General features: G+C 70.1%; 49 protein-coding genes and 1 tRNA gene (1 of these 50 running past the window's edge). 29 read left to right on the top strand and 21 right to left on the bottom strand.

The features are described from left to right. On the top strand, nt 1–563 hold the 3' portion of the coding sequence (locus ACFO0C_RS09165; RefSeq protein WP_378066134.1) for a winged helix-turn-helix transcriptional regulator. Its footprint begins 181 nt before the window's first position; the window shows 563 of its 744 coding nt (coding positions 182–744); its start codon lies off the left edge, out of view; the stop codon is at nt 561–563. On the opposite strand, the gene ACFO0C_RS09160 is transcribed toward ACFO0C_RS09165, so the two are convergent. After that, nucleotides 488–2,203 (bottom strand): dihydroxy-acid dehydratase, encoded by a 1,716-nt coding sequence (locus tag ACFO0C_RS09160; RefSeq protein ID WP_378066133.1) that lies wholly within the window; start codon nt 2,201–2,203, stop codon nt 488–490. The two genes, ACFO0C_RS09165 and ACFO0C_RS09160, sit on opposite strands and share 76 nt — an antisense overlap. A gap of 60 nt (nt 2,204–2,263) precedes the next feature. On the opposite strand from ACFO0C_RS09160, the gene ACFO0C_RS09155 reads away from it, so the two are divergent. After that, complete coding sequence (locus tag ACFO0C_RS09155) at nt 2,264–3,121, top strand: SMP-30/gluconolactonase/LRE family protein (RefSeq protein WP_378066132.1); 858 nt, start codon at nt 2,264–2,266, stop codon at nt 3,119–3,121. Nucleotides 3,122–3,123: 2 nt separating this feature from the next. On the opposite strand, the gene ACFO0C_RS09150 is transcribed toward ACFO0C_RS09155, so the two are convergent. The 3 genes from ACFO0C_RS09150 to ACFO0C_RS09140 all read right to left on the bottom strand — a co-directional run bounded on the left by ACFO0C_RS09150 (nt 3,124) and on the right by ACFO0C_RS09140 (nt 7,345). Next, complete coding sequence (locus ACFO0C_RS09150) at nt 3,124–5,025, bottom strand: ABC transporter permease (RefSeq protein WP_378066131.1); 1,902 nt, start codon at nt 5,023–5,025, stop codon at nt 3,124–3,126. Continuing rightward, entirely contained in the window at nt 5,022–6,455 is a 1,434-nt protein-coding gene (locus ACFO0C_RS09145) for an extracellular solute-binding protein (RefSeq protein WP_378066130.1), read from the bottom strand. Before ACFO0C_RS09145 ends, ACFO0C_RS09150 begins: the two co-directional genes overlap by 4 nt. 119 nt (nt 6,456–6,574) lie before the next feature. Beyond that, nucleotides 6,575–7,345, bottom strand: coding sequence for an IclR family transcriptional regulator (locus tag ACFO0C_RS09140; protein ID WP_378066129.1), 771 nt, complete (start codon nt 7,343–7,345; stop codon nt 6,575–6,577). Nucleotides 7,346–7,400: 55 nt separating this feature from the next. Here ACFO0C_RS09140 and ACFO0C_RS09135 point away from each other — a divergent pair, with 55 nt between their 5' ends. Next, entirely contained in the window at nt 7,401–8,105 is a 705-nt protein-coding gene (locus ACFO0C_RS09135) for a ThuA domain-containing protein (protein WP_378066128.1), read from the top strand. Beyond that, nucleotides 8,075–9,187 carry a Gfo/Idh/MocA family protein gene (locus ACFO0C_RS09130; RefSeq protein ID WP_378066127.1) on the top strand — a complete coding sequence of 371 codons (1,113 nt, stop codon included), beginning with the start codon at nt 8,075–8,077 and terminating at the stop codon, nt 9,185–9,187. The genes ACFO0C_RS09135 and ACFO0C_RS09130 overlap by 31 nt, the downstream gene beginning before the upstream one ends. Here the strand turns inward: ACFO0C_RS09130 and ACFO0C_RS09125 are convergent. Both ACFO0C_RS09125 and ACFO0C_RS09120 read right to left on the bottom strand, forming a co-directional pair. Further along, the gene (locus ACFO0C_RS09125; RefSeq protein ID WP_378066126.1) at nt 9,184–10,521 is read right to left on the bottom strand and encodes a caspase, EACC1-associated type; all 1,338 of its coding nucleotides are present in this window, start codon (nt 10,519–10,521) and stop codon (nt 9,184–9,186) included. The genes ACFO0C_RS09130 and ACFO0C_RS09125 overlap by 4 nt on opposite strands. Further along, entirely contained in the window at nt 10,521–10,955 is a 435-nt protein-coding gene (locus tag ACFO0C_RS09120) for an effector-associated constant component EACC1 (protein ID WP_378066125.1), read from the bottom strand. The genes ACFO0C_RS09125 and ACFO0C_RS09120 overlap by 1 nt, the downstream gene beginning before the upstream one ends. Before the next feature lie 132 nt (nt 10,956–11,087). Between ACFO0C_RS09120 and ACFO0C_RS09115 the strand changes: the two genes are divergently transcribed. The 3 genes from ACFO0C_RS09115 (at nt 11,088) to ACFO0C_RS09105 (ending at nt 16,089) form a co-directional block, all read left to right on the top strand. Further along, complete coding sequence (locus ACFO0C_RS09115) at nt 11,088–12,833, top strand: putative baseplate assembly protein (RefSeq protein ID WP_378066124.1); 1,746 nt, start codon at nt 11,088–11,090, stop codon at nt 12,831–12,833. Nucleotides 12,834–13,066: 233 nt separating this feature from the next. Next, complete coding sequence (locus tag ACFO0C_RS09110; protein ID WP_378066123.1) at nt 13,067–13,801, top strand: hypothetical protein; 735 nt, start codon at nt 13,067–13,069, stop codon at nt 13,799–13,801. Continuing rightward, a complete protein-coding gene (locus ACFO0C_RS09105) occupies nt 13,801–16,089 on the top strand; it encodes a hypothetical protein (protein WP_378066122.1) in 2,289 nt (762 codons plus the stop codon). Before ACFO0C_RS09110 ends, ACFO0C_RS09105 begins: the two co-directional genes overlap by 1 nt. 59 nt (nt 16,090–16,148) lie before the next feature. On the opposite strand, the gene ACFO0C_RS09100 is transcribed toward ACFO0C_RS09105, so the two are convergent. Continuing rightward, nucleotides 16,149–17,321 carry an RNA-guided endonuclease InsQ/TnpB family protein gene (locus ACFO0C_RS09100; protein WP_378066121.1) on the bottom strand — a complete coding sequence of 391 codons (1,173 nt, stop codon included), beginning with the start codon at nt 17,319–17,321 and terminating at the stop codon, nt 16,149–16,151. A 158-nt stretch (nt 17,322–17,479) separates the two neighbouring features. On the opposite strand from ACFO0C_RS09100, the gene ACFO0C_RS09095 reads away from it, so the two are divergent. Genes ACFO0C_RS09095 through ACFO0C_RS09075 form a run of 5 tightly spaced genes read left to right on the top strand, consistent with a single transcriptional unit; the run spans nt 17,480 to nt 22,879 of the window. Then, the gene (locus ACFO0C_RS09095; protein WP_378066120.1) at nt 17,480–19,207 is read left to right on the top strand and encodes a hypothetical protein; all 1,728 of its coding nucleotides are present in this window, start codon (nt 17,480–17,482) and stop codon (nt 19,205–19,207) included. A gap of 50 nt (nt 19,208–19,257) precedes the next feature. Then, nucleotides 19,258–19,932 carry a vWA domain-containing protein gene (locus tag ACFO0C_RS09090; protein ID WP_378066119.1) on the top strand — a complete coding sequence of 225 codons (675 nt, stop codon included), beginning with the start codon at nt 19,258–19,260 and terminating at the stop codon, nt 19,930–19,932. Nucleotides 19,933–19,934: 2 nt separating this feature from the next. Next, nucleotides 19,935–21,110, top strand: a complete 1,176-nt coding sequence (locus tag ACFO0C_RS09085) for a protein phosphatase 2C domain-containing protein (protein WP_378066118.1) — start codon at nt 19,935–19,937, stop codon at nt 21,108–21,110. A gap of 4 nt (nt 21,111–21,114) precedes the next feature. Further along, nucleotides 21,115–22,155, top strand: a complete 1,041-nt coding sequence (locus ACFO0C_RS09080) for a hypothetical protein (RefSeq protein WP_378066117.1) — start codon at nt 21,115–21,117, stop codon at nt 22,153–22,155. A gap of 37 nt (nt 22,156–22,192) precedes the next feature. Next, entirely contained in the window at nt 22,193–22,879 is a 687-nt protein-coding gene (locus ACFO0C_RS09075; RefSeq protein ID WP_378066116.1) for a Crp/Fnr family transcriptional regulator, read from the top strand. A 3-nt stretch (nt 22,880–22,882) separates the two neighbouring features. On the opposite strand, the gene ACFO0C_RS09070 is transcribed toward ACFO0C_RS09075, so the two are convergent. Both ACFO0C_RS09070 and ACFO0C_RS09065 read right to left on the bottom strand, forming a co-directional pair. Beyond that, nucleotides 22,883–24,406: a hypothetical protein gene (locus tag ACFO0C_RS09070; protein WP_378066115.1), complete on the bottom strand. Its 1,524-nt coding sequence runs from the start codon at nt 24,404–24,406 to the stop codon at nt 22,883–22,885. A gap of 88 nt (nt 24,407–24,494) precedes the next feature. Beyond that, complete coding sequence (locus ACFO0C_RS09065) at nt 24,495–25,490, bottom strand: phage tail protein (protein WP_378066114.1); 996 nt, start codon at nt 25,488–25,490, stop codon at nt 24,495–24,497. Nucleotides 25,491–25,735: 245 nt separating this feature from the next. Between ACFO0C_RS09065 and ACFO0C_RS09060 the strand changes: the two genes are divergently transcribed. Next, nucleotides 25,736–26,350 carry a PilZ domain-containing protein gene (locus ACFO0C_RS09060; RefSeq protein WP_378066113.1) on the top strand — a complete coding sequence of 205 codons (615 nt, stop codon included), beginning with the start codon at nt 25,736–25,738 and terminating at the stop codon, nt 26,348–26,350. Nucleotides 26,351–26,360: 10 nt separating this feature from the next. On the opposite strand, the gene ACFO0C_RS09055 is transcribed toward ACFO0C_RS09060, so the two are convergent. Together ACFO0C_RS09055 and ACFO0C_RS09050 are read right to left on the bottom strand one after the other, a co-directional pair. Further along, complete coding sequence (locus tag ACFO0C_RS09055) at nt 26,361–27,035, bottom strand: response regulator (protein ID WP_378066112.1); 675 nt, start codon at nt 27,033–27,035, stop codon at nt 26,361–26,363. Then, a complete protein-coding gene (locus ACFO0C_RS09050) occupies nt 27,032–28,228 on the bottom strand; it encodes a sensor histidine kinase (protein WP_378066111.1) in 1,197 nt (398 codons plus the stop codon). The genes ACFO0C_RS09055 and ACFO0C_RS09050 overlap by 4 nt, the downstream gene beginning before the upstream one ends. A 111-nt stretch (nt 28,229–28,339) precedes the next feature. On the opposite strand from ACFO0C_RS09050, the gene ACFO0C_RS09045 reads away from it, so the two are divergent. The 7 genes from ACFO0C_RS09045 to ACFO0C_RS09015 all read left to right on the top strand — a co-directional run bounded on the left by ACFO0C_RS09045 (nt 28,340) and on the right by ACFO0C_RS09015 (nt 37,657). Then, the gene (locus ACFO0C_RS09045; RefSeq protein ID WP_378066110.1) at nt 28,340–29,308 is read left to right on the top strand and encodes an ABC transporter ATP-binding protein; all 969 of its coding nucleotides are present in this window, start codon (nt 28,340–28,342) and stop codon (nt 29,306–29,308) included. Beyond that, complete coding sequence (locus ACFO0C_RS09040; RefSeq protein WP_378066109.1) at nt 29,308–30,099, top strand: ABC transporter permease; 792 nt, start codon at nt 29,308–29,310, stop codon at nt 30,097–30,099. The genes ACFO0C_RS09045 and ACFO0C_RS09040 overlap by 1 nt, the downstream gene beginning before the upstream one ends. Before the next feature lie 332 nt (nt 30,100–30,431). Further along, a complete protein-coding gene (locus ACFO0C_RS09035; RefSeq protein ID WP_378066108.1) occupies nt 30,432–32,675 on the top strand; it encodes a sensor histidine kinase in 2,244 nt (747 codons plus the stop codon). Nucleotides 32,676–32,695: 20 nt separating this feature from the next. After that, entirely contained in the window at nt 32,696–33,121 is a 426-nt protein-coding gene (locus ACFO0C_RS09030) for a roadblock/LC7 domain-containing protein (RefSeq protein ID WP_378066107.1), read from the top strand. Next, entirely contained in the window at nt 33,118–33,483 is a 366-nt protein-coding gene (locus ACFO0C_RS09025) for a DUF742 domain-containing protein (protein WP_378066106.1), read from the top strand. Before ACFO0C_RS09030 ends, ACFO0C_RS09025 begins: the two co-directional genes overlap by 4 nt. A 252-nt stretch (nt 33,484–33,735) precedes the next feature. After that, nucleotides 33,736–36,288, top strand: a complete 2,553-nt coding sequence (locus ACFO0C_RS09020; protein WP_378066105.1) for a tetratricopeptide repeat protein — start codon at nt 33,736–33,738, stop codon at nt 36,286–36,288. 94 nt (nt 36,289–36,382) lie between these two features. Next, complete coding sequence (locus tag ACFO0C_RS09015; protein WP_378066104.1) at nt 36,383–37,657, top strand: RICIN domain-containing protein; 1,275 nt, start codon at nt 36,383–36,385, stop codon at nt 37,655–37,657. Between the two features lie 71 nt (nt 37,658–37,728). Here the strand turns inward: ACFO0C_RS09015 and ACFO0C_RS09010 are convergent, their stop codons facing one another. Further along, entirely contained in the window at nt 37,729–40,209 is a 2,481-nt protein-coding gene (locus ACFO0C_RS09010; protein ID WP_378066103.1) for a hypothetical protein, read from the bottom strand. A 555-nt stretch (nt 40,210–40,764) separates the two neighbouring features. On the opposite strand from ACFO0C_RS09010, the gene ACFO0C_RS09005 reads away from it, so the two are divergent. Further along, nucleotides 40,765–41,166, top strand: coding sequence for a hypothetical protein (locus tag ACFO0C_RS09005; protein ID WP_378066102.1), 402 nt, complete (start codon nt 40,765–40,767; stop codon nt 41,164–41,166). Further along, nucleotides 41,163–42,332 carry a zinc-dependent alcohol dehydrogenase gene (locus ACFO0C_RS09000; RefSeq protein ID WP_378066101.1) on the top strand — a complete coding sequence of 390 codons (1,170 nt, stop codon included), beginning with the start codon at nt 41,163–41,165 and terminating at the stop codon, nt 42,330–42,332. Before ACFO0C_RS09005 ends, ACFO0C_RS09000 begins: the two co-directional genes overlap by 4 nt. 27 nt (nt 42,333–42,359) lie before the next feature. On the opposite strand, the gene ACFO0C_RS08995 is transcribed toward ACFO0C_RS09000, so the two are convergent. The 3 genes from ACFO0C_RS08995 to ACFO0C_RS08985 all read right to left on the bottom strand — a co-directional run bounded on the left by ACFO0C_RS08995 (nt 42,360) and on the right by ACFO0C_RS08985 (nt 45,463). Next, nucleotides 42,360–43,160: an MBL fold metallo-hydrolase gene (locus ACFO0C_RS08995; protein WP_378066100.1), complete on the bottom strand. Its 801-nt coding sequence runs from the start codon at nt 43,158–43,160 to the stop codon at nt 42,360–42,362. Between the two features lie 144 nt (nt 43,161–43,304). Next, nucleotides 43,305–44,210, bottom strand: a complete 906-nt coding sequence (locus ACFO0C_RS08990; RefSeq protein ID WP_378066099.1) for a glycosyltransferase family 2 protein — start codon at nt 44,208–44,210, stop codon at nt 43,305–43,307. A 197-nt stretch (nt 44,211–44,407) separates the two neighbouring features. Further along, on the bottom strand, nt 44,408–45,463 hold the full coding sequence (locus tag ACFO0C_RS08985; RefSeq protein WP_378066098.1) for a tyrosine-type recombinase/integrase: 1,056 nt from the start codon (nt 45,461–45,463) through the stop codon (nt 44,408–44,410). A gap of 18 nt (nt 45,464–45,481) precedes the next feature. Here ACFO0C_RS08985 and ACFO0C_RS08980 point away from each other — a divergent pair, with 18 nt between their 5' ends. Both ACFO0C_RS08980 and ACFO0C_RS08975 read left to right on the top strand, forming a co-directional pair. Next, the gene (locus tag ACFO0C_RS08980; RefSeq protein WP_378066097.1) at nt 45,482–45,961 is read left to right on the top strand and encodes a hypothetical protein; all 480 of its coding nucleotides are present in this window, start codon (nt 45,482–45,484) and stop codon (nt 45,959–45,961) included. Next, nucleotides 45,919–46,755 carry a hypothetical protein gene (locus tag ACFO0C_RS08975; RefSeq protein WP_378066096.1) on the top strand — a complete coding sequence of 279 codons (837 nt, stop codon included), beginning with the start codon at nt 45,919–45,921 and terminating at the stop codon, nt 46,753–46,755. The genes ACFO0C_RS08980 and ACFO0C_RS08975 overlap by 43 nt, the downstream gene beginning before the upstream one ends. Here the strand turns inward: ACFO0C_RS08975 and ACFO0C_RS08970 are convergent. The 3 genes from ACFO0C_RS08970 to ACFO0C_RS08960 form a co-directional block, all read right to left on the bottom strand. After that, complete coding sequence (locus ACFO0C_RS08970; protein WP_378066095.1) at nt 46,752–47,342, bottom strand: ComF family protein; 591 nt, start codon at nt 47,340–47,342, stop codon at nt 46,752–46,754. The two genes, ACFO0C_RS08975 and ACFO0C_RS08970, sit on opposite strands and share 4 nt — an antisense overlap. Nucleotides 47,343–47,497: 155 nt before the next feature. Continuing rightward, nucleotides 47,498–48,757, bottom strand: a complete 1,260-nt coding sequence (locus ACFO0C_RS08965; protein WP_378066094.1) for a DNA-processing protein DprA — start codon at nt 48,755–48,757, stop codon at nt 47,498–47,500. After that, the gene (locus tag ACFO0C_RS08960; RefSeq protein ID WP_378066093.1) at nt 48,754–49,059 is read right to left on the bottom strand and encodes a hypothetical protein; all 306 of its coding nucleotides are present in this window, start codon (nt 49,057–49,059) and stop codon (nt 48,754–48,756) included. Before ACFO0C_RS08960 ends, ACFO0C_RS08965 begins: the two co-directional genes overlap by 4 nt. A 170-nt stretch (nt 49,060–49,229) precedes the next feature. On the opposite strand from ACFO0C_RS08960, the gene ACFO0C_RS08955 reads away from it, so the two are divergent. From ACFO0C_RS08955 to ACFO0C_RS08945, 3 genes are all read left to right on the top strand, one after another. Then, entirely contained in the window at nt 49,230–50,759 is a 1,530-nt protein-coding gene (locus ACFO0C_RS08955; protein ID WP_378066092.1) for a helix-turn-helix transcriptional regulator, read from the top strand. Then, complete coding sequence (locus ACFO0C_RS08950) at nt 50,756–51,364, top strand: hypothetical protein (RefSeq protein WP_378066091.1); 609 nt, start codon at nt 50,756–50,758, stop codon at nt 51,362–51,364. Before ACFO0C_RS08955 ends, ACFO0C_RS08950 begins: the two co-directional genes overlap by 4 nt. Nucleotides 51,365–51,670: 306 nt before the next feature. Beyond that, on the top strand, nt 51,671–52,891 hold the full coding sequence (locus ACFO0C_RS08945; RefSeq protein ID WP_378066090.1) for a competence protein CoiA family protein: 1,221 nt from the start codon (nt 51,671–51,673) through the stop codon (nt 52,889–52,891). A 353-nt stretch (nt 52,892–53,244) separates the two neighbouring features. Here ACFO0C_RS08945 and ACFO0C_RS08940 read toward each other — a convergent pair. The 3 genes from ACFO0C_RS08940 to cmk form a co-directional block, all read right to left on the bottom strand. Then, a tRNA-Pro gene (locus tag ACFO0C_RS08940) sits at nt 53,245–53,321 on the bottom strand. A 51-nt stretch (nt 53,322–53,372) separates the two neighbouring features. Beyond that, nucleotides 53,373–54,812 (bottom strand): ribosome biogenesis GTPase Der, encoded by a 1,440-nt coding sequence (gene der / locus ACFO0C_RS08935; RefSeq protein ID WP_378066089.1) that lies wholly within the window; start codon nt 54,810–54,812, stop codon nt 53,373–53,375. Then, a complete protein-coding gene (cmk, locus tag ACFO0C_RS08930) occupies nt 54,809–55,489 on the bottom strand; it encodes a (d)CMP kinase (RefSeq protein ID WP_378066088.1) in 681 nt (226 codons plus the stop codon). The genes der and cmk overlap by 4 nt, the downstream gene beginning before the upstream one ends. 119 nt (nt 55,490–55,608) lie before the next feature. Between cmk and ACFO0C_RS08925 the strand changes: the two genes are divergently transcribed. Continuing rightward, nucleotides 55,609–56,271 (top strand): enoyl-CoA hydratase-related protein, encoded by a 663-nt coding sequence (locus ACFO0C_RS08925; RefSeq protein ID WP_378066087.1) that lies wholly within the window; start codon nt 55,609–55,611, stop codon nt 56,269–56,271. A 614-nt stretch (nt 56,272–56,885) separates the two neighbouring features. Beyond that, entirely contained in the window at nt 56,886–57,608 is a 723-nt protein-coding gene (locus tag ACFO0C_RS08920) for a HEAT repeat domain-containing protein (RefSeq protein ID WP_378066086.1), read from the top strand. Nucleotides 57,609–57,671 lie beyond the last annotated feature (63 nt).

Here is a 57,671-nt window from a genome sequence, read left to right as displayed (position 1 = left end):
GGCTGCGGGCGAAAGGGCTGACCGTGCCGCTGATCGCGCTGGTCCGGGAGTCCGGCCTGGTCGCGGTCGGTGCGGACTGGTGCATCGACGACTTCATCCTGACCACCTCCGGGCCGGCTGAGGTCGCCGCCCGGCTGACCATGCAGGTGGCCCGGCAGGGGGCGGACAGCACCGGCGGGGACGAGACGATCCGGATCGGGGATCTGAGCATCGACCCGCACAGTTACACGACCCGGCTGGGTGGTGAGGCGCTGGCGCTGACGTACAAGGAGTTCGAGCTCCTGCGGTATCTCGCTCAGCATCCGGGCCGGGTGTTCAGCCGCGATCAGCTGCTGCGGGAGGTGTGGGGCTACGACTACTTCGGCGGCACCCGCACCGTCGACGTGCACATCCGCCGGCTGCGGGCCAAGCTGGGGCCCCGCTGCGAGACGATGATCGGCACGGTTCGGCAGGTGGGCTACAAGTTCGTGTCGCCGTCGACCGGTGGTCAGTGGGATTCCCTGGAGACGTTGTCGCCGCTGGCGCCGAGCAGGAAATCGCAGTCGGCGCCGGTGTTGGCCTGACCGACGGTGTCGATGTAGAGGCGCTCCCAGCCGCGGGTGGGCGACGCGTAGGCTTTCGCCGCCTCCGGCGACGGCTCGCGGGCCTCCCACTCGGCGGCGGGGACGTCGGCGTCCAGGCGGCGGCCGGCGACGTCGAGGACGATCATGTCGCCGGTGCGGACCTTGGCGAGCGGTCCGCCCGCCGCGGCTTCCGGGGCGACATGCAGGACCACGGTGCCGTACGCCGTACCCGACATCCGCCCGTCGCAGACGCGCACCATGTCGCGTACCCCCTGTTCGAGAAGTTTCGCCGGCAACGGCATGTTGGACACCTCCGGCATGCCGGGATAGCCCCGGGGCCCGCACCCGCGCAGCACCAGCACCGAGTCGGCGGTGACGTCGAGGTCGGGATCGTCGAGGCGGGCGTTCAGGTCCTCGACGGAGTCGAAGACGACGGCCGGCCCCCGGTGCCGCAGCAGGTGGGGTGACGCGGCGGCGGGTTTGACGAGCGCCCCGCCGGGGGCGAGGTTGCCGTAGAGGACGGCGATCCCGGCGTGCGGCCGCAACGGGTCGGCGCGGGGCCGGATGACCTCGCGGTCGTAGACCTGCGCGGAGCCGAGGTGGTCGACGAGCGGCCGGCCGCTGACCGTGATCGGTTCCGGGTCGAGCAGGTCACGGACCTCGGCGAGCACGGCGTGCAGACCGCCGGCCCGGTACAGGTCGTCCATCAGGAACCGGCCGGCCGGCAGGAGGTCCACCAGCAGCGGGACCCCGGCGCCGACGTCGTCGAAGTCGTCCTGGGTGAGTGGCACCCCGAGCCGCCCGGCGATGGCGAGCAGGTGCACGACCGCGTTGGTGGAGCCGCCCAGTGCGGCGAGCGCGACGATCGCGTTGCGGAACGAGCCGCGGGTCATCACGGCGCTGGGGCGGAGCTGCCGGTCGGCGAGCCCGACGGCGAGGACACCGGTGGCGTGGGCGGCTTCGAGCAGGCGGCTGTCGGGGGCGGGGGTGCCGGCCACACCGGGCAACGTCATGCCGAGCACCTCGGCGAGCAGGCCCATCGTCGACGCCGTACCCATCGTGTTGCAGTGGCCCTTGCTCCTGATCATCGACGATTCGGAACGCTGGAACTCGGCGGCGCCGAGCGTGCCGGCCCGGACCTCCTCGGAGAGTTTCCACACGTCGGTGCCGCAGCCGAGCGGCACGCCACGGAACGTGCCGGTGAGCATCGGGCCGCCGGGGACCACGACGGCCGGCAGGTCGACCGACGCGGCGGCCATCAGCAGCGCCGGAATGGTCTTGTCACAGCCGCCGAGCAGGACCACGCCGTCGATCGGGTTGGCGCGCAGCATCTCCTCGATCGCCATGGCGGCCATGTTGCGCCACAGCATCGCGGTGGGCCGGACCTGTGTCTCGCCGATCGACACGACGGGCAGGTTGAGCGGGATGCCACCGGCCTGCTGGATGCCGGCGGCGACGCTGCGGGCGACCTCGTCGAGGTGGGCGTTGCAGGGCGTCAGGTCGGAGGCGGTGTTGGCCATCGCGATGTGCGGGCGCCCGTCGAACGCGTCGGCCGGCAGGCCGCGGCGCATCCAGGCACGATGGATGTAGCTGTTGCGGTCGTCACCGGCGTACCACTGGGCGCTGCGTCTCGGCTGCATCGTCGACCTCCGGAGTCACTACGCTTTCATCGACGGACACGACTTCGCAACGGAGCGGCCATGATCACGCGACACGTCTCGCGGGTGGCGAGCGACGCCGGTTTCCTCCTCGGTGAGGGCCCGGTGTGGGATGCCGCCCGGCAGCGCCTGCTCTGGGTCGACATCATGGCCGGTGACGTGCACGAGGGCCGGCTCGGTGCGGACGGCCGGATCGTGACGACCGGCGTCTGGTCCTTCGAGCAGAGTGTGGGCGCCGTCGCGGTGGCCGAGACCGGTGATCTGCTGGTGGCCCAGCGGGAGACGCTGACCCGGGTGCACACCGACGGCAGGCGTACGCCACTGGCGCGTGTGCTGCCGGAGGGATCGCCGGGCCGGTTGAACGACGGCGCGGTGGATCCGGACGGCCGGTTCCTGGTCGGCAGTCTCGGCAACGACCGGGAGGTGCTGGTCCGGTTCGAGGGCGGCGGCTGCACGGTGATCGACGACGACCTGACGCTCTCCAACGGGCTGGCCTGGAGCCCGGCGGGTGACCGTTTCTACAGCGTCGACACGCTCAGCCGCACGGTTTACGTGCGTGACTATCCGGACGGCGCCCGGTCGGTGCTGTTCACCGTCGCGGACGGATATCCGGACGGCCTGTGCGTGGACGCCGCCGGCAACCTGTGGCTGGCGGTCTGGGGTGGCGGCCGGGTCGAGTGCCGGTCGGCCGAGGGGGAGCTGCTCGCGGTGGTCGAGGTGGATGCCCCGCACACGTCGAGTGTCGCGTTCGCCGGGCCGGAGCTGGACGTCCTGGTCATCACGACGGCCACCCAGGACCTGTCCCCCGGTGACCTGGCCCGTCATCCGTCGTCCGGCCGGTTGTTCACCGCCCGGGTCGGCACGGGGCTGCGTACCCCGTACTGGAGATCGGGAAGTTGATCTCATCCTTTCACCGCCCCGGCGGTGAGCCCTTCGGTGAGGAAGCGCTGCCCGAAGGCGTACATGACCACGACCGGGATGCTGACCAGCAGGGATGCCGCCGCGAGCTGGCCCTGCGGCACGACGTCGCCGGCGATCATCGACTGCATCCCGACGGGCAGCGTCTTGTACTCGTCCTTGGTGATGAACACGAAGGCGAACAGGAACTCGTTCCACGCGTTGGTGAGCGTGAACAGCGCGACCGCCAGCAGACCCGGTCTGGCCAGCGGCAGGACCACCCGGCGGAAGGCCTGGACGCGGGTGCTGCCGTCGACCAGTGCCGCCTCCTCCAGGTCGACCGGGATCGACGCGAAATAGCCGGTCAGCAGCCACATCGCGAACGGCAGCGTGAACGTCGGGTACGTCACCACCAGCGACCACAGCGAGTCGGTCAGCCGGGTCTCGATGAGCAGCTGGTAGAGCGGGATGAACAGCAGCGCGCCGGGCATCACGTAGGTGAGCAGCACCGTGACGGTGAAACCCTGGGCACCGCGGAACCGCAGCCGGGCCAGGGCGTAACCGCCGAGGGCCGCGCAGATCAGCGCCACCGCGGTGGACGCGGCCGACACCATGATCGTGTTGAGGTACCAGCGGCCGAACGGCTGGGTGGTGAACAGGGCGCCGAACTGGTCGAGGGTCCACGGCGTCGGCCACAGGTCGTTGTCGCGCATGACGACCTGGGTCTCCGACTTGAACGCGGTCACCAGGATCCAGTACATCGGGCCGAGCACGAAGGCGAGCAGCCCGGCCAGCGCGACACCGGCCGCCACCCTCGACAGCACCGCCGCGACCAGCAGGATCACCGCGAGGGCCAGTGCCGCCTTCCAGAAGATCTCCGGTGACGCCAGGAACAGCAGACCGGTGACGAGCGCCGTGACGGCCCAGGGCAGGGCCCGGCGGGCCGGCCCGGTCCACCGCTGCGGCCGGTTCCCGGGGTCCTCGCGCAGCAGCCGGACCAGGACGAACACCAGTCCGGCGATGATCGGCAGCATGACCAGGGTGACGGCGGCCCCGGCGCCGTACTGGAGCTGCAGGATCGCCTTCGAGTAGGCGACCAGCACGTACGGCGCGGTCACCTCGCCCGGCCCGCCCTGGGTGAGCAGCCAGATCAGGTCGAAGTTGTTGAACGTCCAGATCGACGACAGGGTCACCGTCACGGTGATCACGTGGCGCAGACCGGGCAGGGTCACGTGCCGGAACTGCTGCAGCGGGGAGCCGCCGTCGATGGTGGCGGCCTCGTACAGCTCGGCGGGGATGGCCTTGAGCCCGGCGAGGAAGCAGACGGTGAAGAACGGCACGCCCTTCCACACGTTGACCAGGATCACCGACGGCATGGCCAGGGCCGGGTCGGACAGCCAGCCGGCGGGCCAGCTGTCGACCAGATGCGCGGAGGCCAGCAGCGGGCCGATCCCCGAGTCGGTGAGCAGCGTGTTGACGCTGCCGAAGATCGGGTCGAGCAGGGCGCGCCAGCTGAACGCGGTGACGACCGTCGGCACCACCCACGGCACCAGCAGCAGGCCGGTGATCAGGGCCCGGCCGCGGCGCAGGCGGTGCAGCAGCAGGGCCGCGGACAGGCCCAGCACCACCTTGAACACCTCGGCGTACGCGGTGAAGACGAACGAGTTCACCACGCCGGTACGGAACTGGCGGTCACCGGGAAGTGCCCGGTAGTTGTCGAGACCGACGAAGACACTCTGTGCCCCGTGCCGCACCGTGGTGCTGGTGATCATCGACTGGACGATCGGGACGAGGACGAGCGCACCGACCAGCAGCGCGGTGGGTGCCAGGAACAGCACCGCGAGCCGCCAGTCCCGGCCCAGCCGCCGCTGGACCGGGGTCAGCGAGCCGGTCCGGACCGGTCTCACTGTGGCAGCCCCTGCTGGGTGAAGATCCGCACCATCGCGGCGTGCGCGGCGGTGACCGCCTGTGCGGGCGCGGCACCCTGCACGACCTGCTGCATCATGTCGGTCAGGACGTAGGCGGCGACGACGGCCTGCTGCCCGGCGCTGGCCTTCTGCGGGAACGACAGGCCGTTCTTCGTGGGCAGCGGCAGTGTCTGCTGGGACATCGTGCGCAGCATCGGGAAGGCCGGGTCGCCGCTGGTGAAGAACGGGTCGGCGTCCCAGACCTTCTCCCAGGCGGGCATCGCCAGGCCGGGTGCCTCCTTGGCCACGCCGATCAGGGCCGGCGCGCTGACCAGGTACTGCGCCAGCAGCTTGCCGAGGGTGCCGTTCTTCGCGCCCTTGAAGACCACGAATCCCTGGGACTGGCCGAGCAGCAGCGATCTGTCGGTGGCCGGGCCGATGCAGTCGGAGAAGGCGTGCGTGTTGCCGTACACCGGATTCTTCTTGGTCTTGGAGTCGGCGTAGACGCTGAAGCTGTTGCGGGTGTAGCCGAGGACTCCGGCCAGCCAGTTCTCGTTGTTGCTGGTGTCGGTCCAGCTGTCCACTCCGGGTGGCAGCATCGCCTGGTACTTCGGATTGGTGTAGACGTCGCCGAGGAAGGTGACCGCCTGGACGGTCTCCGGGGTGTCGAAGGTGACCTTCCGGCCGTCGTCGGAGGCGATCGCCCCGCCGTAGGAGTTGATCAGCGCCTCGATCATGCCGTTGCCGTCGCCGGACCGGTTCACCGTCATGCCCCAGCCGAACCGGCGCTTGGCCGGGTCGGAGATCTCCAGGCACAGGTCCCGGAGTTCCGCCCAGGTGTAGACGTCCTTCGGGGTGATGCCCTTCTCCTGCATCCAGTCCTTGCGCAGGAACGATCCGATCCCGATGAAGTGGTACGGGATCGCGAACCACTTACCGTCGAAGACGCAGAAGTTCTTGGCCTCCGCGCAGGGCTCGCCGTAGACGGCGGTCAGCGCCGTGACGATGTCGGTCACGTCCTCCAGGTCACCCAGCGCGTGGAACTGCGCGACGAACCGCGAGTCGGTCATGAACGCGAGGTCGCGGGCCACGCCGCCCTTGACCTCCGCGTCGATCTTGGCGACCACGTCGCCCGCGTCGGCCTGGACCAGACTGTTCTGGATCGTGGTGCCGGTGGCGTCGGCGAACTTCTTGACCGCGCTGTCGAGCGCCGCGTTGGCCGCGGTCGAGTACAGCTTCTGCGACAGCATCCCCATCGAGCTGCCCTTCAGTGGTGCCGCGGCGTCGAGCAACGCTTTCGGAACCTCCGCCCCCGGCGCCGTGGAGGCTGACCCGGAGCCGTCCCCGCACGCGGCCAGAGCGGCCGCGCCGAGCGCCCCCACGCCCATCCCCAGAAATCCGCGACGGGACCACAACGGATCAGCTTCCATTACCCGCACCCCCTGTTCGAAATTTCGAACGTTGTTCGATATACCGTTTCGGGTGAGCGCGACGCTAGGGCAAGGCTGTCAGGGATGTCAATGTTTCGATGAGATTGCGGGCCGCCGGACTACCGGCGCGCGGCGCGGAACCCCATCCGGGCCGACAGGGTCGCCGCGCCCTCACGCACCAGCCCCGTCCACTCCGCCGGCGACTGCGGGGTCCAGCGGATCATCGGCGCCGACAGGCTCATCGCGGCGACGACAGCGCCGGAATGGTCCCGGATTCCCGCGGCGACGCAGCGCATCGCCACGTCCGACTCGCCCACGTCGACCGCGACCCCCTCGGCCCGGACACGGTCCAGGTGGTCCCGCAACCGGTCCGGATCGGTGATGCTCGCCGGCGTCATGCCGGTCAGCGGGCCATGCGACAACGCCGCGTTCAGGCCGGCCCGGTCGAGGCCGGCCAGCAGGACCTTGCCGACCGCCGTGCAGTGGGCCGGCAGCCGCAGCCCCACCCCGGAGACCATCCGCACCGGGTGCGTGCTGTCCACCTTGACCAGGTAGACGACCTCGGCACCGTCGAGCACGGCGACATGCACCGCCTCGTCACACGCGGCGGCCACGTCCCGCGCGACGCTCTGCGCCTCCCGGACCAGGTCGAGCCGCCCGGCGAACGCCGAGCCGAGCTGGAACACCGGCATGCCGAGCCGGTACCGCACCGGCTGGCCCGGGACGGCGACCAGGTACGAGCGCTCCACCAGCGTGACCAGCAGCTCGTGCACGGTCGTCCGGGGCAGGTCCAGCCGCTCGATCACCTCACGGGCCGACATCTCCGGCCGGTCCAGGAACAGTTCCAGGATGTCGAGCGCGCGGATGACCGCCGGCACCACACGAGCCACGTCGATAGTCCTTTCGATCTCGCCCCACAGGCTAGCGCTCTGGTAATCGTGGTGGATGGGCAAAGCTCTCGTGGTCCGCGGCGGCTGGGAAGGCCACCGTCCGGTCGAGGCCACCGAAACGTTCCTCCCGTTCCTGACCGCCCACGGCTTCGAAGTCCGCGTCTCCGAGTCGACGGCGATCTATGCCGACCGCGCCGTCATGGCCGAAACCGATCTGATCGTGCAGTGCGTGACGATGTCGTCGATCGAGCGGGACGAACTGGCCGGGCTGCGGGCCGCGGTGGAGGCCGGCACCGGGTTCACCGGCTGGCACGGTGGCATCGCCGACTCGTTCCGCGCCTCGTCGGACTATCTGCAGCTGGTCGGTGGACAGTTCGCCACCCATCCCGGCAAGGAGCCGGGCTGCCGGGCCGGCGACGAGACCGACAACTTCCTGACCCACACCGTCGCCGTCACCGCGCTCGGCCGCGAGCATCCGATCACCGCCGGTCTGACCGATTTCGAGCTGACCACCGAGCAGTACTGGGTGCTGCACGACGACCTCGTCGACGTCCTCGCCACGACCACCCACCCCGTGCGGCCGTGGCATCCGTGGCACCGGCCGATCACCTCGCCGGCCGTCTGGACCCGGCAGTGGGGCGAGGGCCGGATCGTCGTCACGACACCGGGGCACAGCCTCGACGTTCTTGCGAACCCGTCCGTCCGTACCGTGATCGAAAGGGGCATGCTGTGGGCGAGCCGCACCGGATCGGCATCGTAGGGACCGGCTGGATCTCCGGCGCCTACCTGGAGACCCTGCGCGGCCATCCCGCGGTGACCATCGCGGCGGTCGCCGATCTCGACGCCACGCGTGCCGCGGCGGTCGCCGCCGGCCTCCCCGGCTGCCGCGCGCTCCCGGCCGACGATCTGCTGAGCGACGACTCCCTCGCGACGATCCTCAACCTCACCGTCCCGGCCGCGCACGCGGAGATCGCTTCATTGGCGATCAAAAACGGCCATCAGGTGTACGGGGAGAAGCCGCTGACCTCCGACATGCCCACCGCCCGAGCCCTGATGGAGCAGGCCGGCGCACGCGGGATCGCCGTCGGCTGCGCCCCCGACACGGTCCTGGGAACCGGCGTGCAGACCGCCCGCGCGGCCGTCGACGCCGGGCTGATCGGCCGTCCACTGTCGGCGGTCGCGGTGCTGGCGACACCGGGTCACGAGCGCTGGCACCATCATCCCGACTTCTACTACCGCCCCGGTGGCGGCCCACTGCTCGACATGGGCCCGTACTACCTGACCGCCCTGATCCACCTGCTCGGCCCGATCGTCGCCGTCACCGGCGCGGCATCCCGGCAGCGACCGTCCCGGGTGATCGGTTCCGGTCCTCGCGCGGGCGAGCGGATCCCCGTCGACGTCGACACCCACGTGACCGGGGTCCTGCATCACGCGAGCGGCGCCCTGTCCACGATCACGACGAGTTTCGACGCGGTCCGCACCACCGCCGCGCCGATCGAGGTCCACGGCGAGACCGGCACGCTCGCGGTCCCCGACCCCAATCGTTTCGACGGCGACGTCCGCCTGGCGACCCTGACCACCCCCGGCTGGCAGACCCTGCCGCCGTCGGCGGGTTACGCCGAGGCGTCCCGCGGAATCGGCCTGCTCGACATGCTGACGTCTCCGTCCCCGCGAGCGTCCGGCACCGTGGCCCTGCACGTCCTGGACGCCATGACGTCGCTGCTGCACTCCGCCGCCGAGGGCCGCCGCATCGACCTGACCACCACCGTCGACCGCCCGGCTCCGGTCCCCCTCACCCCCGCCACGAGCTGGCGTGGCCTCCATCAGCCCCGCGACCTCTAGGATCGCCCGGCCCCGGGTGCCGGTAGCCCGGCCTGCCGGTCGGCGCCTATCACCGACCAGGGCCGGCCGGCCCGGCTGACGAGGCGCCGGTAGACGGCGCGTGCCTCGTCGTACCGTCCGGCCGCGCGCATGGCGTCGCCGGCTTCCAGCGCGAGGCCGGGGTCGTCGAGGGCGACGAGCGCCCGGCGATAGTGGGCGAGCCCGGCCGTCACGGTTGCCGGATCGCCGCACAGCCGGCGCCCGAGTTCCCGGGCCGCGGCCGACGACCACCGCGGGTCGTCCAGTTCGACGGCCCGCCGCCACGACTCTGCGGCATGGTCCGGTTCACCCATGGCCGCCAGCCGGACACCGCGCCGGTAGGCGGCCTCGGCCGCCCAGCGCGGGTCGCCGCTCGCCAGGACCCGGTCGTACGCGCGCACGGCCGTCGCGTCGTCGCCGTCGGCGGTGGCGAGCTCACCGAGCCGGAGAGCCGCCAGTGTGCCCCAGCCACTGTCGTGTTCGCTCAGCCGCCGTAGCGCCCGCACCGCGGACACACGATCGGCCGATTCCAGGCGGAGAGCCGCTTTCAGCTGGTCGGCGACCAGGTTCGACCCGGTGACGGAGCCACCGGTCCGGGGGGTGCGGCCGAGGGCCACCAGGCCGGCGAGCCGGTTGTGATAGGTCGGCCGGATCGCCCCCTCGGCGGCCATCCGCTCGTGCACGTAGTCGTAGAGGTCGCTGAGCAGCAGATGACCGTCCCGCCCCCGGGCCGCCCCGCGGAGCCCGGCGACCAGATGCCCGGTGAACTGGCTGGTTCGGCCGGGCGCGACCGCGTCGCGGCTGGGCCGGTCCGGCTGCGAGCTGGTGAGTGCGGCGACACCGCTGCCGTCGAACACCCGTACCGGCGACGGGCCCTTGAACCGATAGTTGCCGGAGTTGCAGCAGTCGAGCACGACGATCGTGGCGGAAGCGCGGCTGGCCTGCATCTGACCGGCCAGGTCGGCAGCGCTCAGCGTGGTGCTCCGGATGGCCCGGCGGGTGGTGTCACGGGCGCACAGGTACAGCTCGCCGTCCTCCTCCCGCCATCCGTGACCCGAGTAGAAGACCAGCAGCTGGTCACCGGGCCGGCCGGCGTCGAGGAAGACCTCGATCTCCTCGCGCATGGGCGAGATCTCCAGGTCGCGGCGCACCATCACGTCCTCGGCGCGGTGCAGGCCGTACTCCCGATCGGTCAGAGCCTCCCGCAGGCGCTCCACGTCGGCCGGCGGACCGGCGAGTCCGGGCAGCTGAACCGGCTCCCGGGGGAACTCGCTGTTGCCGAGCAGGAGTGCGCGGTAGCGGCGGCCGGGCGTCATCACCCCTCGGCGACGGGCAGAGCGGACGGCTCCTCGCCGGCCGTCTCCTCAGCACCGTCCGGCCGGCCGAGGGCGGCGACCAGGGCGGCCCGCATGGCGCTGTCGCTGAGCCCTTCGCCCACGACCCGCACGGTGCGTTCGGTCGCCCCTTCGCCGACGGTCAGCGTCAATCGCCGGGTACTGCGCCCGTTCAGCCAGTTGAGTAGCACGGTGGTGGCGGCTCCGATGGTGCCGGAGGCGCCGAGCGCCAGGATGATCTCGGTGGCCAGGCCTTTCTCACCGGCCCCCGGTGGTAGCTCGCGATGCCGGACGTCCAGGTCGTACGCCCGGAGACGGCGCACGAGCTCACGGCCCTGCTCACCCCACTGCCAGTCGCCCGGCTCCACGGTCGTGTCCTCCGGGATCACGACCACCGGTTGGACTGAATCGGACATCGCATCCCACCCACTGTCGACGGATCCAACATCTGCGTGCTTACATCATCTGCGGGTGACTATCCCTGTCCCGTCGGTGATGCGACAGGATCTCTTCGGACCGGACTTTCCTCCCCAAAAGGTGGATAACGGATGATCGATCGATGGCCCCTCTTCGATGATCGCCGCTTTCCCGATCTCGTCGAGCAGGCACGCGCCGAGCTCCGGCGGCGACTCGCCGACTCCGGCACCGACCGTCCGATCAGCACCGAGGAGGACGCCGTCCTGGCGTCGGCGGCCCTGCTCGTCGACCATCTGCACGACCGGCTCGGCTCGCTCGCCGACGGCCTGCGCGGACCGCTGCTGGACCTGATCGGACTCCGGCCGCGCGGGCCGCACGCCGCGCGGGCCTCGGTGCGGTTCACCTTCGGGACCCCGCTCACCGGCACACTGGAGATCCCGGCCGGCACCGGGATCGGGCCGCCGTCGTTCACCCTGGCCCAGACCCTGCGGGTGGTCCCCAACCGGGTCCTGCGCACTTTCGAGGACCGGGGCGACGTGTACACCGGTCTCGCCGGGACGATCGACCGGACCGCCGTGGAGCTGACCGGTGTGGTGGGCGCCCGCGCCGCCGAGGCCTGGGACGGCCGGGACTGGCTGCCGTGCCGGCTGCGGCCCGCGCCGGGTGAGACGCTGTGCCTGGAGCCGGCGCCGGGCCACGTCCGGCACGACCTGGACGGGCTCGAAGCGGCCTGGCTCCGGTTCCCCGGCGCTTCCGCCCCCGGTGACGTCGACGTGCGCACGGTGGCCGCGGAGGCTCTCGCCGTGCACGCCCACCGCATCGCCGAGGAGCCGCTCGGCATCAGCGACGGCACCGCCGGCCAGGGTTTCCGTCTGCGCGAACGCCCGGCCGTCGTGCCCGGCCACGACCCGGTGGTGGAGACCTCCACGGCGGACGGCTGGCAGACCTGGCGGACGGTCGAGTCGTTCGGCGGCACCCGGCCCGGTGACCACCACGTCCGCTTCGACGTCACGGGCGGCGAGGTCGTCTTTCCGCCCTCCGTGCCGGCCGCCGACGGATCGCGGTCGCCGATCGGCGCCGTGCCGCCGGCCGGCTCGCTGGTTCGCGTCCGCGGATACTGGACCGGCGGCGGCGCGGCGGGCAACGTCCCGGCCGGATCCCTGCGTGAGCTCGGCGCGGACCTTCCGGGGGTGCGCGTGGACAACCCGGCGCCGGCGCGGGGCGGCAGCGACGCCGAGAGCGAGACCGAGCTCTGGCGACGCGCTCCCGGACTGCTCAGGGCGGGTGATCGCGCGGTCACCGCGGCCGACCACGAGGAACTCGCCCGCCGCGCGGACCCGTCGCTGGGCCGGGTCCGCTGTGTCGCCGATCAGGATTCGGGCACCGTGCAGGTGCTGCTGGTGGCGACGCCGCCGAGTGGCCGGGAGCTCCGGCCGTCGGCCGACGACCTCCGGCCGTCCACGACGACCTTCGAGGCCGTGCGGGATCACCTCGACGAGCGGCGGCTGCTCACCACCCGGCTGCATGTGATGCCGCCGCACTATCAGGGCGTCACGGTGGACGCCGAGATCCGTCCGGTCGCCGGCGCCGATCCCGCCGAGGTTCGCGATCGGGCCGAGCGGGCCCTGTACGCCTTCCTGCACCCGCTGACCGGCGGGGAGCACGGCACGGGCTGGCCGTTCGGTGAGGCGGTGCACGAGTCCACCGTCAAGAAACTGCTGTTCACCCTGCCCGGGGTTCAGGACTGCGTCCACATCGGGCTGTCCCCGGTGGATCCGTCGGGCAACACGCCCGGGGTCGCCCGGACGATCATTCCCCTCCTCCGGACGGCCCTGCCGCTCTCGGTCGGTCATCGGATCAAAGTCACCCTCGGGTGACGCGCGACACCAAAAGGGACGGACGCTACCCAACGAGGCGGAGGGCGGCAATCAACCGATCATGCTCTGCGTTGTGTTCGTGTAGCTGAGAGCAACTCGGACATCGGCAACCTACGTTGAGACGGCGCCGAGCCCCGGAAGATTCGGACAGCTTGCCACTTGGCCTGTTCATCGGGGGGCGCACTGCACACAGTGCTATCCGACATGGTCATCCTCACCCGGGGAGCATCCGCATGCCCGAACCGGCCTTCCATGCAATTGCGCTCGTCGATATCGAAGGCTTCGGTGCCCGACCCAATCCCGTGCAGAAACAGGTACGGGAGGATCTCTACCGGATCGTCCGCACCGCACTCGCCGAAGCCGGCTTCGACCCGTCCCGGGTCGCCCAGGAGGACCGGGGCGACGGCATCCTCATGATCGACCCGGACGCCTCCGTGCTGAGCTGGGTGGGAGACTTCGTCCACCGGCTCAACCTCGGCCTGGCCGAGAAGGCCCGCACCACCGCCCCGATCGCCCGGATCCGGCTGCGCGTGGCGGTCCACCACGGACTGTGCGAGCACGACGGCGAGGGGTGGGTCGGCGCCGCCGTGAACACCACCGCCCGGCTCGTCGATGCGCTTCCGCTCAAGGAGGCGCTGGCCGCCGCCGAACAGGCGCATCTCGCCCTGATCGTCTCGCGTCAGGTGTTCGACGACGTCATCCGCCACGACTACCGCTCGGTCGACTCGTCCACCTTCGAGCAGGTCGCGATCAACGCCAAGGAACTGCGTGACGAGATCGCCTGGATCCACGTGCCGGGCTACACGTACCCGCCCGGTGTGACCGCCGCGGTCACGCCTCCGCCGGAGCCCCCGAAGCCGAAGAAGGCCAAGAAGCCCAAGCCCTCGCCGGGCGGCTTCACCTTCAATGGCCCGGTCGAGCACAACGGGGACAACGTCATCACCAAGATCGTCAAAGGCGGTCGATAGTGACGCCGCCCGATCCGCCTCCGGCCGCGCCGGCAGCCGCACCGGCGCCGGCTCCCGCCGCCGGCTCGGCACCCGCGCCCGGTGGCCCGGCCCCGGCGCCGGCGCCGGCCACACCGGACCCTGGCGGCGCCTCGTCCGCGCCGGAACAGGCCGCGCCGAAGCCGGCCCCGCCGGACGTCACACCGGACGGGGAGCTCAAGACCACCGTCGACTCCTCCGACCCGCAGGCCGCCCAGGTGGACGGCCGGGCCGGGCGGCAACGCCAGCGCAACATGGAGAACGCCCGGCTCAAGATCGTCGGTGACATGGTCGCCGGCAACAAGACGGTGTTCACGCTCGGCGACGAACAGCCCGCCCCGCTGCAGACGCTCGGCGCGCTGATGAGCGAACCGGTCCGGCGGGCCTTCGTCGAGCCGGACGGCTGGGCGGGCGTACGTAAGGCGATCGGTGACAAGCGGGTGATCGTCCTGCGCGCCCAGCCCGGTCACGGCAAGTCCGCGGCCGCGATCCGCCTCCTGCAGTCACCGCCCGACCGGCGGATCTTCAACATCGACCGCAACGTGGACCTGCGCCGGCTGGGCCACTGGCTGGAGACCGACGCCAAGAGCGACGACCCGCTGCCGCGCTCCTCCGGCTTCCTGCTCTGCGAGCCCCTCGCCTGGGGCGACCTGCCCTCCTGGGTGCTCGACAAGCTGGAGACCACGCTCCACGACATCGACGCCCGGCTGATCATCACGATCACCGCCGACGCCGCGGCGGCCGACGCCGACCTGATGCGATACGTGGTCACCCTGCCCGCTCCGCGGGACCAGTCGGTCGTGCTGACGGCCCACCTGTCCTGGCAGCTGCGCAAGCCGACGGACGCCACCGAGAAGCTGCTCGCCGACCCGGAACTCGCCGAGTTCACCGGGCAGGTCTTCGCCGCCGACCGATCCATGAAGGCGGCCGCCGACCTCGCCCAGATGATCGGTCTGAACCTGGACGGCGCCACCGTCGACATCACGCGGCTACGGCAACGGTGGGCCGAACGCGCCACCGAGGACTTCGAGATCTGGTTCGGCGGGCTGCCGGACGTGCCCACCCGGTGCCTGGCCATCGCGCTCGCGGTGCTCAACGGACTGCCCTTCGAGATGGTCGTCTTCGCCGCCGACTGCCTCGCCGAGATGCTCGACGGCCCGCACGAGGGTGCCGACGGCGGCAACCCGCGCCCGCCGTGGCGCGATCCGTTCACCACCACCCGGGTCGAGCTGCTGCGCCTGTTGCGCGCCCAGGTGTCCACCGCGACGGTCCGCGGCCCGTTCGGCAACGCGCCGGCCGAGGTCATGGAGTACGTGGCGAAGGACTACGCCCGGGACGTACTGAGCCGGGTCTGGTGCGAGTACCGGATCCAGCGGCCGCTGCTCAACTGGCTCCAGCTGCTCGCCGAGAACAAGTCCGAGGAGGTCCGCATCTGGGCCGGCACCGCGCTGGGCCTGTTCGCCACGCATTCGTTCGACTTCGTCTACCGGCTCGCCCTGGCGCCGATGGGCGCCAGCGAGAAGTTCTGGCTGCGTGACGTGGCGGCCAACGCGCTGAGCCTGCCCGCCGAGGACCCGCGGATGCGGCCGCTGGTGGAAGCGGTCGTCGCCGGCTGGTACCACAACGCGGGCAACCGGGCCGGGCAGGCCACCGCCGCCCGGGTGTGGGGTGTCGCACTCGGCCCGCACGACCCCGACCGGGCGCTCAACGCCCTGGAGCGGCTGACCACCGTCGACGACCGCCGGGTGGCCCGCGGCATCGGCGACAGCATGGCCGACCTGCTGCTGGCCGACGAGGACGGCAACGCCGCCCGGGTGCTGCGCCGGGTCGGCAGCTGGCTGCACGACGACCGCCGGCTGCTCAGCGGCGCCTTCGTCTTCCTCTGGCTGGCCGAGAACCTGACCGCCGAGGCGGAGGGCGAGGCGACGTGGCCCTGGCTGCTGCGGGCCGCGGACCGCGATCACCGCGGCCGGACCCGCGATCAGCTGCTCAAGATGTGGCACCGGGTGCTGCTGTCCGGTCTGCTCGCCGTCACCGCGGGCCGGGCGCTGGCCCGCTGGGCCGACCTGGCCGAGGCCGACGAGAACGTGCGCACCGCCTTCGCCCGGATGCTGGCCGCGCTGCCCAGCTCGATCGGCTGGGCCGATCCCGTCGAACTCAACCTCCGCGCCCATCTCACCCAATGGCGGGATCCGGAGAACCTGCAGCCCAAGACACTCACCGCGTACGCCGTCGAAGCCGAACTCGCCAAGAGGAACGGGTCCAGTTGACATCTCCCCGCATTGAAGGGACGGGGATTCCACTGGGTCGCCCCAGAGTCGTTCCTGTTTCATCGCCGACTGCCCGCCCGGGAGGTGTTTCCCCGTTGAGGTCCTCTGTCAGCTCCACAGGCCGTCACCGCCAGCCCGGCGGCCAGAATGTTACGGGCCGCGTTCACGTCCCGATCATGCTCGGTACCGCAGCCGGTGCAGATCCACTCCCGCACCGACAGCGACATCTTCTCCGCCCGGACCCCGCACACCGAACACAGGCGGGTCGAGGGGTACCAGCGCGGCACCGCGATCAACGTCCGCCCGTACTCGGCGGCTTTGTATTCCAGGAGGGTCCGGAACGTGCCCCACGAGGCGTCGCTGATCGCCCGCGCCAGCGTGTGGTTGCGGAGCATGTTGGTCACGGCGAGGTCCTCGATCACGAGCACTTGGTTATCGCGCACGAGCCGAGTCGTCACCTGATGCCACATGTCCCGGCGCCGGTCGGCGACCCGGGCATGCACCCGTGCCACCCGCAGCCGCGCCTTCTCCCTGTTACAGGAGTCCTTCTCCTTCCGCGCCAGGATCCGCTGCGCCCGCGCCAGGGCGGCACGTTCGCGACGTTCCTGCCGTGGGTTATCGACCGGTTCGCCGTCCGACAGGGTCAGCAGGCGGTTGAGGCCGGCGTCGATCCCGACCGCCGCCGTGGAGCCCGAGGCGGCAGGAACGGGCCGCTTGACGCGCAGCGAGACGAACCAGCGGCCGGCACGGTCCTGCGACACCGTCACCGTCGACGGCACCACACCATCCGGCAACGGCCGCGACCACACCACATCCAACGGTGTGTCCATCAGCTTCGCCAGCCGCAACTCACCATCACGGTAGGTGAACCCACTACCGGTGAACTCCGCCGACCGCGACGAGTGCTTCCTCGACTTGAACCGCGGATACCGCGCCTGGCCGGCGAAGAAGTTCTGGTAGGCGGCGTCGAGATGCCGCAGTGTCTGCTGCAACGGCACACACGACACCTCATTCAGAAACGCGAAGTCGGGCGCCTGCTTCCACCCGGTCAGCAACGACGACGTCGCACCGTAACCCAACGTCTCCTGCCGCTGCTGCCAGGCGTCACGCCGGGCCTGCAACCCCAGGTTGTAGACCAGCCGCACACACCCGAACGTCCGCGTCAACAGAACGGCCTGCTCAGCAGTGGGGTAGAAGCGGTACCGGTACCCGCGTTCCACGCCCTCGACCATCCACAGAGGATAGAACACCCGTACGAACACCTGAGCGCTGGGGTGGCCGCCCTGACACCGATCCCCCTGCATGGCGGATCGGCTATACCTGTCCTGCTCCGCAGGGCATCTCGTCTCCTCCCCGGCCCGAAGGCCGGAATATCCACGGAAGGACTCTGATGACCAACTCCGTGCCACTCGTGCTCAGCCAGACCCCGGTCCAGGGCTTCTTCCGTCCGGAGCCGAACCGTGACCCCAACGTCGCCGTCGTGTACGCGACCGCCTCCGGTGAGCTGGTCTACTACTCCGGGCGTACCCGATCGTTCGGTCAGCGTTTCCTCAGCGAGTGCCGGACCCGCTACGACGTGGACCTGAGCGACCACCGCCGGACCGCCGAACTGGCCAGCAAACCGCTGCGCACCCGGGACGGCCACCACTTCATCGCCACGATCGACGTGGCGTTCAAGGTGCACGACCCGTGCGAGATCGTCCGCCGCAACATCCGGGACGCGCTTCCCGTCGTCTACACCTATCTCGTCCGGGTCCTCGAGTCGATCACGTCCCGGTTCGACGTCGACAACCCGAGCGCCGCGGAACGCGCCATCCAGAGCGAGTTCCTGAACCCGGCGGCGCTGCCCGACGGCATCACCGTCTTCGAGGTGACGCCGCGGCTGCGGCCCGACGACGCGACCGCCGAGTACTTCCGGACCCGCCGCGACGCCCGGCGGGCCCTGAACACCGACGCCGACCAGCACCTGGTCGACATGCAGCGCGAACGGCAACGCCAGGAGCGGGAGGCGGCGATGCAGGCGGCGAAACTCGCCGCGCAGGAGAAGGAACGCGCCGCCCTCGCCGCCCGTGGGCTCACCGCCGCCGACATGGCCCGGGAGCATCTGATCCGGCACCCGGAGGACACCGAGAAGGTCACCGCCATGCTGCTGGAACACGAGCGGGCCGCGATGCAGGTGCAGGACGCGCACAGCGTACGCACCACCGAGTTCATCAAGTTCATGATGGACAACGGCGTGGTGCCGCCCGGGCAGTTCCAGCCGTTCGTCCAGGCGGCCGCACAGGCCTACCAGCTGGCCCCGACGGCGCCGCCGAGCATCGGGCCGGGCGCCTGGAACCAGCCGCCGGTGCTGCCGGCCGGGAACCCCGGGAACCAGCCGGCACCGGCCGGGCCGGGGACGGAGCAACCGCCGGTGGTGCTGGAGCAGGACCCGCACACCAAGGTGTGGTCACCCGCCGACGGCGTGCAGCCGGTGTATCTGCTGGTCGACGAGTCGACCGAGGCCGCGCCCTACCTCGACGACCTCGGCGACGGCCTGCAACGGCTGCTGGACGGCCTGCGCCGGGTGCCCGCGATCGCCCCGACCATCCGCATCTCGGTACTCGGGTTCGCCGACCAGGTGGCGCCACGGCTCTCGATGGCCGCCGTCGACGCGGGCACGTCCGCGCCGTGGTTGACCTCCCGCGGGCCGGCCGGCTGGGCCAACGCGTTCGAGACCCTGTACGGCCGGATCGGTCCCGACGTCGACTCGCTCAAGAGCCAGGGCATCACCGTACGGCGGCCGCTGGTCTTCCTGCTCGCCGCGGCGCCGCCGGCCGACGAGGGGCTCTGGCAGACCCCGTACAGCCGGCTGACCGACCCGGCGACCCACCGGTACGCGCCGCAGATCGTGGCCTGCGGGGTGGGCGGCGCGACCAGCCGGCACATCGCGTCGATCGCCACGAAACCCGAGTTCGGGTACGTCGCGGCAGCCGAAGCCGACGTCCACCGCGCGATCGGCGAGTTCTGGGACGCGTTGACCCGGTGCCTGATCACCTACGGCCGGTCGCTGCTCGACGGCAGGCCCGACCTCGAGTTCCCGATGCCCCCGCACTTCCGGGTGGCCACCGCTTCCTGACCGTCGTCCCATCCCGATCCGGCTGACGCCGGGGAGAGCGAGTCACTGAAATGGCAGGAAACTCCGGGAACCTGCTCCCGGTCTACATGGTCGCCGACGAGTCCTACTCGATGAGCAACTACATCGGCAACCTCAACGACGGTCTGGCTCAGCTGCACGGCGCCCTGATGGGCGAGCCGATGGCCGCGGCCAAGGTGCGCTTCACGATCCTCGGGTTCTCCAACGACGTGCAGCTGCGCCTGGCCATGGCCGACCTGCGGCACGAGGACAAGCTGCCACAGCTGATGGCGCGCACGCAGACGGCGTACGGCAAGGTCTTCGAAGATCTCCGGGCCCGCATCCCGGCCGATGTCGCCTCCCTCAAGGGCCAGGGTTACACCGTGCACCGCCCGGCGGTGTTCTTCCTCAGCGACGGCCAGCCGACCGACGGCGACGGCTGGCGCAGGACCCGTGATCAACTGGTCGACCGCAACCTCACGACGGCCGCGCCGAACATCATCGCGTGCGGCATCGGCGACGTGCACCCGCAGACCATGCTGGACGTGGCGACGCAGACGGACTACGCGTTCGTGTCGACCGGCAGCGACCTGGGCGCGGAGATCGCCAAGTTCTGTGCGGCGCTGACCAAGAGCATCGTGAAGTCGGGCCGGACCGTCGGGTCGGCGCAGCCGGAGCTCGTCGTCGAACGCCCGCAGAACTTCAAGATGGCGATCGACGTGGTCTGACGATGCCCAACGTCGTACAGCGACTCATAGGTTGGTTCTTCTACCGCGACGAGGAGGACGAGGCCCGGCGCCGCACGTGGCAGCCTCCGGGCCCGTCCTCCGACGGCTACCCGCAGGAGAACCGCGGCAACGTCTACGGCGGTCAACAACGGGTGACCCGGGAAGGTGTTCACGACGTGCAACCGGACCAGCAACGCGCCCCGGTCATCGAGGACCGGGGGCGCACACCCGAGCAGCAGGTCCCGGCCGACCCACCGGCGCCCTCACCACGTCGCAAGGCGCCGCCCGCGCCGCCGCCCGACCCCACCCCGTGGGATCCGCCGGTCGTGGGCAGGCCGATCCCGTGGTTCCGGCCGAAACCGCCGAACGCCGAGGCCTACCGTCCCGACTACGTCGCGGACGGCTGGAGCACCCCGCACTTCACGATCCGGGTCGCCTCGGCACGCGGATACGCCCATCGGTACACCGGCGACCCCCGGCAGGACGACGTCGCCGTCGCCTGGCACCGGCCCACCGGGGCGGTGCTGTTCGCGGTCGCCGACGGCGTCGGCAACGCCCCGCTGTCACACATCGGGGCGACGTCCGCCTGCCGGGCCGCGATCGGTTACATGACGGCCGGGCTGAACTCGCCCGAGGAGGCGGTGGACTGGTCCGAGCTGTTGCAGAGCGCCGCATGGCAGGTGTGCGAGCAGGCCCGGATCTCCCTGGGGCTGTCCCGGATCGACAAGGCCGCGGCGGAGGAGCAGATGGCCACCACCCTGGTGGCGGGCTGTGTGATGCCCGAGGCGGACGGCGCCAAGGTGACCTTCGTGCAGGCCGGCGACTCCAGCGCGTGGATGCTGAACCCACGGGAACGCCGGTACCGCTGCCTCGCGCCGACCAAGTACCGCCGGGGCGAGGAGGTCGTCAGCAACGCGGTCGTCGCCCTGCCCCGGGTTCCGTCGAACAGCGTGCGGTCCGGGTCGGTGCTGCCCGGCGAGATCCTGCTGGTCGGCACCGACGGATTCGGCGACGCGCTGGGCGACGGCGAGAATGCGGTCGGCGACCACTTCGTCAGGACGTTGAGCGAGGTGCCGCCGGTGCTGAAGTTCGCCAACGACCTCGACTTCTCGTTCGAGACCTGGGACGACGACCGGACCCTGTTCGCGCTCTGGCCGCACCACCCCGCGGGCAGGTGACCGGGTGATCGGCAACGACGTCCATCATCTGCCGCGCCCGGTGCTGGAGCCGCTGGTCCGGGTGGGCGAGGGTGGCCAGGGTGTCGTCTACTTCACCGACCGCATCCGCATCAACAAGATCTGGTCGGCCGCGTACAAGGAGTATCTGCCGGGGACGAAATTCGATCCGCAGGTCATGCGGCAGATGGTCGCCTACGTCCCGTCGCTGGATGCGGCCGACGGCCGCTGGCTCTGCGAGAACACGGCCTGGCCGGCCGCGGTCGTGCTGAACGGCAGCCAGGTCAGCGGATTCCTGATGCGCCGTATCCCGGACCGGTTCCGGATGCCCTGGGGCGACAACGGCGCGACGGCGCCCGCCGCCCTGCAGTACCTCCTCAACCCCCAGACCTACCTCAACCGCAAGGGCATCCACATCGACGGGCGGGTCCGTCTCGAACTGCTCGAAGCGATCGCGGACGTCATGGCCCGGCTGCACAGTCTCGACATCGTGGTCGGGGACCTGTCACCGAACAACCTGCTCGTCGACATCAGGAACCCGGCCTGCTTCTTCATCGACTGCGACGCGATGCGGTTGCGCGGCCAGGACGTCCTCGACCAGGTGGAGACACCGGAGTGGGGGGTACGGGGCAACCGTCACGAGCCGATCGCGACGCCGGCCAGCGACTCGTACAAGTTCGGGCTGCTCGCGGCACGGCTCTTCGCCCAGGACCAGATGGGGCAGGACCTCACCGCCCTCGCCGGCGTGTCGAGCGAGCTGGGTGTGCTGGCCCGGCGCAGCCTGGACGCCGACTCGACGCGGCGCCCGTCGATGGGCGACTGGCTGGGAACACTGCGGACCGCCCGGATCGGCGCGCCCGTGCCGTCGCCACGGCGGACCGTGCGGGCCACCCCGCCGCCCGCGGCCACGACGGCGCCGTCTGTCATCCGGGTCCCGGCGCCGCAGCCGGCGGTCCCCGACCGTCCGGTGCGGGCCGCGGTGATCAAGGGGGTCACCGCCCTGACCATCCTGGTGCTCGTGATCACGCTGATAGCTCAACTGGTCTGAGCGTTCCTCGGGTCGACTTCGGACATACGATGGGGCGATGACGCTCGGCCACCCCCGGGAGTTGTTCTGGCACTCGTTGCGCCAGGATCAGCGCGACACCCTGATGACGATGGGCACCCGCCTGCGGTTCGGTCCCGACGAGGTGCTGGTTCGCGAGAGCGACTCCTCCACCTTCGCGTTCGTGCTGCTCAAGGGCTGTGTCAAGGTCTCCGCGATCGGCCGGCACGGCTACCAGGCGATCCTCGGCCTGCGCGACGCGGGCGAGCTGGTCGGTGAGTTGGCGGGCGCGGACGGCGGTCTGCGCTCGGCGACCCTCACCGCCATGACCGACGTGGAGGCCCTACGGCTGCCGGCCGCCCAGTTCGGGCCGTTCGTCCGGTCCGACCCCGAGGTGGCCGCGATGCTACGGCGTACGCTGTCGGCCCGCCTCCGGGAGGCGGACCTCTCCCGGGCCGCGGCCGGCGCCGAATCGGCCCGGCAGCGGCTGGCGGCGCTGCTGCTTCATCTGGGTCAGCGGTACGGCGACGCGCAACCGGGCGGCGAGATCGTCATCAACCTCGCCCTGTCCCAGCACGATCTCGCCGGCCTGGCCCTGACCTCACACCGCTCGCTGGGCCGGCTCCTGGCCGATCTGCGCCGCGACAACCTGGTCGTCACCGGACGCCGGCGGGTGGTGCTGATCGGCATCGCCGAACTGACCGAGCTGGCCGACGACGGTACGTAGGGCTCAGATGTTCTGATACTCGAAGGTCTGATGACCGTACTGCGGGCCGACCACGTTCCAGATCTTGACGAAGTCCTTCTTGGCCTGGGTGGACTTGACCGACTCCTGGTCTCCGCGTTTGCGGTCCGGGCCGTTGAGCACCGACTTCCCGCAGCCCTTCTTGATGAGTTTCTGCCCCCAGCCCCGGTAGGCCTCGTCGGCCGCCTTGGAGTGCCGGAACGCCTCCACGAGCCGGCCTTTCATCTCGGCGCCGTCGTCGACGTCGGTGACCACCAGCGCGTTCGCGGCCGCGTACGAACGCTGCCGGGCCTCCGCGGCCGCGCCGAGGTCGGACACCGACTTCTTGAGGCTCCTGCACTTGGAGAGATTGCCGATCGCGGTCTTGACCTTGGTGCGCACCGGCGCCGAGGAGTCGAGCAGCGCGGCGATCCCGTCGGCCTGGGCCTGCGCCTGCGCCCGGTCGTCGGCGGCGACGGCCTCGGCCACCTGGCCGAGCCACGACTCGATCTGCTGCGTGTGGGTGACACCGTAGCCGAGCAGGCACGCGACGACCGCGAACTTGGCCAGGCGCCGCCGCCGGCGACGGTTGAACCACGGCGTCCGGACGGCGACCGGCGCGTACACCGGCGGCGCTTTCGGCGCCACCCGCGTCCGGCTCGGCTTCGGAGCCGGTGGCGCCACCGGCTCACCGAGCGCACCCCGGGCGGCCCGCAGCTGTTTCTCCCATTTCGCGAGGTCCGGGCGTCGGGACACGGATCCGCTCAGCCCCTGGACGGCCAGGGCGTGCACACCCGCGCCGGCCCGGCGCAGCGCCGCCGCATCGGTGGTGCTCTGGTCACCGGCGAACAGTCGGACACAGAGCAGCACGAACTTGTAGACGTCGCTGTCCTTGGCGGCCATCGCGCCGTCCTCGGAGAGCGCCTCCCAGTCGGTGGTCTCGACCTGCGGCAGCACGGTACGCCCGTTCAGCTGCATCGCGTCGCAGTCGATGAAGTGGCACAGGGGTTTCCCCGCCCGGCTGAACAGCAGGTTGTTCGGTGAGAGGTCACCGACCGTCAATCCGAGCCGGTGGAACAGCCGCAGGGTGCCGGCGATGTCGGCCAGCAGGTCGAGACGGAACCGGTCGTCGACGCGGATGTCGACCCGGTCGAGGTAGTCGGACCGGTTGAGCAGCAGCTGGGTCTGGCCGAGGCGGTTCTGCCGCTGGCCGTCGGGGAGTTTCAGCGTGGTGTGGAAGCGCCCCGGAACCAGCGGCATGGTGAACCCGCTGACCCGCCCGTCGTCGGTGACCGTGTCGCGGGGCCAGGCGGCCGCGGCGAGCAGGTCGCGCCGGTCCCGTTCGGACAGGCCGGCCGGCAACCCGATCATGTCGGTGAGCACGCCGGCGTCGAGGTCGGCGAGAGCGTCGCCGGAGTAGGCCTTGTAGACCAGCGACGGCGACCGCGGCAGCGCGTACACCGTTCCCTGTCCGCCGGCGCCGAGTTCCTCACCCAGCGGACCAAGGCTCGCCAGCGTCACCAGGCCCATCGAGAGCTTCCTTCCGTCTGTTCGATCGCTACCGCACAGTGGCCGGTGACGGGCGTGGTCACCAGGCCAGATGGCGAACAGGCCCCGATCAGTCGAGGTGATCCGCCGCCGACACCCGATAGGTGGCACCGACCGGCAGCGCCGACCGGATGACCTCGTCCAGGCCGTCGAGCCGTTCTCCGGCACCGAGCCGTTCTCCAGCGCCGAGCCGTTCTCCAGCACCGAGCCGTTCTCCAGCACCGAGCCGTTCTCCGGCACCGAGCCGTTCTCCGGTGCCGAGCCGGACGATCACCGGGGCTGCCGGCTGCCGGGCGGGCGTCTGCGGGACCGCGGACCAGGTGGTCGCACCCGGGTCGATCACCTCGGCACCGACGCCGTAACGCAACTCGATCAGGTCGGCGAGACCACGGGCGGTGCCCCGCCGCCGATAGCAGCCGATCAGCCCGGCGAGCAGCCGGCGGCCGTGCCGGTCGTCGAGCAACTGCGGACTGTCGACGCCGAGCGCCCGGTACATCCAGGCCAGGACGTCGGCGGGCGCGACATCGGCGGAGAGCAGCACCGGGAGCTGCTCGGCGAACGCCGCGACCGGCGCCGCGACGGCGTCCACCGCTTCCACCATGGCCGGGAACACCCCGGATCGGACCGGCACGGGAGCGGTCCGGCTCAGTGCGGTGTGGACCGGGGCGGCCCCGGACATCAGCTCACGCGCGGCGTCACTGATCACGAGGCGGACGTCGGCCTCGCCCTCCGCGGGCACCTCCGCCAGCGATCGGGCCGCCGTCACCGCGTCACCGAACCAGCCCCTGCCGTCGTGGTGACACATACCGACGTCCAGGCCGAGACCCAGTCGGAGCCGCTCCGGCCGCACCGCCCGGCCGTCGGCCAGGTCCTGCACGAAACCGCCGCCAAGCCGTCCGATCGCGGTCGGCGGCAGAAGGATCAGCAGGGCGTCACCCGAACGCGCGTGCTCGGCCTCCGACCGCTCCAGTCCGGACACCCGGAGCACATCGTCTTTCAGATCACCCCATGGCGGCGAGCCAGGCTCGGCGACGACCGCCAGCACCGCCCGGTACGTGTCTGCCACATGTCCGATCCTGGTGTCCTTGTCCGTCCGACACCACTGACCGTACGTGCAGTCCTCAATGACCGCTTTCCGCAGGGATCGGCTGGTCCGGCCGGAGCGACGAGGCCAGGCGGCCGCCGGTTCGCCGCGCGGCCGGACCCTGATCGTCGCCTGACGCGCTGACCTGCACATGAGCGGCCGTTCGCGACGGTACCGTCGCTGAGGAGAGGCTCCGGCCGCGATCCGTACGCCAGAAAGATCCGACAATGGCCAAGACCACCGAGGAACCGCAGCCGTGGACCGCCCCGACCGCCAGTGCGTCGCTCGGCGGCGGCCCGGCCCGGGCCTGCCGGGTCACCCGGGAAAGTGACGGCACGCTCCGGCTGAGCCTCACCGGATTCGCCATGATCGGTGTCGACGTGGCCCTGCTCTGGACGCAGAACGGCACCGGTTTCAGCATCGTGGGCACGGTGGTTCCCCCACCCGCCGGTGCCATGCCCGGCGTGTACATGCGGGTGGACACGACGGTGGGCGCCGTCGACCGGCGACGCTCACGGCGCGTGTCCGTGCAGGTGCCGGTCGTGCTGATCCTGCCCTCGGGTCAGATGTTCCCCGGCCTGGCGATCGACCTGTCGCTGGGCGGAGCGCGCGTCATCGTCGATCTGGACGTCGACGACCTCGGCGAGGAGGCACTGATCGATCTGGTCGACGGCCTGGCCCCCGGCGAGTCGGTCACCCTCGAGGTGTTGCTGCCCGACGGCCCCGCGGACCTCGAATGTCACGTCCGCGGCAGCGACGAGCTCGGTGACGTCCGCCTGCTCTTCGTGGACGTCGCCGCCGAGGTCCGCGAACGGCTCGACGCCTTCCAGAGGACCCAGTGACCCGCCCCGCTCAGCCGCGGCCGCCGCGGGCGTTGACCAGGCCGGACTCGTAGGCGGCGATCACCAGCTGGGCGCGGTCGCGGGCGGCCAGCTTGTGCAGCAGGCGCCCGATGTGCGTCTTCACGGTGCCGACACCGAGGTGGAGATGGCCGGCGATCTCGGTGTTGGACAGGCCGGCGGCGATCAGGGACAGCACCTCCCGCTCGCGGTCGGTGATGGCGTCGAGGCCGCGCGGCGTACCGGATGAGGGTCTGTCCTTGCCGGTGTAGGCGTCGATCAGCCGGCGGGTGGCCCGTGGCGCGAGCAGGGCCTCGCCCGCGGCCACCAGCCGGACACCGTTGAGCAGCTCGGCGGCGGTGGCGTCCTTGACGAGGAACCCGCTGGCGCCGGCCTGGAGCGCGGCATACACGTACTCGTCGAGATCGAACGTGGTCAGGATGAGCACCCGCACCGCGGCGGTGTCCGGACCGGCGCAGATCCGGCGGGTCGCCTCGATGCCGTCCATCTCCGGCATCCGCACGTCCATCAGGACCACGTCGGGTTGCAGCTCCCGGGCCAGGCGGACGGCCTCGGCGCCGGTGCCCGCCTCACCGGCGGTGGTGAGGCCGGGCGTCGCGTCGAGCAGCGCCCGGAAGCTCTCCCGCATCAGCGGGTGGTCGTCGGCGAGCAGCACCCGGACGGTCACGCATCCTCCTCGGCCGGTGTGCAGGGGATGACGGCGGTCACCCGGAACCCGCCTTCCGGACGGACACCGGTGGTGAGCCGCCCGCCGTACATCGAAACACGTTCGCGCATTCCGATCAGCCCCTGCCCGGTGCGCCGCCGGCGGGACGACGCCCGTCCCCGTCCGTCATCGATCACCTCGATGTGGACCTCGCCGGCGCCGGACCGCACCGTCACCCCGCATCGGCGCGCGTCGGCGTGCTTGATCACGTTGGTCAGGGATTCCTGGACGATGCGGAAGACGGTGAGCCCGACCGCTTCCGGCAGGTCGCCGGTCCCGGTCAGATCAAGATCTATGTGGAGTACGGGTGACCGCATCCGATCCACCAGGCCGGGCAGGTCGCCCACCCCCGGCGTGGGTTCCCTCCCGGCGGCCGGGTCGCCGTCGTCCCGCATCACGTCGAGCAGCCGCCGGATCTCGGTGAGCGCCGACCGGCTGGTCCTCTCGATCGTCTGCAGCGCGGCCCGTGTCTCGGCCGGTTTCTCCTCGGCCAGATGGTTGGCGATGGTGGCCTTGACCGTGATCAGGCTCAGGCTGTGGCCGACGATGTCGTGCAGCTCGCGGGCGATCCGCAGCCGTTCGTCGGCGACCGCGTCCCGGGCCAGCCGGCGGGCCGCCTCGGCCTGCAGGTCGCGCCGCCACCGGACGAGCCGGCCCGCGGCCCACGCGGCGGCGATGACGACGACGGCGATGCCGGTCTCCACCTGCCACCACAGTGGTGCCTCGCTCTCCGGCGCCGAGGCGGGCGTCACGCCGGTGCGCAGGTATAGCCAGGGAATAGTGATCCCGGGTGCGGCCAGCCCGGCGATCAGCAGAGACGCCGCCGGAAGCCGGGTGGTGACGGCGGCCGCGCTGTAGAGGGCGACGGCAACCGGGATCCAGGCCAGGAAGATGACGCCGAAGCCGACCACCCCGGCGGCGGTGGCGACGGCGGCGGCGGTGGTCACGACGGCGAAGACCGGCACCGGCCAGCGGCGGCGCACCACGAGCGGCAGCCCGGTCGCGGCAGCGGCGAGCCACGCGAACCCGGCCGGTCCGGTGTAGGCGGGACCCGGCGGATCCAGGACCGCGGCGACGATCTGGTAGGTCAGCACGACGGCGACGGCCGCGTCGATGAGCGTGCCGCGTACCTGAACTGCCTCGGCCCGTGTCACCCGCCCACGCTATCCGGGGATCGCTGCGGGGCGCGTCTGACCCAGGTCATACCTTGGGTTCCGACCTCGGTCAGACTCGCGGACCCCCGCCCCGCCGACACCATGGGACGCATGATCGAGCTGCGGGAGCTGACCAAGCGATATGGACCGACGACGGCGGTCGACCGGTTGTCCTTCGAGGTCCGGCCAGCGGTGGTGACCGGTTTCCTCGGGCCGAACGGTGCCGGCAAGTCCACCACCATGCGGATGATGCTCGGCCTGCACCGGCCCACCGCGGGCGAGGCGCTGATCAACGGACGCCGGTACGCCGAGATCCGCCACCCGCTGCACGAGGTCGGCGCGGTCCTCGACGCGGACGCCGCCCACCCCGGCCGGAGCGCTTTCACCCACCTGGCGTGCCTCGCCCGCAGCAACGGCATCGGCCGCGCCCGGGTGGAGGCGGTGCTGGCGCAGGTCGGCCTGGAGAGTGTGGCCGGCAAGCGGGTCGGCGGGTTCTCGCTCGGCATGCGGCAGCGGCTCGGCATCGCCGGTGCGCTGCTCGGCGATCCGGCGGTGGTGCTTCTCGACGAGCCGGTCAACGGCCTCGACGCCGCCGGCATCCGGTGGATCCGGTCCACGCTGCGGTCGCTGGCCGCCGAGGGCCGCACGGTTCTGCTGTCCAGCCATCTGATGAGTGAGATGGCGGTGACCGTCGACCGGGTCCTGATCATCGGCCGGGGCCGTCTGCTGGAGGACACGTCGGTGACCGAGATGCGCGACCGGTTCGAACGCGACGTCCTCGTACGCACCCCACGCCCCACCGAGCTCACCATCCTCCTGAGCCGGCTCGGCGCCACCGTCACCCGCACCGCCGACGGCGACCTGATCACCGTGGGCGTGGACGCTCCGGCCATCGGCGACGCCGCCGCGTCCGCCGGAATCCCGATCCACGCACTGACGCCACGCAGCGCCACGCTCGAGGACGTCTACCTGCAGATGACCAGCGCGGCAGCGGACTACCGGGCCACCACCCCGGCCCCTCCCTCCTCGTCCGCTGCCGCCTCCTCCCCCGCCGTCGCCCCTACGAAGGAGATCAACTGATGAGTGACCTGCTGGATCGGACGTGGCGGGACGCGGTCGCCGCCGAGTGGATGAAGGTGCGCAGCCTCCGGTCGACGTGGGCGTTCCTCGCCGGTGGCACGGCCGCGACGGCGCTGGGTGCGTTGATCCTGTTCATGCTGGTGAGTTCCTACGACGCGGCGACCCCAGCCGAGCAGGCGAAATACGAGACCGCCGACCCGACCGTCGTGACCATGCCGTTCGTGATGTTTTTCGTCGGGGCGATCGGCGCCATGCTTGTGACCAGCGAATACGCCACTCGCTCGATCGGCCCGGCGATGCTGGCCGTACCGCAGCGCCGCCTTCTGCTGGGCGCCAAGGCGACGGTCGCCGGACTCGTCGGCCTCGGTTGCGGGGCGCTCTTCGCCCTGCTGGCCTTCGCCGACGCGCGCCTGCTGCTCGGCGACCGCCCGAAACCGATCAACCCTTGGCCGCAGTGGACCGACGCCATCCCGACCGTCCTCTGCGCGACCGTGATCGTCCTGGTCACGTGCCTGGTGGCGATGGGTGTGGGCGCCGTCGTCCGGTCCACCGCCGCGGCCCTGACCATCATCGGCGCACTCGTGCTGGTGGCACCGATCTTCGCCCATTTCCTGCCGACGGTGTGGCAGCTGCGACTCGCCTCGATCCTCCTGCCGAACCTCACGCCGCAACTGGCCGGCAGCGACCATCCCTATCTGCTCTCGCAGGGCGGTGCCGCCCTGGTCACGGCCGCCTATGTGCTGCTCGCCCTGGCCGCCGGGGCGATCAGTTTCACCCGCCGCGACGCCTGACCCCCTTCGGGAGGGAAACCATGAGCGACCTCGTCGCGACACTCGCCGGTCGCTCTCTGGACGGCCGCCGGATCACGGCGCAACGCTGAACGGCACCACCCTCCTCGGGCCCCGCTCGGACGACGCTCAGGATGCGCCCTCCTTGCAACGCCGGTAAATTCATACAAACAGCTATTGACCATGAACGTTGCAACACAGATTCTGATGCGGCGGAAGCAGAGAGTGATCCTCTCCCGACCGCATGACGTCACCCTCTCCCCTGACAACTACCCATAGGCGCCACCCGCTCGTCTATGTGAACGAGCACATAAGGCTGTAGAGGAGCTGATCGCGTGCCCGCGAAGCACGAGACGATCGTGCCGTCACCGCGCCGCGACACCGGCGGTTCGGTCCGGGATCGCATCGCACGGAGCCTGGCACGCCACCGCACCGGCGGCACGATCCGGGGCCGCATCGGGCGCACCCTGGCCCTGCCCGTGGCCGTCATCCTCGCCCTGCTCGGGGTCATCGCGTCCGGTGAGATCGACAACTATCGCGCCGCCACGCAGACCGACCGTGCGGTCACGCTCGACCTCGCGGTGCTCGACCTGGCCGACGGCCTGCAGACCGAGCGCGGTCTGGCTCTCGCCCTGCTCGGCGGCAAGAAGGACTTCCGCGCCCAGCTCGCCCCGGCACGCCAGTCCGTCGATCTCCGGCGTGTCGCCGTGCAGGAGCTGATCAGTGACGGCGGCGAGGTCGAGGACCGGGTCGCGGCGGTGGTGGCCGACCTCGGCGGTCTCACCGCGGTCCGTGCCGCGACCGACGCCGGCACCGGCGCCCTGCCCGAGACGGCCACCTTCTACAGCGCGGTGATCGCCCGCCTGATCAACATCGAGTTCGGCCTGGACCGCGTCGACGACAGCGAGCTGCGCCGCAACTACGCGACGCTCAGCATGTTCAGCATCGCCAAGGAGTCCGCAGCCCAGGAGCGCGTGCTCCTGCACAGTGTCTTCTCGGCCGGCCGGTTCGGGCCGGGCCAGTTCGTACAGTTCGTCTCGGCGAAGTCGGCCCGTGACTCGGCGATCCTGGCCTTCAACCAGTACGGGAACCCGGCGGCCGTACAGGCGCAGAATCTGGTCCTGGGAACCCCGGCGGGCAAGCAGGTCGTGGCGATGGAGAACGCCGCGCTCGCCGCGGCCGACGGTCGTGCCCTGAAGGTGAACCCCGACGTCTACTGGGAGGCGTCCGGCACCGTGCTCGACATCCTGCTGCAGGCCGGCCAGGACATGGGCGGCATCGCGCAGGACAACGCCGCCAAGATCAAGGACGAGGCGACGCGGCGGCTCGCCGTGCTGGCCGCGATCCTGGCACTGTGTGTCGGCGGCGCGATCTTCCTGGCGATCGTGGCGGCACGCCGGCTGGCCCGGCCGCTCGCCGCCCTGGCCGAGGAGGCCGGCCGGATCGGCGCCCAGTCGCTGCCCGAGGCGGTCAGCCGCGACACCCGCCCCTCGCCGGTCCGCGTCGACCCGGGCGCCAGCATCGAGGTTCGCAAGGTCGCCGAGGCCTTCGAGCAGGTGCAGAGTACGGCGTACACGCTGGCCACCTCGCAGGCGAGGATGCGCCGCGCCACCGCCGAGTCGCTGGCGAACCTGGGCCACCGCAACCAGAACCTGCTGCGGCGCCTGCTCGGGTTCATCACCGAACTGGAGGCCGAGGAGGCCAGCCCGACCGGACTGGCGAACCTGTTCGAACTCGACCACCTGGCCACCCGCATGCGTCGTAACGCGGAGAGCCTGCTGGTGCTGGTCGACGCGGCCGACCCCCGCCAGTGGACGGAGCCGATGCCGATCGCGGACATCATCCGGGCCGCGGTCAGCGAGGTCGAGGAGTACCGCCGGGTCACCCTGCGGCGGGTCGACGACGTCCTGGTCAACGGCTCGGTGGTGGGCACCGTCGTACACATGCTGGCCGAGCTCATCGAGAACGGCCTGGTGTTCTCGCCGCCGGACGTGGACGTGGAGGTGCACGGCCGGATCGTCGACGGCGGCTACCTGATCGCCATCATCGACTCGGGTGTCGGCATGAACCTGGACGAGATGCGCCGGGCCAATCAGCGGCTGCGCGGCGAGGGCGACTTCATCATGGCGCCGGCCCGGTTCCTCGGTCACTTCGTGGTGGGCCGGCTCGCCGCCGAGACCGGTGTCCAGGTGCAGCTCGCACCGTCGCCGGTCACCGGTGTCACGGCGCGGGTCGCCCTGCCGGCCGCGCTGATCACCGCGCCCACCGCGCCCGCCGCGACGGCGCCGCCGCCCCCGCTTCCCGCGCCGCCGCGGACCGCCACCACGCCCCTGCGCCCGGACACCATCGAGTTCGTGGTGGTGCCGGATCCGCCGGTGACGTACGCGGCACCGGACGAGGCCGGGCACACGGCCAACGGCCTGCGCCGGCGCCCGCCGAAGAAGCGTTCCGGCAGCCCGGCCCCGCATCCGGTGGAGAGCCGGCCACGGTCGGCGGCCGTCACCGACTCGCCGGAGGCGGTCCGCGACCGGCTCTCGGCGTTCCGCGAGGGCGTACTGCGGGCCGGTTCGGGCTCCTGAGAAGGAAAACGGGGAGAACCATGAGCATCGACGCATCAGCCGGCCGGCATCAGTTCAACTGGCTGCTCAGCAACTTCGTTCAACACACCGATGGGGTACGGGACGCCGTCGCGGTCTCCTCGGACGGCCTGCTGATCGCCACGTCCGGCGGCCTGAACCGGATCGAGGCCGACCAACTGGCCGCGATCGTGTCCGGTCTGGCCGCCGTGGCCGGCACCGCCTCCCACCGTTACGACTTCGACGGCCTGAAGATCATCATGATCGAGATGACACGGGGCTACCTGGTCGTCTCGCAGATCTCCGGCGGCAGCATCCTGGGTGTCGTGGCCGGCAGCGAATGCGCGCTGCGCACGATCGGCTACGAGATCTCGATGCTAGCCGACCGCTTCGGCGCGATGCTGACACCGGCGCTGATCGCCGAGTCCCGCCAGTATCTGCCGCAATGAGCGACGACCGGTCACCCCGCAGGGGCGCCCGCTACGACCGGGACCCCCTGGTCCGCCCGTTCATGCTCACCGGCGGCCGTACCCGCACGGTCCACGACACCCTGCGGATCGAGTCTCTCCTGGTGGCCGCCCCGGCGGCGCTGTCGGCCCCGTTGCGCTTCGAATCCCGCCGGATAGTCGAGCTGTGCCAGAGCCCGAAGTCGCTGGCCGATCTGTCCGCGGCGTTGGCGGCCCCGCTGGGCGTCATGCGGGTGATCGTCGACGACCTGCTGAACGGCGGCTACCTACAGATGGCCGAACAGCCCGACGTCCTCTCGATAGACCTGATCGAAAGGATCCGGGACCGGGTCCGCGCCCTCTGACCCCGGTCGGGCGGACAGCGATCGGCCACAACAACAGAGGGGGCTCGGGCCGATCGCTGTTGCCGGCGGCAGGGGACAGCGGTCTCCTGACTCCCCGTGTGTCAGGAGGATGCGGCCCGGAAATCCTGCGCCGGGACGAGTCTCCGGCACCGGATCGACCGTACGGCGAAGTCTGGACGAATTTGGACGCCGGTTCCGCGGGACCTAACCTCGAACCCGCCCCACCACCGTCCAAGATCGATGGAGTGAGCGATGCCGACGTTCGCCGCGTTGCCCGATCCGGTCCAGGCGGGTTCGGTCGAGGGTCTCGTCGAGCGGCTGCGGCTGCTGAAGGCGTGGGCCGGCGATCCCTCGTACGAGACGATCAAGGATCGGATCAACGCGGCGTGGACCACGGCGGGCCGTCCGGCGAGTGAGCTGGCCCGCCGGTCCACGGTGGCCAACTGTTTCCAGCCGGGGCGGCGGCGGTTCAACAGCGATCTCGTCCTCGCCGTGGTCGAGGCCCTGCACCCGGAGGTGGGTTATGTGGCCCAGTGGCGGCAGGCGCTCCGGCTGGTCGCCGGGGAGATCGAGGCGGTGGCGCTGGTCCGCGTTCAGGATTCACTTCCCGAGGACCCCAAGACCTTTTCCGGCCGTACGGCCGAACTGGACAAACTTCGCAGTGCGGCAAGAGGCGGGGACGCGCTGGTGATCTCCGCGATCGAGGGCATGGCCGGTGTGGGCAAGACCCAGCTCGCCGTGCACGCCGGGCACCTGCTGGTCCGCGAGGACGTGGTGGACCGGGTCCTCTTCGTCAACCTGCGCGGCTTCCACCCGGACGAGACCCAGCCGCCCGCCGACCCGGCCGCTGTCCTGGACGGGTTCCTCCGCCTGCTCGGGGTGCCCGGTCAGCAGATCCCGCACGAGGTGACGGCCCGGACCGCCGCCTACCGGGAGCGGCTCGCCGGGACCCGGACGCTGGTGCTGCTCGACAACGCCGCCAACGCTGATCAGGTTCGGCCACTGCTCCCGGCCACGCCCGGGTGCACAGCGTTGATCACGAGCCGCCGGAGTCTCGCCGATCTGGGTCCGGCGGCCCGGTTCACGGTGGACGTGTTCACGCCGGAGGAGGCACTGGAGTTCCTTTCCGGTGCCGTAAGCGATGTGCCGATCGGATCCGACCCGGACGCCCCGGCGCGGATCACCCTGCGGTGCGGCTATCTGCCGCTGGCCCTGAGCCTGACCGCCGGGCACATCCGCGGCACGCCCGGCTGGACGCTCACCGACCACGCGGACCGGCTCGACGAGCGCCACCGGGACCGGCGGCTGGACAGCGGCGTCGAGGTGGCGCTCAGCCTGTCGTACCAGTCTCTCCCCGCCGGTCCTCAGCGACTGCTGCGCCTGGTCGCGTTGCACCCCGGCCAGGACCTCGACTCCTACGCCGCGGCGGCGCTGGCCGACGTCGACGTGGACACGGCCCGGTCCGGGTTGCGGCAGCTGTGCCGTGACCACCTGCTGCAGCCGGCCGGCGAGGACCGGTTCACCTTCCACGACATCGTCCGCGCCTACGCCACCTCGCGCGCCCACGACCAGGACGCCCCGCAACAGCGCCGCACCGCCCTGACCCGGCTGTTCGACTACTACCTGGCGACCACCGCCGCCGCCATGGACTCGCTGTACCCGGTCGACGACCACCGCCGTCCGCGGGTTCCGCCGGCCAGCACACCCGTACCGGACCTGACCGGCAAGGACACCGCCCTGGCCTGGCTCAACGCCGAGCGTCCCAATCTGGTCGCCGTCACCGGGCACACCGCGACACACGGCTGGCCGGGTCACACCATCCGGCTGGCGCACACGTTGTACCGCTATCTCAACAGCGGCTACCGCTCCGACGAGCTGATCGTTCACGGTCACGCCCACCACGCGGCCCGCGACAGCGGCAACCTGCTGGAGCAGGGGTGGGCCCTGACCAATCTCGGCACCGCCCACCTCGGGCTGGGCCGGGCCGGCTGGGGCATCGACTATTTCCGGCAGGCGCTCGACCTGTTCCGCCGGGCCGGTGACACGATCGGTGAGGCGCGTGCGCTGTCCAGCATCGGCATCGCCGAGGAGCGATCGGGTAACTACGACGCGGCCATCGACAACAAGGGGCAGGCGCTTGCGGCGTACCAGAAGATCGGTGATCGGGTCGCCGAAGGCCGCAGCCTGCGCAGCCTCGGCCTCTCCTATCGGCTGGCCGGCCGCCTGCCGGAGGCGATCGACTTCTACGGACGGTCCCTGGCCCTGGCGGCGGAGATCGGCGACCGGATCAGCGAGGCCACGACCCTGAATTATCTGGGTGAGATCGAGATGCAATCGCAGCGGTACGGGCCCGCGCGCGCCCACCTGGAGAAGGCCGTGACCCTGCACCGCGAGCAGGGGAATCTCACCAGCGAGGCGTCCTCGCTGGACAATCTCGGCCTGCTGCACACCCGCCTCGGCGAACCGGAGAGAGCGATCGAGTGCCACCGGCAGGCGCTGGACATCCTCCGCCGGACCGGCGACCAGTATTACGACATGTGGGTGCTCAACGGCCTGGGTGAGGCCAGTCTCGCCGCCGGGCGTCCCGCCGACGCCCTCACCCACCTCACCGCCGCCTGCTCCCTGGCCGCCGAGAGCGGCGCCCGGGACCAGCAGGCCCGCGCCCACATCGGGCTGGGCCACAGCCGTGCCGCCCTCGGCGAGCGCGCGCAGGCGCGGGAGCACTACGGACACGCGCTGGACCTCTACACCGGCCTGGGACTGCCGGAGGCCGACGAGGTGCGCGCCCGGCTGGCCGAACTCTGATCGCTGCGTTGTTTCATCGATTGTCGGCGCGCGGACGGCGTACCCATCGATGAACGCTGTTCTTAAAGCAGTTTAATAGTTAACAATCCTCATCATGTCCTCCAAGCTGCTCCGCCACGCCCTGGCCGCGGTGCTGACCGTCACCACCGCCGCCGTCGGGCTCACGGCACTCCCCGCGAACAGTGCCGCCGCCCCGTTCCGGGTGCTCGCCTTCCACGACACCGACAGCGGCGACGCGGCCCACAACGACTACGTGAAGGAGGCGCTGACCTGGTTCCCCCGGATCGGGTCGCAGAACGGCTTCACGTTCGAATCCACCACCAACTGGGGCCGCCTCGCCGGTGACCTCTCCGCGTACCAGGTCGTGATGTTCCTCGACGACGCCCCGCACGCGGCCGCCGACCGGGCCGGTTTCCAGCGCTACATGGACAACGGCGGCGGCTGGCTCGGCTTCCACGTCAGCGCGTTCACCACCAATGCCGGTGAGTGGAACTGGTACCACAACACGTTCCTGGGCTCCGGCAACTTCGCCACCAACACGTGGGGCCCGACCGCCGAGACCCTGAAGATCGAGAACCGCAACCACCCGACCACCGCCGGACTGCCCGCGACGATCCAGTCCTCGGTCAGCGAGTGGTACTCATGGAGCCGGGACCTGCGGCAGAACCCGGACATCGACATCCTGACGTCGATCGACGCCGGCAGTTTCCCGGTCGGCACCGACCCGAACCAGCAGTGGCGCAGCGGCTTCTACCCGATCAGCTGGTCGAACAAGAAGTACAAGATGGTCTACACCAATTTCGGCCACAACGGGATGAACTACGCCACCAACACCCGCACGTCGTCGACGTTCGACAGCGCCCAGCAGAACCAGTGGCTGACGCAGAGCCTGCTGTGGCTCGGCGGCGGTGGGGTGGTCACGCCGCCGCCCACCGGCCCGATCCCACCGGCCACCTGGTACGCGGTGGTCAACGCGAACAGCGGCAAGTGCCTCGACGCCCGGGCGGCCGGCACCACCAACGGCACGGCCATTCAGCAGTACACCTGCAACGGCACGAACGCCCAGCAGTTCCAGTTCGCCACGGCGGCCGACGGCTACGTCCGGATCAACAACCGCGGCAACAGCGCCCAGGTCCTCGACGTCACCGGAGTCTCCACCGCCGACAACGCCCCGATCCAGACCTGGACGTACGGCGGAGGCGCCAACCAGCAGTGGCGGCCGGTGGCCGAGCCCAACGGCACGTACCACTTCATCAACCGCAACAGCGGCAAGTGCCTGGACACCCCGGCGGCAAGCCAGGCCGACAGCCTCCAGCTGGTCCAGTACACCTGCAACGGAACAGCCGCCCAGTCCTTCCGCCTCCAGTAGCCGGACAGCCATGAAAGTGCGGCCGGTTCCCGGATCACTCCAGGAACCGGCCGCGCTTCGGAGCAGATCGGTCAGCGGACGTCGATGTAGTCGGAGTAGCCGGTGGCTCCGGCGGAGGCCGCGTCGGCGGTGTAGACGAAGCGGTAGGAGCCGTCCGCGGTGGCCTTGACCGTGGTCTTCAGCTGGCCCTTCGCGTTCGACTTCACCGACTTCACGTTGGCCCACTTCTTCCCGCCCCGCTTGAACCACTGCAGCGTGACGTAGCGGCCGGCGTAAGGGCGGTAGGCACCGGTCGACCAGTCGGCTCGGGTGAGCGTACCGGTGATGGTGATCTTCTTGCCCTTCTTGACCGGCTCCGGGGTGGCGTTGGCGGTGGCGAGCCGGGTGACCCGCTTGACCGTCAGGGTGCCGGCGCTGTGCCGGTGGGCGAGGCCGGTGCCGTCCTTCGCGGTCGCCCAAGCCGAGGCCCGCCACGTGCCGGCCAGCGCGTTACCGGAGAACAGGTAGCGCACGTCCCAGAAGTACAGCAGAGCCGAGCAGGTGGCGGTGGTCGCGTTCACCGGCGTGCAGTCGGTGCCGGCCAGGTGCACCCCGTCGGGCGAGTTGTAGGCGCCGTGCCAGAGGAACAGTCCGGCGTCGGCGATGCCGGACGGGGCGGAGGCGGTGAACGTGGCGGTGGCACTGGCCGTGCCGGCGATGCCGAGGTTCAGCACGCTGCCGCGGTTGATCGTCACGTTGGAGACGGTCACGCCACCGGTCTTCTCGTCGGCGCCGGTGGCCGGTCCAGCGAACGCGCGCCGGACCGTCCGGGTCAGCTTTCCGCCCTGGTCGTTGTCGGCGGTGATCCGCAGCGACACGAACGCCGCCGTGGCCGGCACCGTGAGCGACCCGGTGACGCCCGCACCCGAGGCGGTGAACGGCAGATCGGTCCAGGTGGCGCCGTCGTCGGTGGACCATTCGACGGACCGGACCGTGCTCGCCGCGGCACTCCGCCGGGTGGACGGAACGACGGTCAGGGTCACCGGGGCGGTGCCCGCCCGGCTGCGCTGGTCCAGGCCGGCCGAGGTGACCGCGAGATCCATGAGATCGAGCAGACGGTACGTGCCGGTGGTGCCGGAGACGAAGGTCCAATCGCTGTCGACCCTCGTGGCGAGCTGGGAACCGGAGACGGTGCGGGTGTGGGTCTGCTTCAGCCGGTACGTCCGCTCCCCCGCCGGCACGTCCACCACCATGCCGCCGGTGTCGGACGTCCGCAGCACCTGGCCGTCGAGGCTGAGCTCGGCGACGGGCTTGGCGGCGTAGTCGTAGCCGCGGTTGCCGGAGCTGTCGCCGTACGGCATGTTCTCCAGGATCTGCAGCTGGTCGCCGAACCGCCGGGAGTCGTCGTTGTAGCCGCGCCGGCCGGGCATCAGCGGGCCGCCGCCGACCGCGGTGGACGGGGACAGACCGGCCGGGAGGGTGCGCTCACCGAGGGCGAGGTACTGGGACTCGCCGTACCGGACACTGCGCGAGACCGACACGCCCGGAGTCACGTACTCGACGAAGGTGGCGGGCAGGCGCATCTGGGTCGGCAGGTTGGCGCCGGTCCATTCACCGAACATGGGCACCGAGTCGTACACGCCGGCCGTGTTGATGCCCTGCGCCCGCACGGTCGTCGTGGTCTTCGCCAGCGACGCGGTCTTCGACGTGCTGATCAGCGAGGACGGGAACGGGTGGGCCCAGCTCTGGGTGAGGTCGTACCGGTACGGGCTGGGCTGGAGCGCCGTCGCGCCCTTCCGCGTCAGGATCTGGTGGGTACGCAACGTGGTGCCGGGCGTCGAGGCGGTCGTCACGTACGTCCGCGTGCTGTTGTATCCGCCGGCGAATCCGATCAGGTCGCCGTTGGGCAGGGACAGCCAGACGGCACTCGCATCGTGCCGGGCGGTGGCGTCGTCGACCTTGAGCGCGACCTCCTTGGCCGACGACTGGGCCAGACCGACCGTCTGCGCGGTGCCGGAAACGGTGAACGACCTGGTCAGCAGGTAGCTGTCGACGGCGGAGATGCCGTACATGGCGCCGACGAAATAGTTGCCGGGCGGCAGGTCGGCGGTGGCGGTGAGCGAGTCAGCCGGGTTGTCGACGGGGAGGTAGGCCCAGGTGTCGCGGTTCCACACGTGGATCGTCTTGTTGAAGGCGGACCAGTTGGACGAGTCGATCCGGAAGGTGGTCCGGTAGGTGACGGCCGCCGTGGTGACCTCCGCCGCCGGCGCGCCGGTTCTGGCGGTGAGGGCGGGCTGCGCACTCTCACCGAGCGGCTGAACCCGAACGGTCCCACCGGTGGAGACGAACCCGACCGGCTTCTCCACGTCCCCCGAGGCGTCGGTGTAGCGGAACGCCGCGCGATCGCCCTGCCCCGGAACCATCGAGAGGACACCGGAGGATGCGTCGGCGGGCCCCGCGGGCGGCTCGGCGGCCGCCGGGGACGTGGCGGGTGCGACGAGTAGTGACCCGCCCAGGACCGCCGAGATGCCGATGCCGAAGGAGCGCAGCCTCAACCGAGACCACTGAGTCATGAGTTTCCTCCCCGTAGGCGCCCCTACACGGCGCGGCGCAACGGTAGCGTTTCGACCCAGTGCTCTACAAGCGACTATCGATGGCCCACGTGGCGCGGGCGGTGCCCGTCCATCGCCCTACCGGACATTCCACGCAAGATTCCGCCCGGAAGGCAGATCGTCAGCCGCCGTGGCGAGGTGACGCCGATCGCCTCGGCGCAGATCAGCACCTGTCCCGGTCCGGGACGCGGGTTCTCCGCCTCCTCGACCCGCAGGACCGACGGTTCGCCGTGCCCGCCGCTTCCTCCTGGCTGCCATCACCCGCTTCGCCGGGGAGCTGGGCATCCCGGGCGCCTGACCAGGCGCCGGCAGCCACTTCCGCTCGGAGACATCACACGTGGCGGTTCCCAGCCGGCGTCTGACCCTCACCAGGGCCTTGGACGCGGATGCCCCCTCGACGACCCTCGCACACGAGTCGAGCGGCAATCATGGCGCTCCGGTTTAGTCCGCGCTCAGTGCGGTATGCCGGCATCGACCGGAGGGAGAGCGGCGATGAGCCGTACTACATGGGTTTTCTTGATTGCCGTTCCACTCGCGGCCGGCGCCGCGGTCGCGGCCCGGCAGCGACGCGGAGCCGGCGCCCCCGAGCAGCGGCGACAGCACGTGGTGACTGTTTTCCGGCCGTTATCCGAACTGGAGGCCACCCAGTGGCCCGGTTCGCTGGCCGAGATCGCGGGTGACGTGGAAATCACGTTGGCCGCCGCGCCAGGGGGCCGGGGCACCGAGATCGCCGTGCGTATTCCGGAGAGCTCCGCCGTGAGCAGCGGTGATGTCCGGCGGGCGCTGCGCGAGACCCGTTCCCTGCTGGAGGCAGGGGACGTGCTGCTGCCCCACGGCCCGCCGACGACGGTGCCGACGCTGCTCAACCGGCCGTTGCGAACGGCCACCCGGCACGGCCGTGAAGGAGGACTGCTGTGAAGGCGCTGCAATGGCAGGGCGTCAACAAACTTGCCGTAGGCCACGTCCCCGACCCGGAATTGCGCAATCCGGGCGACATGATCGTCAAGGTCGGTAAGACCGTCACCTGCGGCTCCGACCTGCACCTGCTCGGTGGCTACATCCCGTTCATGGAGAAAGGCGACATCCTGGGCCACGAATTCCTGGGCGAGGTCGTCGAGGTCGGCCCCGACGTACACCGGCATCGCGTCGGTGACCGGGTCGTGGTGTCGTCATTCATCTCCTGCGGCAGTTGCTGGTACTGCGACCAGCAACTGTTCTCACTCTGCGACAACGGCAACACCAATCCGGCGATCACCGAGACCCTGTGGGGACATGCCCCGAGCGGCTGCTTCGGCTACTCGCACGCGATGGGCGGCAACGCCGGTAGCCACGCGGAATACATCCGGGTGCCGTTCGCCGACGTCGGCGCGTTCACCGTGCCCGACGAGGTGAGCGACGAACGGGCGCTGTTCGCCTCGGACTCGGCGGCGACCGGCTGGATGGGCGCCGACCTCGGCGGGGTCAAACCCGGTGACGTGGTCGCGGTCTGGGGAGCCGGTGCCGTCGGGCAGATGGCCGCCCGGGCCGCGGTGCTGCTCGGCGCCGATCGGGTGATCGTCATCGATCGTCTCGACAACCGGTTGGAGCAGGTGGAAAAGCACATCGGCGCCGAGACCCTGAACTATGAACGCACCGATGTGGCCGGCGAGCTGCGCGAACGCAGCGGCGGCCGGGGCCCGGACGTGTGCATCGAAGCAGTCGGCATGGAAGCGCACTCCCCCGGTCCGCAGTTCGGCTACGACCAGATCAAACAGCAACTACGCCTGCAGACCGACCGGCCCACCGCCGTACGCGACGCGATCCACGCCTGCCGCAAAGGCGGATCCGTGTTCGTCCTCGGCGTCTACGCCGGTTTCGTCGACAAGTTCCCGCTGGGTGCGCTGATGAACAAGGGACTGACCCTTCGCGGCGCCCAGATGCACGGTCAGCGATACATCCCGATGCTGCTGGGCCGCATGGCCCGCGGCGAACTCACCACCGAACACCTGGCCACCCACGTCATGCCCCTCGACCAGGCGCCGGAGGGCTACCGCATCTTCAAGGACAAGGAAGACGACTGCGTACGGGCGGTGTTCGTGCCGTGAAGACCGACGGAACCGTCGGTGTGCCGGTTACCCCCGGCTGATCGAAGACAAGCTGATGGTCTCGCCGCGCCCCAGCGCTTGGACACCGGTGAGTGACCGGTTGCCGCATTCGACGAGGAAGTCACGCAGCGGCGACTTCATGACCGTGTAATCGTCGTAGTGGATCGGCAGGGTCAGCCGAGGCCGGATCAGTCCGGTCAACTCGGCGCCCTGCCGGCCGTCCATCGTCAACAGCAGACCGAGCAGCCGGGTGCCGCCGAGATGGATGAGCATCGCGTCGATCTCGCCGCAGCGCTGCCTGATCTCCGAGAGGAACGGCCGGTACAGCGTGTCGCCCGTGATGTAGAGCCGCAACCTGCGCTCACCGTCGACCTCCCATTCGATCAGCGAACCCATCACGTCGGGCAGCAGCCGGTCGACGAAACCCGGCCCGTGCCGGCCCGGCAGAGCGGTGACACGCAGGAGTTGCCCGTCGCGCTGCCACTCCTGCGCGTCCCAGGTGGGCAGCCCGGTGGCGGCGAAGTCTCGCCGGCGCAGGCGTCGCTGCGCCTGGACGGTGGTGACGATCGGCAGGGTCGGTGGCAGCGCCCGCCGGGCGGCGCGGTCGAAGTGGTCGCCGTGCAGATGCGACAGCAGAACCAGATCGAGGGACGGCAGGTCCGCGTACGCCATGGCGGGATCACGCAGCCGCCGTGTCCACACGCCGTAGCCGAGGTGGACCCGGCTGCCGGCCGCGCCGAACGCGGGGTCCGTGAGCAGTGTGAAAGCGCCGAGCCTGAGCATGATGGTCGCGTTGCCGATGAAGGTGGCGCTGGCGTCCGGTGTCATGCGGCGCGACTACCCGTCGGTCTGGCGACAAAACGCTGTGCCGCATCTTGGGCGTGCGGCCCGGCCAGACGCCGACGACGCTCCGGTGACGACGGCGAACTTGTTCCCGGTCGGAGATGTCATACGTTCCCCGTGCGTGGGCGACTATGCCGCCGACGATGACGAGACCATGGCAAGCCGGGTCAGCCCGGACTCGACCGCCACCGGCAGGCGGCGCCGGTGACACAGGGCCCATGGCAGGTCGAGCACCGCTTGGGCCGCGCCGCGCGGGCACTCCCTGAACGCCGCCGCGACGATCCGTGCCGTTACTGCCGGTGGCCGGCGCAGGGCCGCGGTCAGGACTCGGTTGCGGACCTCGCGGCGCAGCCGGGCGTTCACGTCGCGGCCGGCCGGTCGCGGGAGGTGACGCACCCCCAGGCGCCGTACGTACGACAGCTCGTGACCTGCGGCGGCCAGATCCATCGCGAGCAGCGCTTCCTCCCCGTACACGAAAAGCCTGGGCTGAAATCCGCCGGCCGCGAGAAAGGCATCGCGGCGCACCACCACCGCGCACGCCAAGAAACCGAGAATCGCCGGTCCGGCCGCACCGGACGGTGTTCCCAACGGGGCCGCCGCCATGGCTGCCGAGACCGGGTCGAGGCGCTGATCGGGGCCCACCAGGACCTGAGCGGCGAGCAGGCCGGTCCGTGGATGCGCCCGCATCAGCGCCGCCGCCGCGGCCAGCGATCCTGGGGTCCAGTACGAATCGTCGTCGGCGAACGCGACGTACGGAGTCCGGGCACACCGCACACCCACATTGCGGGCGGCAGCCCCCTGATTCTTCTCCAACCGCACCAGATCGACACCGGGAACATAGCCGATGTTGTCGGAGGCGTTGTCGACCAGAATCACCGGCGCCCGATGGTGCGGAACCGTCTCAGCCAGCCGGTCCCACCGATTACGGGTGGCAACCACCACCGTGACCTCATCGGTCTCGATCGGGGCGGTGTGCTGTGGTCGTTCGGTCGGCATCGCGGGTCGTTCGGTCAGCATCGCGCCCGAGTACCCCATCGTCACTGATACAACCGGCCACGGTCACGCTCGGAATCTGTCCATGAATGTCGCGAAAGCCGGCCGGGCGGGGTTGAAGCCTCAAAAGGGGAACCAGCAGCAGCGACAGCATGATGATCGGCTACACCGTACCCGAGATCAGACGCCTCATCGCCGCACTGCTCGTCCGCCGCCACCAGCCCAAACACGTCTGGTGGTCACGCTGGCGCCGCCGACGACAACACCAGGCCCGCCTCAGCCACTACAAACGCCGCGGCTACGCACTCTGTTAACTGCCGTTGCAGTACTAGGCGGTGGTGGCCGCGAACGGGGTGCGGGCGGTCGTTGAAGCGTCGCCACAGTACGTTGACCGCGAAGTCGGGCAGGATCACGGTGCGGAAGCCGGCGTCGGTTTTCGGGTGGTCCTGGCGCGAGAAGCCCTGTCCTTTGATGAAGATGATCGTTCCGCAGATTGTTGCGGTCGGGCAGTCGTCATCGTCGAGGTCGATGTTTTGCCACCGGAAGGCGAGGACTTCGCCGATGCGGGCGCCGGTGGCGAGCATTAGCTCGACGATGTCGGCCAGGTTGCCGTTACGCCGTGGGCCGGTTGTGCGCCGTCGCTGCCGTGTTTCGATGGCCGCTCGGATGGTGTCGAGTTCGTCGAGGGTGAGGGTGTTGATCGGTCGTCGTGGCCGGGGTAGCTGGCCGACCTCACGGACAGGGTTGGCCGAGATGGCGCCGTGTCGCACCGCCATGGACAGCATCTGTTTCAGCACGACTTTGGCATTGCGGGCCTGCGACGGTTTGGCCTTGGCGAGCGTCTTAAGGAACCGATCCAGCCGACCTACCGTGAGCTCGCCGATGAGCAGGTCGCCAAACGCAGGCAGCACCGTTTGGCGCAGGCACCCGGTGTAGCGGTCGACGGTCTGGGTGACGATGCCCCCTTCGAGGCTGATCTCCTCGAGCCACAAGTCCGCCAGGCTGCTCACCCGTGTGGTGGCGGTCAGTTCATGCCGGGCGCGGTCCCCTAGCTTCGCGATCAGCCTGATTTCCGCTCGCTGCCGGCTGGTCTCGTATGCCTGCACGACGCGGGTGACGTCGTCGGTGTCCCGGAACGTCGCCCACGCCCGCCATTTGCCCGAGCTCTGCTCGGCGTAGTGGATGGGACCCCACCCTGATGCTGGCGCGATCGAAAGGTGGGTGATCGTTGCGCTGGGGATCGAACCAGTAGCCTCGAGGCAAGGCCGGGAGACATCAGGGGCGGGCGCCGACACGTTGCGGGGTGCAGGATCGTGAATGTTGCGCTTCTCTTCGACTCGTCGGATCCGGCCCTCGGTTGGAACTACGGCGACGCCGTGTTGCGCCGGGTTTTGCGAACCGGGGCGCTGCAGCGTCGTCAGGCACACGTCCGTGTTTCCACCGGAGACATTCTCACCCGCGTGCTCACCCCCGACTGGCCAGTGGCGAGAATCCTCGCCACGGTGTACTCCCCCAAGCGTTTCGACCGGCTACGGCGCCAAGCGTTGGAGGCAGCCGTGGTCAACTCGATTGTGTTCTGTTGGTTGGTGCAGAATCTGACTGAGGATGCCGCCGACGAGCTGGACAGCGCGATGGCGGCGACGCCCGGCTATCTGGGTGCGCTGGACGTCTCGTTCGGGGATCCGGTGCAGTTGGCTATGTTCGGCAGTCGCTGCCCGAGTACATCCGGTTCCGGGGTGCTGCCGCAGCGGTGCTGTACACCGGGTTCTGCGACGGGCCCGACCGGGCGCTGAACGAGCTCTTGGTGGGCGAAGGCATGACGGTGACCTACGAGGATGTCGGGGTACGCAAGACCGCGTTCGACCGGTTTACCGATCCGGCTCATTTTCAGCGTATCGAGTACTTCCAGGACGTCGCCGCCGCGCTGGACGATACGTCCGGGGCGCTGGGGTCTGAGTTGGCGCTTGTTGTCGAGGAGATTCACCCGGGACTCTTCGATGTCTTGGGCTCGGCGATGCGGGCTCTCGCTAACGCGGAAACCAGCGAGGACCTCGCTCACGCGGCCCTGTCGGGCCGCAGATTTCTCGAGGCTCTGGCCAACTACTGGTATCCGCCGCGCGACCAGCCGGTCAATGGCCGCAAGGTCGGACCGGCGCAATACCGCAACAGGCTATGGGCCTACCTGTCCGAGGCGGCCGCGACCGCCGACCCGCCTGTGCCCAATGAGGTTTCCAGTCTGGGCTCCACCGTCGACGATCTTTTCGACCGGTTCAACGCCGGCGTCCACGGCACCTTGACCCGCTCACGGGTAGAGCAGGCATACTCCATACTGATGGCGTGGCTGGCCGCGGCGATCCGCCTCAATCCGGGCGCCGCTGTACGGCCTTATCTCGCCTACGAGCCGGAGCTGATGGACACTACTACCATGCCCTGGCTCGAAGCGTTCTTGACCGAGCGGCGGGGCAGGCGTCGCACCCGGATCAGGCCGATGAACGACCTACCGGCTCGTGAGGCTGGGCGTCGACGCACGCGTGCGTTGGTAGGAGAGAGTCTTCAGGCGTATTTGCGACGCACCAGACGGGGTTAGGGGCTCCAGCTCCTTCGCGCGAGGACAAGGCCGTCGACGCGGGCGGCGCCGGAGTCGAGCAGTCGTCGGCCGACGGCGTCGAGCTGGGCGCCGGTGGTGAAGATGTCATCGACGAGCAGGATCTTGGCGTTCTTCAGCGGTGGTGGCGTGTCCGGTGGGTCGGCGAGCATGATGGCGTCGGCGTGTTGTTGCGCGGCGATGGCTTTCGCCCTGCGGTTCTGGCCTGCGGATCTGGGTGTTTCTTCAGGCTTGATGAGGGCGTTGGGGTAGATCGGCCAGCGGCGGTGGATGTCTTCGATGGCGGCGATGCTGAGCATGCGCTCGATGTGGCGGTACGGCTGGCGGTACTCGTGGCTGGGGTTGGCGAGAATGTGGGTGTAGGAGCAGGCGGTGGCGGCGTTGCGGTTGAGCCAGCCCAATACAAGCCGGCCGAAGATGTAGGCCCAGCCGCCGTCGCCGTCGTACTTGTATTTGCGGATGGTCTCGGCCAGCGGGGTGGAGTCGACGGAGATGGCGGCGACGCTGGTGAAGCCCCGCTGGTCTGGCGGCAGAGCACAGATGCCGTTGCGGCAGCCTGCCGTGTTCACCTGTTGAGCGCATATCGGGCAGCGCCGGCCGGTCAGGGGTGGTACGGAGCTCATGGCACAGGCGACGCAGACGGCTGAGGCGCCTTGCGCCCGATAGGGGCAGGTGGGGCAGTTCGGGATACCGGGAGGACGTCCAGCGGAGACCGGGTAGGTCACTACGCGGCCGGCCACGCATAGGCGAGTTCGTGTCGCAGGTTGGCTGCGGCACGGACGGCGTCGGCATCGGCTACCCGGCTAAGGACGTCGTCGACGTCGCCGACCTCGACGACGGCGAGTGGCAGGTCGCGATCCGGTGGCGACGGCTCGAGGAGGTCGAGCTGCTGCGGCTGGACGAGTTCAGCGCGGGCGTCGTTCAGCATGGTGCGCGCCCAGTGCTGTGCCATGGTCAGCGAATGCAGCAGGAAGACGGTTCGGAAGTGCCGTCGTGCAGCTTGTGCCTGCATTTTGGCGCCCGAGGAGGATGACGCCTCGACGACGACCGTGCCCTGGGTGAACCCTGACATGGTGATGTTGCGGGCCGGGAAGCGCCACTGCTCAGGCGGATCCGTCGGCCAGAACTGCGAGACGATGGCTCCGCCGCTGTCGATGATGCGCTCGGCCAGGGGCGTGTTCTCGGGTGGGTAGATCTTGGTGGCGATGCCGGCGCCGATGACCGCTACAGTGCGGCGGCCACGGTCGACCGTGCTGGTGTGGGCGGCGGCGTCGATACCTCGGGCGAGTCCAGACACGACGACGACGCCTGCGTCGCTGAGACCGCGCGCCATGCGTGCGGCGCGAGCGCGGCCGTCGGCGGTGGCCTCACGGGTGCCGACCACGGCGATCGAGCGCGCATCGGATATGTCGAGGTGGCCTCGGTAGAACAGGAACGGTGGCGCGTCAGGGACCATTCGCAAGTTGGCCGGATAGTCGGCGTCCAGCACCGTAGTCAGGTGCGCGCCTACGTCGGCGGCAGCCGCGAGCTGTCGCCCGAGGAATTCCTCGGCCTGGTCCTGCGCGTCTGAGTCGTTGAGCGCCCACCGCAGGATACGGCGCGCCTTGTCAGCCTTGGGCGACTGCTCGGTGACCTCGCCGGCATACCAGTGGTCGAGGGCTTGGGGTGTTTGCGCGGTGCGAGCGAGCAGTGGCCAGTCGATGCGTCCAAGTTCCGGATGACGGATGGCGCACAGGATCAGTAGTCGTTCCCGGTCAGTCGCCCTGATGTCGATGCTCGAGGGCGGCGCTGGGAGCGCCGTGACAGAGTCTGCCTTGAGCCGTGTTGGGGCATCGTTGCGGCGTACGGGCGCCCACCAGAGATGCACGGGCTCAGTCTCGGCGTGCTGGGTCTCCAGAGGCCTAGCGGTCCTCTTGGCCTGGACCGCGTAGATCTCGTCGCCGTTAGTGAGGACGGCATCGACGCCGTTGTCGGGATGGCTCACGACTCGCTCGCCGTGGCTGACGTCGCGGCGAGCGAGGGCGCCAGCTGGTCATCCAGGCGGCGCAGTAGGTACTGAACGCTGCTCTTGGACCACGAGCCTTGACCTGACAGAGTCGGCACCTTTTCGCTGTCCAGCGTGTTCGCGATAGCGGCGAGGGAGAGTCCCTGGTCGCGCAGCTCACCGGCCCGTACCGCCCAGGTAGGCAGGACGGCGGCGGGCCGCCCCAGCCGTACGCCCCTGCCTCGGGCGGCGGCCATGCCCGCTGATACCTCCGGGCGTTGCCGGGCTGCTCGTGTCGCCATGACCCCGATCGTACAGAAAAAGGTCCAGGAAAAGGAACCGCTGGCAGCGTGCGCTTCCTGCCGCTCAGCCTCGGCCATCACGGCGGCCGGCCCAGAGGCAGACGAGTGGGGAGCCGCCCAGGGGGCTCATCTACTGGAAGACGGAGAGGCAGTCTGCCATCCTGGCTCCGATGACTACTCAAAGACATCAATCAATTGCGCTGCGTCCGGGGATGGCGGGTTTCGAGTCGCGCCGACTGGGCCTGGGAGCGGTGGCACAACTGCTGGGTGTGCCGCGGCTGACTGTTTGGTGGTGGGTCAAGACCAACAAGCTGCCGCTGATGAACACCGACGCGGAGGCCTACTGGTGGTGGTCGCCGACCCAGGTGTATCGGTGGGCGCTGGAACACCCGCAGCTCAAGCTGTCAGGGCGCGTACCGCTGAGGTACTGGCCGAGCGCAGCCAGCGCGGCCCAGTACCTCGGCACGGCAGACCTTTCCAGAGCAGTCGCCACTCGCTGGCGAACTCCGGCGGGGGTCGTCTCCGTTCTATGGCCCCTGGCGGACGGCCATCAGCGCAGCCTGAAGAGCTGGGCCGCCGAGGTGTCTCCGCACGGCGACGGCGCGGTCATCCTCGTCACGAACATGTTCTTCCGCGGCCCGGACATCGACGGCTTCCTTCCCGGTAAACCCGACGACGGCGACTACTCCACCATATGGGCGCAGTTGGCCCGCGTACTGGGGATAGCCGTACCGTACTGGCCCGCAGCACTGCGCCAGCCGGAGCTGATCCACGCCTGGCAGCCCGGAGCCGCGCCCGTCACCGCGTTCGCGCGCAGCAGCATCGACTCCGGGCCGCTGCTGCAACTCGCCGCAACCTACCCACCCGACGACAACCGCGCCCTGGTCCTGATCAACCTGGCCCAAAAGATCAACCACGATGCGTACCGTGCCGCGGACTTCGCCGTGCAGCGACTGACAGAGTCCGAACATCTGGAACCAGACCACCTGACCATGGCCGCCATGCCGCTTGAGGTACCCAGTGCTGATAGCGACGACATCAACCCCGTCGCACGCAGGGCGGCGTGGCGTGACGTCCAGGCACGCACCGACAGGCTCGCCAGCGCCGTCATGCAGCTCTACGCCTTCGTCGACGGCGGAACCGACCTCGCCGCCAGCGCCGCCTACCAAATCGACTCTAGCGAGAGCTCGTGGGCACAAGAATGGGCCGCTCGACTGCTGCCGTGCGCAAGGACCGCCGCCCACAACATGCTCCATGACCATCCGGAAACTGACGCACTGGCAGACCCCGAGACAGACGCCGCCGTCGTACGCAAGGAGAACGGCACCCTGATCGCCGCCATCCCCCAGCGCCTTCCAGCTCAGGCGCCACTCAAGGAGATGATCTTTGACGGGCCCGTCTGGATTCGCACCGCCGACGGCATCATCTGGCCGGCGCCGCGCGACTCCTACTATGGATTGAGCTGGGGCTACGACGGATCGGGCCCTGGCGCACTGGCGTTGCTCATCGATCAGCTGCTCGACGACATCAACAGCCCCGGCGCGGCGGACATCAACGGAGCGCCGATAGGCCTGGAAAAGCTCACCTCCACGGCCCTACCCGCTGGAACCGTGTTGAGCCGCGACGACCTGCAGGCTGCTCGCGAGGATCGCTTCTTCCCAGTCTTCACCACCGATGACGAAGAGGAGGACGACTGGTGACCAGCCCAGCGGATTCCAAGCAGCCGACAACTATCGACGACACGGACCCCGGTTGGCTCGCCGATCTCAGCGAGTGGATGAGCTACTACTGGAAGCGCCTGCACCAGCACGAAGCCGCAACCTGGCCGCCGCCTTGGGGTCCTTCTGCGCTCGCGATAGCCGGCATGGCTGTTCTTGTACTGATCGTCGGTGGCCTACTCGTGCCCTTGGTCCGAGGTTTCGCCGGCTTTGTGATCAACGGAGCCGAGTGGACTCGCAGCACAGCCGCAGCCGACATCGTCCTCCAGCCGGTACGGCAATACATCGACGCTCACGCCGCAGGACTACCCATCACCTCTGACACCCTATGGTGGACATGGTGCGCTGCCGGGATCGTGCTGTGCCTGACCTCCACGCTCACCCGATCCCTCGCCGCACAACTCGGATGGGTGCTGTACGGGGCGGCATCAGTCGCGATGGTCTATAACGCCTCCAGTAATCCCGCTCGACCTGTCGCTGCCGCCGTCGCAGCCCTGTGGTGGATCGGATTCAGCTTCCTAGCCCTCCGACGTCGATCTTCCAGCCAAGATCCGCGGACTTACTCGGACGCTTCGACCAAGCGATAAGACGTCGCCTTAAACGGCAGCTCGAGTCCGCCTCCATAATCGTCCGTCGAAGCTCTCGAGGAACGTCCTGCCGACGCGGCGCTCGCCGCAGCGGCCCCGGCGCGAGTGTAAGCGACTCATTTCAGCGTTGGTGCCGCCGCCTGATCATGCGTGGGCTCACTCCGCCAGGTGAGCCCATCTGATCGCACGGATGCGTTGGCGGTGCGCCGCATCGTCGGTCTCAGACCTGGCGGCGTTGACAGTCAGCAACTCGCGCTCTCCGCAAGGCCATAGCAATCGACCTGCCACACAGGTCACTATCGATGTATGCCTTTGGTGGCCCTAGGTTTGGGCGGCCTCATCGATGCGACTCGCGCTGACCTGGGTGTCGGGGTGGCGTGGGAAAGCATTTACCGGGTACGGCCCCGGGTTGCGCTGAACTGCGACGCTTGCGGCGAGTCGATGCATGCCAAGGTGTCGACGCTCGGGTTGCGGTTCTTCGCCCACGACGCTGCGCGCCCCGACTGTCCGCTCACCGGGGAAACAGCGAATCACAGGCTGCTGAAGTCCGCAATTGCCGCCGCTGTCCGCCAGGCGGGGTGGATCGCTGCACTGGAGGCCAAGGGACCGCAAAGCCGGTGGCGTGCTGATGTGCTGGCGACCTCACCTGACGGCGCACGGCGGGTGGCCTGGGAGGCACAGCTGGCTAGGCAGCACGACGATGACACACTTTCACGGACGGAGCGCTACGCCGGCGATGGCGTGGAAGTCGTGTGGGTGTTCGACCGGCCGACAGGGTCGGCTGCACCGGCGGTTACGGTCCAGATCGAGCAGACCAGCATCCATGTAGCTGGCCCGCTGGCGCGGCTGCACATCGAGCGGTGTGATCCGCGTTCGTGTTCGCGCTACTTGGACCTTCCGGTCCCGCCGCCTTGCCCCGGCCATGAGCGGTGGGAGACCGTGACATTCGGGCTGGACGCATTCGTCGCGTTCGTATGCCAGGCGGCGGCTGTCTGGGTACGCCTTCCGGCTGGCGCAACCATTAGGCAAAGCCCTCGGATAGGATCGGCCGCCCGATGGTGGTGGACCAGCCCGGCCTACCTGCAATGGGCCGAGGCCGTCCGTGAGGCGCAGCGCGCCACGGACGCTGAGGTAGTGGGTGAGCGATCGGCGCTTGAGCAGGCTAGGCAGGTGGCGCAACAGCACCGCGCGCAGGAGGCCGAGCGGCACGCGCGGCGCATCGCCGCCCTGATGAGCCGCCAAGATCGACTTACCCCGCTGGTGATCCAACGCGTGGCCGCCGAGGCGGGCACGCGGCCATGGCATCTCCCCGCCGACTTCGAGCACGCGATGGGTGTCTCAGTCATCGCCAACCACCGCGTCGTAGCCGTAGTTTGCCCTATCGCCTCCCGTATCACTGGCGAGGTCGCGGACCGACTTCTCAGTGTCACGGTGTATGTAGCCAGCGAACGGGAGCGGCGGGCCGTCGCGGCCGGTTGCCACTCTGAACAGCGCATCGTCGTGCCTACCACCGGTGACTCACCCTGAGAGCGGCCACTCCAAACAAGACTTGCCCAATCGGTGCTCGTCGGCTCGGTTAGCGGCGACCCGCGCCCTATATGACGGATGAATTATCCGGCACTCATCGGCAGGCGGCGGTACCTACCGCGCCTGCGAAAGCCATCAAGTGCGGTGAGTACAAAAGTAAGATAAGGGGCATAAGGAACCCGATAGAGACTCACTAGGTCCGATTAACGGCTTCCCATGTGACCACGCCGAAGCACATCTGTGACCACGTCCGTGACCACAAGATCCACTAGAGCGATCTTGACAGAGTGACGTTCATCCATTGAAAAAGCCGCTGACCAGGACTTTCGTCCTTGCCAACGGCTTGAAAAAGCTGGTCGGGCTGACAGGATTTGAACCTGCGACCCCTTGACCCCCAGTCAAGTGCGCTACCAAGCTGCGCTACAGCCCGATCCCGCCCGGAGCATCAGCCCCGCGCGACATCTCCTACAGACTACCAACCTCACCCGTGGGCTTTTCCGCGACCCCCCGGGCCCAGCTTCTTTCGCGGCTTCACCGAGACCTCGATCGGGGTGCCCTCGAAGCCGAACTCCTCGCGCAGCTTGCGCTCGATGAAACGCAGGTAGCCGGCGTCGAACGGGCCGGTCGTGAAGAGGACGAAGCGGGGCGGGGCGACGCCTGCCTGGGTCGCGAACAGGACTCGCGGGGCACGACCGCCGCGCACCGGGTGTGGGGTGGCCTGGGTCAGGGCGGTCAGCCACTGATTGAGCGCGCCGGTCGGGACCCGGGTCTCCCACGACGCCAGGGCCCGGCGGATCGCGGGGGCCAGCTTGTCCACCGCCCGGCCGGTCTTTGCGGAGATGTTGACCCGGACCGCCCACGTCACCCGCTTGAGGTCGCGGTCGATCTCCTTGTCCAGGTAGAACCGGCGGTCGGCGTCGACCAGGTCCCACTTGTTGAAGGCGATCACCAGGGCCCGGCCGGCCTCGATGACCTGGGTGATCACGCGCTGGTCCTGCTCGCTGATCACCTCGCCGGAGTCCAGCAGGACGACCGCCACCTCGGCGGCCTCGACGGCGCCGGCGGTGCGCAGGGACGCGTAGTACTCCGTGCCGGATGCCTGGTGGACTCGCTTGCGCAGGCCAGCGGTGTCGACGAACTGCCAGACCTCGTCATCCATCTCGACCAGGCTGTCGACCGGGTCGACGGTGGTGCCGGCGACCGAGTCGACGACGGCGCGTTCTTCCTTCGCCACCCGGTTGAGCAGGCTTGATTTACCCACGTTGGGGCGGCCGACCAGCGCGACGCGGCGCGGGCCCCGCGGGCCGCCCTCGACGACCGGTGGGGTCGGCGGGAGCGCGTTGAGGATGTCGTCCAGCAGGTCACCGGAACCTCGGCCGTGCAGGGCCGAGATGGGGTGCGGCTCACCCAGGCCCAGGGACCACAGGTGGACGGCCTCGAGCTCGAGGTTCTGGTTGTCGGCCTTGTTGGCGACCAGGATCACCGGCTTGTGACTGCGGCGCAGCATCTTGACTGCCGCCTCGTCGACATCCGTCGCGCCGACCGAGACGTCGACGACGAAGATGACCACGTCGGCGGTCTGCACGGCGATCTCGGCCTGGGCGGCGATGGCCGCGGCGCGGTCTTTCGCGTCGGGCTCCCAGCCGCCGGTGTCGACGACGGTGAAACGGCGGCCGCTCCACTGGGCGTCGTAGGGGACACGGTCGCGGGTCACGCCCGGCTTGTCCTCGACGACGGCCTGGCGGCGGCCGATGATGCGGTTGACCAGCGTCGACTTGCCGACGTTGGGCCGTCCGACGACGGCGACGACCGGGACGGGGCCGGCGAACTCCTCGGAGGACGAGTCCGAGGAGTCGGGGCCGGAGAAGTCGAACCCGCCCTCGAAGTCGTTGAGATCGAGGCCGGCGGGAAGCTCAGTCACTTACTTACCTTGCTGTTCAGCAGATGCAGGAGGTGGGCGACGACGTCGTCGATGCCCATGCCGGTGGTGTCGACCTCGACGGCGTCGGACGCCTGCTTGAGAGGGTCGACAGCGCGGCTGGAGTCGAGCTTGTCGCGGCGGGCCAGGTCGGCCTCGGTGGCGGCGACGTCGGTGGCGTCCTCGGCGCTGCGCCGGGCGGCGCGGGCGGCGGCGGACGCGGTCAGGTAGACCTTGAGGTCGGCGTCGGGGGCGACCACGGAGGCGATGTCACGGCCCTCGACGACGATGCGCGGGTGGCCGGCGATGATGGCCTGCTGGAGGGCGACCAGGTGCTTGCGGACGGCCGGGACGGCGGCGACCGCGGAGACCGCGCCGGTCACCTCGGGGCCGCGGATCGGGGCGTCGACGTTGGTGCCGTTGGCGGCGAAGTGCGGGGCCGACGGGTCGGTGCCGATCGACAGCTCGGTCTCCAGCGCGATCTTGGCGATCGCGTCGGGGTCGGCCAGGTCAGCGCCACCCTGGAGGACGGCCCAGGTGATCGCCCGGTACATCGCCCCGGTGTCGAGGTAGACGCCGTCGACCGCGGTGGCGAGTCGCCGGGAGACGGTGGACTTGCCCGATCCGGAGGGGCCGTCGACGGCCACCACGCACTTCTCCGGACGTTCCTGAGACGTCACCGTTCCTCCTGAGGGGTAACCACCGCCGAACCAACCCTCCCATTGTGCCGAAGCGCGTGGCCATCGACGAACCGGGGCCGGTCGGCTATGTTACTGGCTAGTAACTAAGGAGGCCTGTTATGCCGACCCTGGACCGCCACGAAGACGTCTACGTCCTCGATCTCGGCGACACCGAGAACCGGCTCCACCCCGACCTGATCGCCGCCGTCAACGGGCACCTCGACGAGATCGAGAAAGCCCCCTCCCCCGCCGCGCTCGTCACGACCGCCACCGGGAAGCACTACAGCCTGGGACTCGACCTCGACTGGCTGATGGCACACGCCGATCAGCAGGGGGCGTACCTCAGCTCCGTACAGGAACTGCTCGCCCGCCTGTTGACTCTGCCCATGGTGACCGTCGCCGCCATGCCCGGCCACGTCTTCGCCGGGGGCGCCATGGTGTCACTCGCTCACGACCTGCGGGTCATGCGCGCCGACCGCGGCTTCTGGTGCCTGCCGGAAGCGGACATCAACCTGCCCTTCACCCCCGGCATGAGCGCCCTCATCCAGGCCCGGCTCACGCCACAGACCGCGCACGAGGCGATGGTCACCGCCCGCCGTTACGGCGGCCTCGAAGCCGCCGAACGCCACATCATCGACCAGGCGGTCCCCGCCGAATCGGTCCTCCCCACCGCGATCTCCCTCGCTCAGTCCCAGGCCGGCAAGGCCGGCCCGACGCTCGGCACGATCAAAACCCGCCTCTACCCCGGCGTGCTGCAATCCCTCCGCTCAAACCAGATCTAGCGGTACGCCCCAGGGGCCCCGCCAAGCGCAAGAGGCATCCCGGGGCCCACTGATCACACGCATCGCCCCGGGGGCTGCGCCACGAGCCCGCAGCCCCCGGTGCCGGTGCCCGCGCACTTACGCCAGCCGTGGTCGCGGCACGCCGCACGACCGCACGACCGCTCGCCCGCACTCACGCACTCACGCACCCCAGCCGTCACCGGCCCGCCTCGTGGCCGCCCCGGCCGCCTCGCCGCACTCGCGCGACACGCCAGCCGTGGGCGCGGCACACCCCGTCGCCGCCCTGGCCGCCCGGCCACACTCGTGCAACACGCCAGCCGTGGGCGCGGCACACCCCGTCGCCGCCCTGGCCGCCCGGCCACACTCGTGCAACACGCCAGCCATGGGCGCGGCACACCCCGTGGCCGCCCGCCCGCATTTGCACAGCGCGGGACCGGCAGCGGCGAGAACTCGCTGCTCAGCGACGCGATGCCGTCGACGAGCCGGAGGGCGCGGGCATCGACCAGAGTTGTCATGCCACGATCCTGCCCCGGGGGTACGACATTTTCCGGTGGCGTCAGGACCTGCTGAATATCGCTGGTGGCCGCCATGGGCCGGCAGCAGACTCCACGCTCGTGACGGAAGATCTCGGGCGACTGATCGCGCTACTGGACGGCGAGACGACGGATATCGCTGAGGGCGCCAAGTATGACCTGATCGACGCCGGCAGCCATGTCATCGAGCCGCTTGCGGCAGCTGTCGGATCGCTGGAACCCTTCGGGCAGCTGAGCGCGATCGAGATCTTCGAGCACTTCGGTGACCCGACCGCGGGACCGGCGCTGATCGGGCTGCTCGACAGCGACGCCTGCACTGTCCGGGAGTGGTCAGCGGACGCGCTCGGACGCCTGGGGGTCCGCGAGGCGGTTCCGGCGCTGCGGGACGCGTATCGGCGGCAGCGGCTCACCGGGGAACCCCCGGACTGGAGCGAGCCGGTCGCGATCCGCCGGGCACTGACCGTTCTCGGGGCGCGCCGGGAGGTTGTCCCGCCGGCGACCGCGGCCCTGCGCGCCGACGACGGCAGCCACCCGGACAGCTGGCCGTCGGCACGCCTCGCCGACGTCATCGACGACCTGGCCGATCACGATCAGGTGGTGCTGTACTTCCAGCTCTGGCGGGTCGTCCCGGCCGGAACCTACTGGGAGCGCCACGAGGTGCTCGACAGTGTCCTCGACCTGACCCGGCCGTGGCGGCAGGTCGTCGAGGACGCCCGCGAGACGGCGCTGATCGAGGCCGACGCGTTCGTCCCCCGGCCCGAGTTGTTCGCGACCGTGGAGTGGATCGACCATGCCGACCTCTGACCGGGCGCCAGCATGAGGCCAACCGGCACCTGACCGGGCCCCAGCATGAGGCCAACCGGCACC

This window comes from Actinoplanes subglobosus (genome assembly GCF_042650585.1).
In the GTDB taxonomy this organism is placed as follows: Bacteria; Actinomycetota; Actinomycetes; order Mycobacteriales; family Micromonosporaceae; genus Actinoplanes; species Actinoplanes subglobosus.
The sequence above is the reverse complement of the archived record's forward strand: the minus strand, read 5'-3'. Positions and strand labels throughout refer to the sequence as shown.

Coding starts and splice junctions, on each gene's coding strand:
- ACFO0C_RS09015 (WP_378066104.1), top strand. CDS start 36,383: ATGTCCTCCAAGCTGCTCCGCCACGCCCTGGCCGCGGTGCTGACCGTC.
- ACFO0C_RS09060 (WP_378066113.1), top strand. CDS start 25,736: ATGGCCAAGACCACCGAGGAACCGCAGCCGTGGACCGCCCCGACCGCC.
- ACFO0C_RS09090 (WP_378066119.1), top strand. CDS start 19,258: ATGGCAGGAAACTCCGGGAACCTGCTCCCGGTCTACATGGTCGCCGAC.
- ACFO0C_RS09045 (WP_378066110.1), top strand. CDS start 28,340: ATGATCGAGCTGCGGGAGCTGACCAAGCGATATGGACCGACGACGGCG.
- ACFO0C_RS09120 (WP_378066125.1), bottom strand. CDS start 10,955: ATGTCCGATTCAGTCCAACCGGTGGTCGTGATCCCGGAGGACACGACC.
- ACFO0C_RS09075 (WP_378066116.1), top strand. CDS start 22,193: ATGACGCTCGGCCACCCCCGGGAGTTGTTCTGGCACTCGTTGCGCCAG.
- ACFO0C_RS09010 (WP_378066103.1), bottom strand. CDS start 40,209: ATGACTCAGTGGTCTCGGTTGAGGCTGCGCTCCTTCGGCATCGGCATC.
- ACFO0C_RS09040 (WP_378066109.1), top strand. CDS start 29,308: ATGAGTGACCTGCTGGATCGGACGTGGCGGGACGCGGTCGCCGCCGAG.
- ACFO0C_RS09160 (WP_378066133.1), bottom strand. CDS start 2,203: ATGCAGCCGAGACGCAGCGCCCAGTGGTACGCCGGTGACGACCGCAAC.
- ACFO0C_RS09110 (WP_378066123.1), top strand. CDS start 13,067: ATGCCCGAACCGGCCTTCCATGCAATTGCGCTCGTCGATATCGAAGGC.
- ACFO0C_RS08955 (WP_378066092.1), top strand. CDS start 49,230: ATGACTACTCAAAGACATCAATCAATTGCGCTGCGTCCGGGGATGGCG.
- ACFO0C_RS09135 (WP_378066128.1), top strand. CDS start 7,401: ATGGGCAAAGCTCTCGTGGTCCGCGGCGGCTGGGAAGGCCACCGTCCG.
- ACFO0C_RS09100 (WP_378066121.1), bottom strand. CDS start 17,321: ATGGTCGAGGGCGTGGAACGCGGGTACCGGTACCGCTTCTACCCCACT.
- ACFO0C_RS09030 (WP_378066107.1), top strand. CDS start 32,696: ATGAGCATCGACGCATCAGCCGGCCGGCATCAGTTCAACTGGCTGCTC.
- ACFO0C_RS09025 (WP_378066106.1), top strand. CDS start 33,118: ATGAGCGACGACCGGTCACCCCGCAGGGGCGCCCGCTACGACCGGGAC.
- ACFO0C_RS08960 (WP_378066093.1), bottom strand. CDS start 49,059: ATGGCGACACGAGCAGCCCGGCAACGCCCGGAGGTATCAGCGGGCATG.
- ACFO0C_RS08995 (WP_378066100.1), bottom strand. CDS start 43,160: ATGACACCGGACGCCAGCGCCACCTTCATCGGCAACGCGACCATCATG.
- ACFO0C_RS09095 (WP_378066120.1), top strand. CDS start 17,480: ATGACCAACTCCGTGCCACTCGTGCTCAGCCAGACCCCGGTCCAGGGC.
- ACFO0C_RS09145 (WP_378066130.1), bottom strand. CDS start 6,455: ATGGAAGCTGATCCGTTGTGGTCCCGTCGCGGATTTCTGGGGATGGGC.
- ACFO0C_RS09020 (WP_378066105.1), top strand. CDS start 33,736: ATGCCGACGTTCGCCGCGTTGCCCGATCCGGTCCAGGCGGGTTCGGTC.
- ACFO0C_RS09115 (WP_378066124.1), top strand. CDS start 11,088: ATGATCGATCGATGGCCCCTCTTCGATGATCGCCGCTTTCCCGATCTC.
- ACFO0C_RS09125 (WP_378066126.1), bottom strand. CDS start 10,521: ATGACGCCCGGCCGCCGCTACCGCGCACTCCTGCTCGGCAACAGCGAG.
- ACFO0C_RS08925 (WP_378066087.1), top strand. CDS start 55,609: ATGCCGACCCTGGACCGCCACGAAGACGTCTACGTCCTCGATCTCGGC.
- ACFO0C_RS09070 (WP_378066115.1), bottom strand. CDS start 24,406: ATGGGCCTGGTGACGCTGGCGAGCCTTGGTCCGCTGGGTGAGGAACTC.
- ACFO0C_RS08945 (WP_378066090.1), top strand. CDS start 51,671: ATGCCTTTGGTGGCCCTAGGTTTGGGCGGCCTCATCGATGCGACTCGC.
- ACFO0C_RS09085 (WP_378066118.1), top strand. CDS start 19,935: ATGCCCAACGTCGTACAGCGACTCATAGGTTGGTTCTTCTACCGCGAC.
- ACFO0C_RS08990 (WP_378066099.1), bottom strand. CDS start 44,210: ATGGGGTACTCGGGCGCGATGCTGACCGAACGACCCGCGATGCCGACC.
- ACFO0C_RS09155 (WP_378066132.1), top strand. CDS start 2,264: ATGATCACGCGACACGTCTCGCGGGTGGCGAGCGACGCCGGTTTCCTC.